49 protein-coding genes, 1 tRNA gene and 1 pseudogene (1 of these 51 running past the window's edge) are annotated in these 57,671 nt (G+C 35.5%); 16 read left to right on the forward strand and 35 right to left on the reverse strand.

The window, feature by feature from the left end; genetic code table 11:
* The 7 genes from kdsA to CKV78_RS04450 all read right to left on the reverse strand — a co-directional run.
* A protein-coding gene (gene kdsA, locus CKV78_RS04420) for a 3-deoxy-8-phosphooctulonate synthase (protein WP_005762322.1) crosses the window boundary here: on the reverse strand, window positions 1-774 show its 5' portion. Its footprint begins 81 nt before the window's first position; only the first 774 of its 855 coding nucleotides appear in the window; the start codon lies at window positions 772-774; the stop codon falls past the left edge of the window.
* A 13-nt stretch (window positions 775-787) separates the two neighbouring features.
* Entirely contained in the window at window positions 788-1,579 is a 792-nt protein-coding gene (locus CKV78_RS04425) for a SirB1 family protein (RefSeq protein ID WP_005762324.1), read from the reverse strand.
* Window positions 1,580-1,581: 2 nt separating this feature from the next.
* On the reverse strand, window positions 1,582-2,415 hold the full coding sequence (gene prmC, locus CKV78_RS04430) for a peptide chain release factor N(5)-glutamine methyltransferase (RefSeq protein WP_231964017.1): 834 nt from the start codon (window positions 2,413-2,415) through the stop codon (window positions 1,582-1,584).
* 290 nt (window positions 2,416-2,705) lie between these two features.
* Window positions 2,706-3,788 carry a peptide chain release factor 1 gene (gene prfA, locus CKV78_RS04435; RefSeq protein WP_005762327.1) on the reverse strand — a complete coding sequence of 361 codons (1,083 nt, stop codon included), beginning with the start codon at window positions 3,786-3,788 and terminating at the stop codon, window positions 2,706-2,708.
* 156 nt (window positions 3,789-3,944) lie between these two features.
* Complete coding sequence (locus CKV78_RS04440; protein ID WP_005762328.1) at window positions 3,945-4,409, reverse strand: outer membrane lipoprotein; 465 nt, start codon at window positions 4,407-4,409, stop codon at window positions 3,945-3,947.
* A 20-nt stretch (window positions 4,410-4,429) separates the two neighbouring features.
* Complete coding sequence (locus CKV78_RS04445) at window positions 4,430-4,741, reverse strand: hypothetical protein (RefSeq protein WP_005762329.1); 312 nt, start codon at window positions 4,739-4,741, stop codon at window positions 4,430-4,432.
* A gap of 5 nt (window positions 4,742-4,746) precedes the next feature.
* Window positions 4,747-5,337 carry a VOC family protein gene (locus CKV78_RS04450; RefSeq protein ID WP_032855169.1) on the reverse strand — a complete coding sequence of 197 codons (591 nt, stop codon included), beginning with the start codon at window positions 5,335-5,337 and terminating at the stop codon, window positions 4,747-4,749.
* An 84-nt stretch (window positions 5,338-5,421) separates the two neighbouring features.
* Between CKV78_RS04450 and argS the strand changes: the two genes are divergently transcribed.
* The gene (argS, locus tag CKV78_RS04455) at window positions 5,422-7,155 is read left to right on the forward strand and encodes an arginine--tRNA ligase (RefSeq protein ID WP_032855170.1); all 1,734 of its coding nucleotides are present in this window, start codon (window positions 5,422-5,424) and stop codon (window positions 7,153-7,155) included.
* A 342-nt stretch (window positions 7,156-7,497) separates the two neighbouring features.
* Here the strand turns inward: argS and mdh are convergent, their stop codons facing one another.
* Entirely contained in the window at window positions 7,498-8,433 is a 936-nt protein-coding gene (gene mdh / locus CKV78_RS04460; protein ID WP_005762333.1) for a malate dehydrogenase, read from the reverse strand.
* 219 nt (window positions 8,434-8,652) lie between these two features.
* On the opposite strand from mdh, the gene argR reads away from it, so the two are divergent.
* Complete coding sequence (gene argR, locus CKV78_RS04465; RefSeq protein ID WP_005762335.1) at window positions 8,653-9,120, forward strand: transcriptional regulator ArgR; 468 nt, start codon at window positions 8,653-8,655, stop codon at window positions 9,118-9,120.
* A gap of 29 nt (window positions 9,121-9,149) precedes the next feature.
* Complete coding sequence (locus tag CKV78_RS04470; RefSeq protein ID WP_005762336.1) at window positions 9,150-10,037, forward strand: TIGR01777 family oxidoreductase; 888 nt, start codon at window positions 9,150-9,152, stop codon at window positions 10,035-10,037.
* Between the two features lie 13 nt (window positions 10,038-10,050).
* Here the strand turns inward: CKV78_RS04470 and CKV78_RS04475 are convergent, their stop codons facing one another.
* From CKV78_RS04475 to proQ, 5 genes are all read right to left on the reverse strand, one after another.
* Entirely contained in the window at window positions 10,051-10,683 is a 633-nt protein-coding gene (locus CKV78_RS04475; protein ID WP_005762337.1) for an MBL fold metallo-hydrolase, read from the reverse strand.
* Between the two features lie 73 nt (window positions 10,684-10,756).
* The gene (locus CKV78_RS04480; protein WP_005762338.1) at window positions 10,757-11,317 is read right to left on the reverse strand and encodes a YcbK family protein; all 561 of its coding nucleotides are present in this window, start codon (window positions 11,315-11,317) and stop codon (window positions 10,757-10,759) included.
* A 144-nt stretch (window positions 11,318-11,461) separates the two neighbouring features.
* Window positions 11,462-12,997: a L,D-transpeptidase family protein gene (locus CKV78_RS04485; protein WP_005762340.1), complete on the reverse strand. Its 1,536-nt coding sequence runs from the start codon at window positions 12,995-12,997 to the stop codon at window positions 11,462-11,464.
* 64 nt (window positions 12,998-13,061) lie between these two features.
* Window positions 13,062-15,101 (reverse strand): carboxy terminal-processing peptidase, encoded by a 2,040-nt coding sequence (gene prc, locus CKV78_RS04490; RefSeq protein ID WP_005762343.1) that lies wholly within the window; start codon window positions 15,099-15,101, stop codon window positions 13,062-13,064.
* A 99-nt stretch (window positions 15,102-15,200) separates the two neighbouring features.
* The gene (proQ, locus tag CKV78_RS04495; protein WP_032855172.1) at window positions 15,201-15,833 is read right to left on the reverse strand and encodes an RNA chaperone ProQ; all 633 of its coding nucleotides are present in this window, start codon (window positions 15,831-15,833) and stop codon (window positions 15,201-15,203) included.
* A gap of 232 nt (window positions 15,834-16,065) precedes the next feature.
* On the opposite strand from proQ, the gene CKV78_RS04500 reads away from it, so the two are divergent.
* Window positions 16,066-17,322 carry a paraquat-inducible protein A gene (locus CKV78_RS04500; protein WP_032855174.1) on the forward strand — a complete coding sequence of 419 codons (1,257 nt, stop codon included), beginning with the start codon at window positions 16,066-16,068 and terminating at the stop codon, window positions 17,320-17,322.
* Window positions 17,309-19,963 (forward strand): PqiB family protein, encoded by a 2,655-nt coding sequence (locus CKV78_RS04505; protein WP_005762349.1) that lies wholly within the window; start codon window positions 17,309-17,311, stop codon window positions 19,961-19,963. Before CKV78_RS04500 ends, CKV78_RS04505 begins: the two co-directional genes overlap by 14 nt.
* 261 nt (window positions 19,964-20,224) lie before the next feature.
* On the opposite strand, the gene pepT is transcribed toward CKV78_RS04505, so the two are convergent.
* The gene (pepT, locus tag CKV78_RS04510; protein ID WP_005762351.1) at window positions 20,225-21,469 is read right to left on the reverse strand and encodes a peptidase T; all 1,245 of its coding nucleotides are present in this window, start codon (window positions 21,467-21,469) and stop codon (window positions 20,225-20,227) included.
* A gap of 322 nt (window positions 21,470-21,791) precedes the next feature.
* Here pepT and potA point away from each other — a divergent pair, with 322 nt between their 5' ends.
* The 6 genes from potA to cdd all read left to right on the forward strand — a co-directional run bounded on the left by potA (window position 21,792) and on the right by cdd (window position 27,995).
* Complete coding sequence (gene potA / locus CKV78_RS04515) at window positions 21,792-22,904, forward strand: spermidine/putrescine ABC transporter ATP-binding protein PotA (protein ID WP_005762354.1); 1,113 nt, start codon at window positions 21,792-21,794, stop codon at window positions 22,902-22,904.
* Window positions 22,894-23,748, forward strand: coding sequence for a spermidine/putrescine ABC transporter permease PotB (potB, locus tag CKV78_RS04520; RefSeq protein ID WP_005762356.1), 855 nt, complete (start codon window positions 22,894-22,896; stop codon window positions 23,746-23,748). The genes potA and potB overlap by 11 nt, the downstream gene beginning before the upstream one ends.
* Window positions 23,748-24,515 carry a spermidine/putrescine ABC transporter permease PotC gene (potC, locus tag CKV78_RS04525; RefSeq protein ID WP_005762359.1) on the forward strand — a complete coding sequence of 256 codons (768 nt, stop codon included), beginning with the start codon at window positions 23,748-23,750 and terminating at the stop codon, window positions 24,513-24,515. Before potB ends, potC begins: the two co-directional genes overlap by 1 nt.
* Before the next feature lie 129 nt (window positions 24,516-24,644).
* Complete coding sequence (locus CKV78_RS04530) at window positions 24,645-25,691, forward strand: extracellular solute-binding protein (RefSeq protein ID WP_032855176.1); 1,047 nt, start codon at window positions 24,645-24,647, stop codon at window positions 25,689-25,691.
* Between the two features lie 257 nt (window positions 25,692-25,948).
* A complete protein-coding gene (locus CKV78_RS04535) occupies window positions 25,949-26,995 on the forward strand; it encodes an extracellular solute-binding protein (protein WP_005762364.1) in 1,047 nt (348 codons plus the stop codon).
* Window positions 26,996-27,098: 103 nt separating this feature from the next.
* Window positions 27,099-27,995: a cytidine deaminase gene (gene cdd, locus CKV78_RS04540; protein WP_005762367.1), complete on the forward strand. Its 897-nt coding sequence runs from the start codon at window positions 27,099-27,101 to the stop codon at window positions 27,993-27,995.
* A gap of 68 nt (window positions 27,996-28,063) precedes the next feature.
* Here cdd and serS read toward each other — a convergent pair whose 3' ends face one another.
* The 5 genes from serS to CKV78_RS10700 form a co-directional block, all read right to left on the reverse strand.
* Window positions 28,064-29,353: a serine--tRNA ligase gene (gene serS / locus CKV78_RS04545; protein ID WP_005762369.1), complete on the reverse strand. Its 1,290-nt coding sequence runs from the start codon at window positions 29,351-29,353 to the stop codon at window positions 28,064-28,066.
* 139 nt (window positions 29,354-29,492) lie between these two features.
* On the reverse strand, window positions 29,493-30,401 hold the full coding sequence (locus CKV78_RS04550) for a glycosyltransferase family 2 protein (RefSeq protein WP_005762371.1): 909 nt from the start codon (window positions 30,399-30,401) through the stop codon (window positions 29,493-29,495).
* Window positions 30,394-32,172, reverse strand: coding sequence for a hypothetical protein (locus CKV78_RS04555; RefSeq protein WP_005762373.1), 1,779 nt, complete (start codon window positions 32,170-32,172; stop codon window positions 30,394-30,396). The genes CKV78_RS04550 and CKV78_RS04555 overlap by 8 nt, the downstream gene beginning before the upstream one ends.
* 103 nt (window positions 32,173-32,275) lie before the next feature.
* A complete protein-coding gene (locus tag CKV78_RS04560) occupies window positions 32,276-33,949 on the reverse strand; it encodes an AAA family ATPase (RefSeq protein ID WP_005762375.1) in 1,674 nt (557 codons plus the stop codon).
* 14 nt (window positions 33,950-33,963) lie between these two features.
* Window positions 33,964-34,389: a hypothetical protein gene (locus tag CKV78_RS10700; RefSeq protein ID WP_005762377.1), complete on the reverse strand. Its 426-nt coding sequence runs from the start codon at window positions 34,387-34,389 to the stop codon at window positions 33,964-33,966.
* A 140-nt stretch (window positions 34,390-34,529) separates the two neighbouring features.
* Between CKV78_RS10700 and CKV78_RS04570 the strand changes: the two are divergent.
* Window positions 34,530-34,979 (forward strand): annotated as a pseudogene (locus CKV78_RS04570) (5' nucleotidase, NT5C type); the annotation flags it as partial.
* Window positions 34,980-35,101: 122 nt separating this feature from the next.
* Here the strand turns inward: CKV78_RS04570 and CKV78_RS04575 are convergent.
* The 13 genes from CKV78_RS04575 to uvrB all read right to left on the reverse strand — a co-directional run bounded on the left by CKV78_RS04575 (window position 35,102) and on the right by uvrB (window position 48,951).
* A complete protein-coding gene (locus tag CKV78_RS04575) occupies window positions 35,102-36,547 on the reverse strand; it encodes a 5-methylcytosine restriction system specificity protein McrC (RefSeq protein WP_005762384.1) in 1,446 nt (481 codons plus the stop codon).
* Window positions 36,548-38,329 carry an McrB family protein gene (locus CKV78_RS04580; RefSeq protein WP_005762386.1) on the reverse strand — a complete coding sequence of 594 codons (1,782 nt, stop codon included), beginning with the start codon at window positions 38,327-38,329 and terminating at the stop codon, window positions 36,548-36,550.
* Between the two features lie 14 nt (window positions 38,330-38,343).
* A complete protein-coding gene (locus CKV78_RS04585) occupies window positions 38,344-39,078 on the reverse strand; it encodes a PP2C family protein-serine/threonine phosphatase (RefSeq protein WP_005762388.1) in 735 nt (244 codons plus the stop codon).
* Window positions 39,079-39,156: 78 nt separating this feature from the next.
* On the reverse strand, window positions 39,157-39,957 hold the full coding sequence (locus CKV78_RS04590) for an urease accessory protein UreD (RefSeq protein WP_005762391.1): 801 nt from the start codon (window positions 39,955-39,957) through the stop codon (window positions 39,157-39,159).
* Between the two features lie 54 nt (window positions 39,958-40,011).
* On the reverse strand, window positions 40,012-40,647 hold the full coding sequence (ureG, locus tag CKV78_RS04595; RefSeq protein ID WP_005762393.1) for an urease accessory protein UreG: 636 nt from the start codon (window positions 40,645-40,647) through the stop codon (window positions 40,012-40,014).
* Between the two features lie 69 nt (window positions 40,648-40,716).
* Window positions 40,717-41,427 carry an urease accessory protein UreF gene (locus CKV78_RS04600; RefSeq protein WP_032855178.1) on the reverse strand — a complete coding sequence of 237 codons (711 nt, stop codon included), beginning with the start codon at window positions 41,425-41,427 and terminating at the stop codon, window positions 40,717-40,719.
* Entirely contained in the window at window positions 41,412-41,981 is a 570-nt protein-coding gene (ureE, locus tag CKV78_RS04605; RefSeq protein ID WP_005762397.1) for an urease accessory protein UreE, read from the reverse strand. The genes CKV78_RS04600 and ureE overlap by 16 nt, the downstream gene beginning before the upstream one ends.
* A gap of 75 nt (window positions 41,982-42,056) precedes the next feature.
* Window positions 42,057-43,787 (reverse strand): urease subunit alpha, encoded by a 1,731-nt coding sequence (gene ureC / locus CKV78_RS04610; protein WP_005762399.1) that lies wholly within the window; start codon window positions 43,785-43,787, stop codon window positions 42,057-42,059.
* A 16-nt stretch (window positions 43,788-43,803) separates the two neighbouring features.
* Window positions 43,804-44,124 carry an urease subunit beta gene (gene ureB / locus CKV78_RS04615; RefSeq protein ID WP_005762401.1) on the reverse strand — a complete coding sequence of 107 codons (321 nt, stop codon included), beginning with the start codon at window positions 44,122-44,124 and terminating at the stop codon, window positions 43,804-43,806.
* A 25-nt stretch (window positions 44,125-44,149) separates the two neighbouring features.
* Entirely contained in the window at window positions 44,150-44,452 is a 303-nt protein-coding gene (ureA, locus tag CKV78_RS04620) for an urease subunit gamma (RefSeq protein WP_005762403.1), read from the reverse strand.
* Window positions 44,453-45,035: 583 nt separating this feature from the next.
* On the reverse strand, window positions 45,036-45,776 hold the full coding sequence (locus CKV78_RS04625; protein WP_005762405.1) for a DNA translocase FtsK: 741 nt from the start codon (window positions 45,774-45,776) through the stop codon (window positions 45,036-45,038).
* Window positions 45,777-45,919: 143 nt separating this feature from the next.
* The gene (locus tag CKV78_RS04630) at window positions 45,920-46,873 is read right to left on the reverse strand and encodes a helix-turn-helix transcriptional regulator (RefSeq protein ID WP_005762407.1); all 954 of its coding nucleotides are present in this window, start codon (window positions 46,871-46,873) and stop codon (window positions 45,920-45,922) included.
* 44 nt (window positions 46,874-46,917) lie between these two features.
* Window positions 46,918-48,951: an excinuclease ABC subunit UvrB gene (gene uvrB, locus CKV78_RS04635; protein ID WP_005762409.1), complete on the reverse strand. Its 2,034-nt coding sequence runs from the start codon at window positions 48,949-48,951 to the stop codon at window positions 46,918-46,920.
* A 409-nt stretch (window positions 48,952-49,360) separates the two neighbouring features.
* Between uvrB and CKV78_RS04640 the strand changes: the two genes are divergently transcribed.
* Both CKV78_RS04640 and CKV78_RS04645 read left to right on the forward strand, forming a co-directional pair.
* Window positions 49,361-49,436 (forward strand) — tRNA-Asn (locus CKV78_RS04640).
* Window positions 49,437-49,627: 191 nt separating this feature from the next.
* Window positions 49,628-50,596, forward strand: coding sequence for a calcium/sodium antiporter (locus CKV78_RS04645; protein WP_005762411.1), 969 nt, complete (start codon window positions 49,628-49,630; stop codon window positions 50,594-50,596).
* A gap of 61 nt (window positions 50,597-50,657) precedes the next feature.
* Here the strand turns inward: CKV78_RS04645 and zevB are convergent, their stop codons facing one another.
* On the reverse strand, window positions 50,658-51,680 hold the full coding sequence (gene zevB, locus CKV78_RS04650) for a zinc transporter permease subunit ZevB (protein WP_005762413.1): 1,023 nt from the start codon (window positions 51,678-51,680) through the stop codon (window positions 50,658-50,660).
* Window positions 51,671-52,303, reverse strand: coding sequence for a zinc transporter binding subunit ZevA (zevA, locus tag CKV78_RS04655; protein WP_155811608.1), 633 nt, complete (start codon window positions 52,301-52,303; stop codon window positions 51,671-51,673). Before zevA ends, zevB begins: the two co-directional genes overlap by 10 nt.
* Window positions 52,304-52,691: 388 nt before the next feature.
* Between zevA and ettA the strand changes: the two genes are divergently transcribed.
* Complete coding sequence (gene ettA, locus CKV78_RS04660; RefSeq protein ID WP_032855179.1) at window positions 52,692-54,362, forward strand: energy-dependent translational throttle protein EttA; 1,671 nt, start codon at window positions 52,692-52,694, stop codon at window positions 54,360-54,362.
* A 52-nt stretch (window positions 54,363-54,414) separates the two neighbouring features.
* On the opposite strand, the gene metF is transcribed toward ettA, so the two are convergent.
* Window positions 54,415-55,296, reverse strand: coding sequence for a methylenetetrahydrofolate reductase (gene metF / locus CKV78_RS04665; protein ID WP_005762417.1), 882 nt, complete (start codon window positions 55,294-55,296; stop codon window positions 54,415-54,417).
* Between the two features lie 218 nt (window positions 55,297-55,514).
* Here metF and CKV78_RS04670 point away from each other — a divergent pair, with 218 nt between their 5' ends.
* Window positions 55,515-57,641: a hypothetical protein gene (locus CKV78_RS04670; protein WP_005762419.1), complete on the forward strand. Its 2,127-nt coding sequence runs from the start codon at window positions 55,515-55,517 to the stop codon at window positions 57,639-57,641.
* The last annotated feature ends 30 nt before the right edge of the window (window positions 57,642-57,671 follow it).

Raw genomic sequence — 57,671 nt, forward strand, 5'->3', positions numbered from 1 at the left:
AGATAATGGTAAAGCGGATGGACCATCACATTTTGCTTGATTTGGATTTGGATGTGCTTCTAAAAATAAACCAGCTAACCCAATTGCAAGACCTGAACGAGCAAGTTCTGTCACTTGAGCACGACGACCGCCAGAAGCAGCCCCAAATGGATCACGACATTGTAATGAGTGAGTGACATCAAAAATCACAGGACAACCTTTTGACACTTTTTTCATAATACTGAAACCAAGCATATCCACAACGAGGTTGTCATAACCAAAGTTTGTACCACGATCACATAAAATCACTTTATCATTTCCACATTCTTCAATTTTCTCAACGATATTGCCCATTTGACTAGGACTTAAGAATTGTGGTTTTTTCACATTAATTATAGCACCAGTTTTCGCCATCGCTTCCACTAGATCAGTTTGACGTGCTAAAAACGCAGGGAGTTGAATAATATCAGCCACTTCTGCCACAGGTTGGCATTGATAAATTTCATGCACATCAGTGATAATTTTCACCCCAAAAGTGTCTTTTAACTCTTGGAAAATTTTTAGTCCTTTTTCCATTCCAGGACCACGATAAGAATGAATTGATGAGCGGTTAGCTTTATCAAAAGATGCCTTAAATACATAAGGAACACCTAATTTTTCTGTTACTTTAACATAAGCCTCACATACTTGCATTGCCATATCACGACTTTCTAACACGTTCATACCTCCAAATAATACGAACGGTTTATCGTTAGCAATTTCAATATCACCTAAGCGAATCACTTTATTATTCATTCTTGTTTCCTCTTTAATGAAGTAAATAAGTATCTTGTTGAAATTCTTCTACCTGATTTTTCAGTAAAAGAGCGGTTGGATCTTGTGGGCATTGATCAATAAAATATTCAAAATCTTCTTTTGCCACGTGGTAACAACCCATCTGTGCCAAAACTAAACCACGATCACGAATTTCATAAGGGTCTTCCGGACTATAACTGATTAAATGTGAAATATAGCGTAAGGCTTCACCATTACGTTCTTCTCTGATCAAGGCATTTTTGGCTAATTGACGGAAACGCCCAAGCAAATCGTTACATTCTGCCACAGCCAAAGTATCTGCCATAAATGGCACACCAAACCCCATTGCCCCCTCATACCAAGTATGCAACAGATCTTGTGAGATGTATTTGCCATCCCAAGGGTTAATAAAAGCTACTTCACCATCCACATCTGCACGCAAAACCAACTGTGTTGGGAAATTTACAGGATAAAGTGGTAAATCTAAACGCTCTGCCAAATACAACAAAATTGCCCCAAGGCTAACTGGCATACCACTACCAGTTTGCAAGACATAAGCTAAATCTAAATTATCAGCTAAATAATATTGTTCAGGATCGCAATAAAAACCCCATTCACCATAAAAAAGCTGCAACAATAAGTGGATTTTTTCTTTTTTATCCATTTCTTCAGGGATCATTTTACGCGCTTTTCGCACTAAATGCCCCATTAATGCTCGAATACGTATAGCCTCACCTTCTTGCTTCGATGTTAAATGATAGAAGGTGCACATTTCATCATATAATGCTTTTCTAATATATTTCATTCTTATTCCTCAATACTAGCTGAGGTCACTCGTTCATTATTGCCATAATCTTTCAATGTTTGCACTTGCTGCCAATTATTTTCTGTAAAAATCGACCGCACTTTCTCCCCTTGTAGCCAGCCGTGTTCTAATAATAAATAGCCTTGAGGTTTTAGAAATTGAGGTGCTTGCTCAATAATGTGACGTAAATCCGCATATCCTTCCTCTTCTGCCACTAAAGCAGATAAAGGCTCAAATCTCACATCCCCTTGTGTTAAATGGGAATCTTTTTCATCAATATAAGGAGGGTTACTCACAATCACATCAAATTTTATTGAGGGATCAAGTGCATCAAACCAAGAGCTTTGTAAAAAAGTGACCTCTAAATGATTGTATTTAGCATTTTCTCTCGCCAATTCAACTGCCTCAGCAATACGATCCACTGCCAAAATATTTAAATTTGCACCGCACTTTTGTGTCAACATTTTGAGTTCAGATGCTAATGCTAAGGCAATTGCCCCAGTGCCTGTGCCTAAATCTAAAATCGTCAGTTCACCAGAAAAGTAGGATGAGTTTAAACGCTGTTTTGCGATCTCTAGTGCTTGTTCAACTAAAATTTCTGTATCAGGACGAGGAATTAAAGTATGTTTAGATACCTTCAATGGCAACGACCAAAATTCTTTTTCCCCTAAAATATAAGCAATCGGTTCGCCTTTGGCACGGCGTGTTAAATATTTCTCAAGTTGTTTTAATTTATCCGCACTTAAATGCGTTTCTGGAAAAGCTAAAATATAGGCTCGTGTTTTCTGGGTAACTTCGCTCAATAAAACCATCGCATCAATTTTAGCATCATTCATTACCTCTGTTTCAGATAGCAATGTTGTTGCAAAATCAAGCCATTCTTTGTAGGTTTGTCCAATCATTTTTGTTACTGCAAATTCCTCACACACGATAGTAAGATTTCTAGTTATTTGACAATTTTCAATCCTTAAGACTCGGTCTCTCTCGTTGAACCGTAAATCAGATTCAATGCTTGATTTAGTTCTAATTCGACATTCTCTTGCCAATGTTAGTAATTTTACTCTACAGATTTATCCGTTGCTTGTTAAAAAAGGCAAAATACTGCCGTATTCTGCCTTGAGCTTTATTATGCTTGCTCTGATAATGCAGCGAGTTGGTCGGCTTGATACTCTGTAATAATAGGTTGAATTAGCTCATCAATTTTACCATTCATCACTTCATCTAAACGATACACCGTTAAGTTAATACGGTGATCAGTGACACGGCCTTGTGGATAGTTATAAGTACGAATTTTATCTGAACGGTCACCAGAACCTAATAAGTTACGGCGAGTATCAGCTTGTTGTTGTTCTTGACGTTCTTTCTCTGCTTGAACAATACGTGACGCTAACACAGATAATGCTTTTGCTTTATTTTTGTGTTGTGAACGCTCATCTTGGCATTCCACCACAATTCCCGTTGGAATGTGTGTAATACGTACCGCAGAATCCGTTGTATTAACGTGCTGACCACCCGCACCAGAAGAGCGATAAGTATCAATACGTAAATCTGATGGATTGATTTCAGGTAATTCAGATTCTGGCAACTCAGGCATTACAGCTACAGTACAAGCGGATGTGTGAATACGACCTTGTGATTCTGTTTTGGGTACACGCTGAACACGGTGACCGCCTGATTCAAACTTCAATTGACCATAAACACCTTCACCACTCACCTTCACGATGATTTCTTTGTAACCGCCTTGCTCGCTTTCATTCGCACTTAAAACCTCTATTCTCCAGCGTTTACCTTCTGCATAACGACTGTACATACGGAATAAATCACCCGCAAAAATACCAGCCTCATCACCTCCGGTTCCCGCTCGGATCTCTAAATAGCAGTTATATTCATCGTTTGGATCTTTTGGTAATAATAAAATCTGCAATTGTTGTTCAACTTGCTCAAGTTCTGCTTTGCATTCTTCAATTTCTTCTTGCGCCATTTCTTTCATACTTAAATCATCGAGTAATAATTGGGCTTCTTCTATATTACTATTTAATTGATTCCAACGTGCAAAGCATTTTACAACATCTTCTAATTGTGCATATTCTTTTGAGTAGGCTCTAAACTTTTCTTGATCGCTAATCACCGAAGCATCACCCAATAATGCCTCTAATTCTTCGTGTCTCTCTTTTAAACTGTCTAATTTACTAATAATTGAGGGTTTCATTTATTAACCTTACTAAATTAACAAAAATAAAATAAAAATCGTGCAATTCTAACATGTATTTAACGATAAATTACAAGAAATCTTCTTAAACGAACAAAATATGTAATAAAAAAGTCCTTAGAAATCTAAGGACTTTTTTACTTTAATCAAATGTGATTATCTGACTACAGATACGTTGAGAGTTGAACCGCCCACAATGCGAACTCGAGCACCAGGTACTAGGCTTGCATCATATTTTTGGACAACAACGATATCTTGACCATTGTCTTTTTTGATGGTCAGTTCTAAAGAATCAACTTGTGACATTTTTTCTTCAACTTTGCTACCAAGCACAGCGCCTGCAATTGCTCCAACAGTTGTTGCAATTACTTGACCACTTCCACCACCGATAGTTGAGCCAGCGACACCACCTAAGACACCGCCACCAACCGTACCAATAACACCTTGGTTATTTGCTTGGATTTTTACAGGACGGCTAGAAACGATCGTACCATAACTAACAGAACGTGCTTCTTTAGCTTGTGTACCTTCATATACATTACCGCTATAAATATCAGTATTTGCACAGCCTACTAAACCAAAGCTCATTAACATCGCTAACGCAAGAGTGATTTTTTTCATAATCAGTTACCTATATCAAATTATAAAGGTGATCTCGGGCTAAAAGTGGAAATATTTTTTAGTCCCTCGCTATTGTCAGTCACGCGTACGCACGCACCAACAACTAATGTAGAATCATATTTGTGTACCAATTGAATATTCTCAATTGGACCATCAGGACGTTCACAATCATTTTTACGGATAGTTAAATTTAGTTTCTCACCTTCATAAGAACTAAATAAAATTTCTCCACGATATCCGTTACCTTGATCATGATCATTATAATTTTTCGAACAGGCTGCTAGCCCTAAGCCCAAAATTGCTGTCAATGTTAAAATTGTTAATTTTTTCATCACTGCTAAACCTCAATGATTGTTTTTATGTTATATGGGTGCACCTTAATACAAGTATGATTTTGAGCTTTATCCCAAAAACTCACTGCAATTGACGGGTTAGGCAATTGCTCACCCTCAACCTTAGGTTCACTCACTTTGACCTTTAAATTATCTATTTTGTTCCATAAAAATAATTGATTAATGCGTTCTACCCAATTTTCAACACTCTCATTTGCTAAAAACGGCATCACAACCTCAATATGCTCCCAACTTTCAATTGGGTAATATTGATTATTTTTAGGGAATGGTAACTCGATAATATCGACTGATTGCCCAGTAAAAATAAATGGCTGATTTAATTTAATTAAATAAATAATTCTCCCATTGACGACATTATCGCTCAAAATTGTACCGTACTTTAATAGTAGTGTCAGCCAATATTTTGCCTTTTCTTCAGAGTTTACTCTTAGCGCTAAATGATCAATTTCATAATTTTCAAGGGATAATCCCATTGCCTTTGAAAGTTGCAGTATCTTTTGTTCAAACCCAAAGAAGTCCGCTAAAAGTGTAGTCTGATTAGCAAATAATGTGTGCGTTTGATTAAAAATCATCATTTTTTCCCGCTTTGACTTTTCTGAATGCGTAAAGAGCGGTATCATAACCGACTATTTATTAATTGTCATTTAGGTATTGTAACAGTGAATATTCAATCTATTCTATCTCATAGAATTCAACAAGCGATGATTGCAGTTGGTGCTGACAAAAATGTAGATGCGCTAGTTCGTCAATCAAGTAAAGCCCAGTTTGGTGATTACCAAGCAAACGGCATTATGGCTGCTGCTAAAAAAGCAGGTTATAATCCGCGTGAATTTGCAGAAAAAGTCATTCAACAATTAGATCTTAATGGCATTGCTGAAAAAATCGAATTAGCAGGACCTGGCTTTATCAATATTTTCTTAGATAAACATTGGTTAGCTGAAAACGTTCAAAATGCTTTAAATGATGAAAAATTAGGCATTACAGTAACTGAGAAACAAACTGTTGTGGCTGACTATTCCTCTCCAAATGTAGCAAAAGAAATGCACGTAGGTCATTTGCGTTCAACCATTATTGGTGATGCCGTTGTTCGTACATTAGAATTTTTAGGAAATAAGGTTATCCGTGCTAACCACGTTGGCGACTGGGGCACACAATTCGGTATGCTAATTGCTTATTTGGAAAAAATGGAAAACGAAAATGCCTCAGAAATGGAACTAAGTGATTTAGAAGCATTTTATCGTGCGGCAAAAGAACATTACGACTCTGATCCTGAATTCGCTGAAAAAGCACGTAATTATGTTGTGAAATTACAAGGTGGCGATGAATATTGTCGCACAATGTGGAAAAAACTTGTTGATATCACAATGCAACAAAACCAACAAAACTACAATCGTCTAAACGTAACCTTAACTGAAAAAGATGTGATGGGTGAAAGTTTATATAACCCAATGTTACCAAGCATTGTTGAAGATTTGAAGAAACGACACTTAGCCGTTGAAGATGAAGGTGCATTAGTCGTTTACCTTGATGAATTTAAAAATAAAGACGGTGAAGCAATGGGCGTTATAGTGCAGAAAAAAGACGGTGGTTTTTTATATACTACAACAGATATCGCCGCTGCAAAATACCGCTATGAAACATTAAATGCAGATCGAGCTTTAGTGTTCTCTGATACCCGTCAAAGCCAACATATGCAACAGGCTTGGTTAATTACGCGTAAAGCGGGCTATGTACCTGATAACTTCCAACTTGAACATAAAAACTTCGGTATGATGTTAGGAAAAGATGGCAAACCATTTAAAACACGTACTGGTGGTACGGTTAAATTAGCTGACTTATTAGATGAAGCGGTTGAACGTGCAACACAATTAATTAATGAAAAAAGCACCGCACTTTCTGAGCAAGAAAAAGCAGCTGTAATTGAGGCTGTTGCAATTGGTTCAGTAAAATATGCTGATTTATCTAAAAACCGCACGACTGATTATATCTTTGATTGGGATAATATGTTGAGTTTTGAAGGTAATACTGCACCTTATATGCAATATGCCTATACTCGTATTCGTTCTATTTTTAATCGTAGCGATATTTCAGAATCACAATTACAACAAGCAACATTAAAATTTGCAGATGAAAAAGAACGAGTGTTAGCAGTGAAATTGTTACAGTTTGAAGAGGCTGTGCAAGTAGTCGCCAAAGAAGGTAGTCCACATATTCTTTGTACTTACCTTTATGAGCTTGCTGGCGTATTCTCATCATTCTATGAGCATTGTCCAATTTTAAATAACGAAGATGAAAACGTAAAAATGAGCCGTTTAAAATTAGCGTTATTAACAGAAAAAACTTTAAAACAAGGTTTAACCTTATTAGGCATTAAAACCGTTGAAAAAATGTAACTGTTTCAATAATTAAAACGTAAAAGGCTGATAAATATTATCAGCCTTTTCTTTTATCTACTATCTACTTGTAATATTTTGACAAATCACTTTTTTGGAATAAAAAAAAGTGCCTCGCAGAGGCACTACTCGGAAAGCAAAATATGTCGGCTATTTTCTAATAGCACTTGTTCTTAGTTGCGGTAATGATAATTAAATAAACCACACACTGCAAATGGTTATTATTAATAATGTGAACCAACTCACGATTTTTTAGAAATATTAGCGCTTTTTTCACCAACTTAATAAAACAAAAGGCATTTAACTTAAGATTAAATGCCCTTAATAAAGTTTAACTAATTATTATTGATTTACAAATTTTTCGCCTAATTCAATATCAGCACGTAAAGTTTCTAACATTGTATCAAGTGCTTGTTGTTCAAATGCGCTTAATGGACCAATCGGTAGAATTTCTTCAACACCTTCTCTACCTAAACGAACTGGTTGAGCAAAGAAACGAGCATATTTACCGCAACCCTCCACATAAGTACATTCGACTACATTTTCACCTTGTAAACCTTTTACTAAAGAAAGTGCAAAACGTGCTGCTGCTTGTGCCATTGATAAAGTTGCTGAGCCACCACCTGCTTTTGCTTCAACCACTTCTGTACCCGCGTTTTGAATACGTTTTGTTAGTGGTGCAATTTCTTCCTCTTTCCATTCAACATATTGAACTTGTGAAAGTAATGGAAGAATTGTTACACCCGAGTGACCACCAATTACAGGTACAATAGTACGTATTGGATCTAAATTCTTCAATTCGGATACGAAAGTTTCAGAACGAATAATATCCAGTGTTGTCACACCAAATAATTTACGTTTATCGTATACGCCTGCTTTTTTCAATACTTCAGCAGCAATTGCCACCGTTGTATTTACGGGGTTAGTGATAATTCCAACACAAGCTTTTGGGCATACTACAGCTACTTTTTCAATCAAGTTGCGTACAATACCCGCATTAATATTGAATAAATCAGAACGATCCATACCCGGTTTACGAGCAACGCCAGCAGAAATTAACACAACATCAGCACCTTGTAACGCTAGTGTTGGATCTTCACCTGCAAAACCTTGTACTTTCACAGCCGTTGGGATATGACTTACATCTGCTGCTACACCAGGTGTAACTGGTGCAATATCATATAATGATAGCTCTGACCCTGCTGGTAATTGTAATTTCAATAATAATGCTAATGCTTGACCAATACCGCCTGCGGCACCTAGAACTGCAACTTTCATTTGCTACTCCTTATGGGTTAATAAACTAAATTCTTAAGATTTTAAAAGGATCACTATATAAATTCAAATAGATAAATTCAATTGTGAGATCTAACTCAAATTTTCATTAAAAACTGACCGCACTTTATTCAAAAATACTCTGAGTAAGCCAAAATCTATTTGCATATTTATGCAATTTTATGCAAGATTAATAGATATAACTAAAAAAGAGAATATGTTATGCATCCTGAAAAACACGATAATTTATCTCACGCATTCAAAGAATTACTCGCACAAGAAAAATTTGGCTCACAAAGTGAAATTGTTACAGCCTTACAAGAACTAGGCTTCCATAATATCAATCAATCTAAAGTTTCGCGTATGCTTACCAAATTTGGGGCAGTTCGTACGCGTAATACACGTATGGAAATGGTGTATTGTTTACCGAATGAATTGAGTGTACCAAACACAAAAAGCCCACTTAAAAATCTAGTAATCGATATTGACCACAATGCTTTTGTAGTCGTGATTAAAACTACACCCGGAGCCGCACAATTAATAGCTAGATTATTAGATTCTATCGGCAAAGCTGACGGGATTTTAGGCACAATAGCTGGAGATGACACAATTTTTGTAACTCCAACGCTAGGTACAGAAATGCGAGATCTGATTGACAGTATCAGGCAGTTATTTGATTCATCAATGTAACACATTTACCCTAATATTGAGGAGGCACTATGAATATCTTTATTACAGGCGCAACTGGATTAATTGGTTCATCATTACTTCCTCATTTAGTGGAAAAACACCAAGTTACTGCTTTGGTACGAAATCTCGAGACTGCACGCAAAAAACTTCCTAATATAACTACCCTTACTACATCAATTTCTCAATATCATAATTTGAATGATTTCGATGCGATTATCAATTTAGCGGGTGAGCCTATTTTTGATCACCGTTGGACCGTAGCACAAAAGCAAAAGTTAGTTAATAGCCGAGTTAGCCTCACTAAACATTTAGCTCACCTAATTAATCAAAGTTCAAATCCACCAGAAGTATTTATTTCGGGTTCTGCTACAGGCTATTATGGAGATAATGGCAATATGCAAATCACTGAAAATACCCCTGCTGCAAGAACATTTGCTGCAATGCTATGCAAGCAATGGGAAAATTCAGCTCTTCAAGCTGAAACTCGCGTTTGTCTTATCCGCACTGGTATTGTGCTTTCTTCTAAAGGAGGTGCTCTAGCAAAAATGTTACCCCTATATAGACTAGGATTGGGAGGGAAACTAGGGAATGGTCAACAATATTGGGGATGGATTTCCATAGATGATGTGGTTCAGGGAATTTTATTTTTACTTGAAAATAAACATTGTGAAGGGGCATTTAATTTCACAGCACCAAATCCTTTACCCCAAAGTGAAATCAATCAAATCTTAGGTAAACAGCTCAATCGCCCTTACTTCACATGCGTTCCTGCTTTTATTTTAAAGCTTGTGTTGGGTGAGCGTTCACAATTATTATTAGATAGTCAAAATATCATTCCAAAACAATTAGTGAACGCAGGATTCGAATTTCAATATCCTCATTTTAAACAAGCACTTGTGCATTGTCTAAATGAATAAAGAATAAAAATGATTATTCACGCACAAAAGGATTATTTTGTTTTTCTTGCCCAATTGTGGTGTATGGTCCATGACCTGCGACAATGATCATATCATCGCCTAACGGATACAGTTTTTCACGAATCACTCGTAATAATGCTTGATGATCGCCACCAGGGAAATCTGTCCTACCAACACTTTGTTTAAATAACACATCGCCTGTAAAAGCAATACGTTTATTGTGTTCAATAAAACCAATATGTCCCGGTGTATGGCCTGGTAGATGTAAAACTTCAAAACGCATATCACCAATTTCGATAATCTCACCTTCTTCATTTAACCAGCGATCAGGTTCAAAAGCATCAATTTCAAATAATCCAAATTTTTGTGATTGTTGAGGTAATTGTTGAAACCAATAATCATCTAAAGAATTTGGTCCAATCATTTCAACATTAAAATGTTGCTTCAATTTTGGTGCGGCACCCACATGATCAAGATGACCATGGGTTAATAAAATCACTTTTAGATTCAAATCTAATTCTTCAATACGTTTGATCAATTTCTCTGCTTCACCACCCGGATCAATGATAGCCGCATTTTTTTCATCATCCCAGATTAACGAACAATTTTGTTGGAATGCTGTGACAGGAATAATTTCGATATTCATTTTATTTCCTACATACTAACGAATAAGAAAACCGCACAAAAGTGCGGTTCAATTTAGAAAAGTTTTTCAGTGATTAGCTACCGCGCCAAGTACGGACTGGACCAGTATCGACGTGTATAAAATTACTACGAGGATAATAACCTACACCACCATTACTCAGTTTTTCAGCCACTTGACGTACTCTCGCTAATGACGTGCCATCAATACGGAAGTCAATTGCTTGACCACGAGTATGATAGCTATTACTCGCAACTCCGCGGCTACGGCGACGCATTGCAGCATTGCTCGCAGGGGAACGGTAACCACAAATAATTTGAATCTCAGTATTACGTAACCCTAAATTATTTTGGATACGATACAATTTGCTAAATAAATTTGGATCCATTCTATGCATATGATTGTTACGTTTATCACGCATTAAATAGTCCAAACGTTTTAATGCTACGGAAGAAAAACCTTTGCTCAATGAAAATTCCGAGCTAAATACATCACCTGTATTAATATTTCTAAAGCGTAAAATGCGAGGTTTTGGTGTTGATACCGCAGCTAATAAGCTATTGGGTAATAAAGATGCCCCTAATACAATTCCACCTAAAGATAACCATTTACGGCGACTATGGTTAATGTTGTCCATCTGCTACTTTCTCTAAAGTTAATACATACCCAATTTGACCAGTATGTTCGTAATTAGTTCTATATAAAAATTAAACATTACGATTCTACATATTTTCCCTAAAAAATAAAGGGAAAATATGTCTAATTTATGAGGAAGATCACATTAATTGAGATATTTTCCCACAATTTTCCAGTTTACATAACTGAAATTTGGTGTTGAATCGTAACCATAAATATCTGGTAACGTATGGGTCTGACCTTTGTTTACCCACATTGTGACATAGTATAAGAATACTGGATTATCTGATGCTACATTAGCAGAAGTCGTTTTACGGCTTTGTAACACACTACGTTTTCTTTCTTCTGACCAGCCAGCTTCTTTTAATAAAATTGTAGCGAGTTGATCAGATTTCTCAACACGTACACAGCCAGAACTCAAAGCACGATCTTTTTTACCGAATAACCCACGGTTTGGTGTATCGTGTAAATAAATCGCATCTGAGCTTGGCATATTAAATTTGAAGTTGCCTAATGCACTATCACCGGGAGCTTGACGCAAGCGATATGGAAATTTTTTCGCTGTCATATTTTCCCAATCAATTGTATATGGGTCGACACTATTACCTTTGCCATCAATAATGGTATAGCCATTGCGATAAATATAACTTGGATCTTTACGTACTTTTGGAATAATGTCTTCATTGATCAAACGTACTGGTGCATTCCAAGGTGGATTAACCACAACATTGCTCAATTTACTGTACATTACTGGCGTTTTGCGTGCTTTTTTACCGACAATAACTCTCGATGTTAAAACAAGTTGACCATCACGATAATATTCTAATTGATAACTTGGAATATTAACGAATAAGCCATCTGTAAACTCTGGAATTACACGTAAACGTTGTGCATTAATTGCCATTTTGTACATTTTAGATAACGCAGTTTTATCAGCATCTTCTTTGACTAAAGCTGTCAACGCATTTAATGTTTGCTTATACCAATTATTTTGTGTTGAAAGTGTAGCCAAGAATTCTGACATTTTATTCTCATTTACTGCACTTAACCAATTATTGATATGCTCATCTTTGGGTTGCATTGCTTTATAGCTATTTGCTGAATATAGCCATTTCTGAGCCGATTTTGACACATTTTTGGCGTAATACAGATAATCTAAGAAGGTATCTGTTAATAATATATCTCTCACTAATGAACCTTCTTCAGATTCATCAATTCGTGCCAAGGCTTCAAAAGTTTCTTTTGAAATACCACTTGCTACAACAGAAGCGTACTCACGTAGAAATTGTTTTTCAGCTGTTTTATCTGTCCAAAGGAATTGAAAATTATTTTCAGCATAGATTTTTGCAACTGCACTTTTAAACTGTAAACGTGTATCTCCAATTCGGTTACTTAATTCTTGCTCTGCTAACGCTTGTTTTTCTGCTGCAAGTCGCTCAGCCTCAATTTTCTGCTCTTCCGCTAATTGTTGTTCAGCAAGCTGAGTTTCTACTGCAATTTGTTGAGATGTTAAAGGCTCAGCATCTTGCACTAATGTTGTCGTCGCACTCACAACAGTTTCAAGACTGCCTGCCTGTAATTGAGTTGCTGTATTACTTGGATTAGCCAGTACACTAACAGTGTAAAATAATGGCAAAGACAATGCTATCTGTGTCACTTTGAGTGATTTCATTTTTAACATAAATGAGTTCCTTAAAATCATTAGAAATCGACCGCACTTAAAGTGCGGTCTAAATAAGCTGATTTTATTTTTCGGCTAAGGTTTTTTTCGAATCAAACTTCGCTAAATCAGCTGCCATTTTCTCTGCTTCTTTTAAGTAGAAATCTGGCGCTTCGTAATCTTTAGGTAAGTCATCAAGATCCTTTAACGCTTTTTTGCCTTCTCGTTTAAAACGAGCATTCAAATCCTTCAAACGTTTTGCATCATCCTTGTCATTTTCTACTTTTCGTGCTTCATAATTGAGCGATAAGAATTTACGTTCCCGACGCTCATCGCGAATTTTCAGATCCTCTTTTAAAGTGATAAACTCAGGATCTTTCTGAATTCGACGCTGATGATTGTCAAGTAAATAACCTACTGCATTACGTGCTTGAGCAACTTCAGAATAGGTCGCCGCAGGGATTTTATCCCAAGGCAACGCATTATCTTCTTTCTCTTCACCATATTCTTTGGCATCAATTGCGTCTGGGAAATCAATATCTGCAGCAACTCCCCTTAGCTGTGTACTACCACCATCAATACGATAGAATTTTTGGATTGTATATTGGATAAGACCCAATGGCTCTTGGTTTGCATCAAAGGCAAAATTTAATGATCGACTTTGTTGCACCGTACCCTTACCAAACGTATTTTGCCCAATAATAATACCACGATTGTAATCTTGCATTGCTGCTGCAAAAATTTCTGATGCGGATGCACTAAAGCGGTTAATCATCACTAATAATGGACCTGAATATACTTGAGCATTATCAGGATCTTCGTGAATACGTATACGTTGGAATGCATCACGCACCTGAACAATCGAACCATCACTAATAAATAAGCCACTTAATGCAACAGCCTCGGTCAATGCACCACCACCATTATCACGTAAATCGATAATGAGTGATTGCACTTTCTTAGTTTGTATTTCAGCTAATAATTTTCTAACATCATTTGTCAGACCAATATAGAAACTTGGAATTTTGATAGAAGCAACATTGTAACCATTCACTTTGCTTACTGTTAATTTTGCTGCTTGATCTTCAATTCTTACTTTGTCACGGATTAAAGTAATGATTTTGGATTTACCACCCTTTGCCGGTTCAATCTCTAAACGCACTTTTGTGCCTTTTTTACCTTTAATCTTGTCAACAATATCTTCTAAACGCCAACCGATAACATCTTCAATTTCACCGGTAGCCTGACCAACCCCAACAATTTTATCACCCGCTTTTAGCTTTTTACTGCGTTCTGCTGGTGCACCTGGTACTAAGGATTTGATACTTGTGCCGTCATCTTCACTTTGCTGTAAAGTGGCTCCAATACCTTCTAATGAAAGATTCATACTCTCATTGAAACTTTTCGCTGTACGAGGTGCTAAATAACTAGTGTGAGGATCAATTTCTCGAGCAAATGCATTTAAGTATACCTGAACAATATCATCTGCTTTGGTTTGCGTTAAACGACGAATAGCTAAGTCATAACGTTTCACCAATTTCTTTTTAATTTCAGGCCACTTTTTCTCTTTTAATTTTAAATTGATCACATCGTTTTTGACACGTTGTTCCCATAACTTATCTAATTCAGCTTGGTTTTTTGCCCAGTCTGCTTTTTCACGATCAATTTCAATTTGATCATTACCTGTTAAATTGGGTTCTTTATCTAACAAAGATAAGGCATATTGATAACGCTCATAACGGCGTTTCATCATTAACTCATACATTTCAAAAGCAATATCTAAATTACCTTCGTTGAATGCTTCATCCAGTTGATTAGCAAATTTTACTCGCATTTCATCAACTTCAGACTGTAAAAATGTATTACGGCTAAAATCTAATGATTTTAAATAACGATCAAAAATTTTTTCTGAGAATACATCGTCAAGTTGAATTTTACGATAATGGCTTTGTGTCAATCTAGTTGTGACACGTTTAGTCGCTAGCTGATTTTCTTCAGAGGGTTGAGGAATAACAATATCAGACTGTTTTAACTTAGGTTGAACAGCCTCTGTAACAGAGATATTAAGAAATAAAGCACTTAATAAAATGCTTGCTAAACAACTTCTTGTTCTACTCAATGTCATTTAAGTGTTCCTAAAAAGAAAATACAATAGATTACCTATTGTGGTGATTTTATTGCGAATGCCATCAATAAATGATGGCATTACTGATTATGAGAAAAGTTATACGAATAAACGATCAGCAGTCACGTTTATAACTAAGCCGTTTTCTAACTCAATTCGAACGTTTTCTTTCAAGTTTTCTAAGAAAATCGCATTCTTAGCACTATCGCCTACTTTTACTTTAATTTTGTCACCTTTTTGTAGTTTTTCTACATCAACTGCATTCAGTTCAATTTTTGGCCTACTTGGTCTTTTCAGTTTGACTACTGATTTTTCTTTATTATTGACCACTTTATTATTTGATTTAAATGCTGGACGCTTCTTCTTCAGATTTGCTACTTTTTCTGCTGCAAGTTTTTCTGACAATTTCGCTTTAGCTTCTGCTAATTGTTTTGCTGCATGTTGTGCATGTTCTTTCTCCAGTACACCACAAGGATTACCTTGTAAATCAACACGTTCAACGCCTTCTTTACAGCTATGTAAATAACGCCAGTTTGATGTGTATGCACGTAATGCCTGACGTAATTGTGTTTTACTTATTTGTTCGTCATTTTGTAACGCTTCTGCTAAATCTTGAAATAATCCGATTTTTAACGGTTTTGCTTCTCCTTCAAGAGAAAAACACAATGGAAACTTTTCCACTAAATAGGCAATAATTTCTTTATTATTTGTTAATTTTTGAACTTCTGTCATTGCTAATTCCTGAATGTCAATTTTCACATAGAAAAACTCGGCATAGTTTATCTCACTTTCAGAAAAAATGACAATTATATAATCAAATAAATACGTTAATTTACGTTTCTACATAGTCAAAAACAGAGTACTTTTAATTTGCTATATAATTTTTAATAAATATTTCCAAAATTTTTTATACAGTATAGAATACAAAAATCATAAAACTTGATTACTTTAATTTAACATTTAGATGACAAAAGAGTTGACCTCGAAACAACATCATTCACATAACGAATTTGCTTGTTGCTCTGACTGCGATGCTGTCATTTCTATTCCATCATTAAAAGAAAAGCAGGTTGCTGCCTGTCCACGTTGCCATAATGTATTAGGTTCAAGTGACCGTTGGAACTTACACCGTTGCGCAATGATTGCACTTTCTATCTTAATTCTTATGCCTTTCGCACTAAACTATCCTTTATTGAGCATAGAATTACTTGGTGTAAAAATTGATGCATCTGTATGGGGAGGTGTTTGGAAAATGGCAACACAAGGATATCCTTACACCGCATTTCTGGTCTTTATCTGTGCTGTATTTATGCCAATTTCCTTTGCTTTATTGGTCATTTTCTTACGTATTTCACAATTATTAGAAATAAAACCACGTAATTTACTCATTGCAATTACTTACATCAAACCTTGGGTAATGTTTGATGTCTATTTAGTTGCATTGGGTGTAACAGTATTTAAAGTTAGGGAATATGCCTCATTACATATTGATAGTTATTTAATTGCTTTTGTTTTTACCGCACTTTTGACAACATTGTTATTCATTAAATTAAACCCTAAGGAACTATGGAACGATTTCTACCCGAATAACAATCCATTGACTGAAATTCCTCAAGATAATCAACCGCACTTTTGTACTGAATGTCAATATACATTTACCAACGCACTTGAAGATCGTAAACACAATCTAATTTGCCCACGCTGCCATTCAAAACTGCACACGTCAGCAGATATTCGTTTACAACGGACTTGGGCAACCTTACTTGCTGGTATTGTGATGATATTCCCTGCTAACTTACTACCTATGTCTGTGATTTATGTCAATGGCGCACCGACTTCAGATACTTTAATGTCTGGTGTGTTGAGCTTTATAAATATGGGTAGCTACTTCATTGCATTTATTGTTTTTACAGCGAGTATTTTTGTTCCCATCAGTAAAATTCTGATTATGTTATATTTGCTGTCTTGCGTACATTTTAAACTACGTCACTCTGTTAAATGGCAAATGCGTTTATTACATTTCGTCCATTTTGTAGGGCGTTGGTCGATGCTTGATTTATTTGTTCTAGCATTGATGATGTCTTTAGTTGCCCGTGGACAAATTATTGATTTCTCTGTAGGACCTGCTGCCTTTTACTTTGGTATTGCTGTCTTTTTAACAATGGTTTCTACTTCACAATTTGATAGCCGATTAATTTGGAAAATTTATGACTACAAATAATAATCAAAATAACTCTATTGATAAAATTTATCAGCAAACAAAAGCAGATCTGAAACAAATCCGGAGAATCTCTCCGTTTTGGTTGTTACCTTTTATTGCGCTTTGCATTGGTGCTATTTTGTTTTTCCAAATCGTCCAAGAACAAGGTTATTCTATTCGCATTACCTTTGCTAATGGAGAAGGTCTTGTCGCAGGAAAAACTCAAGTCCGCTATCAAGGTTTGCAAATTGGTGTAGTAAAAAAAGTGAATTTTACTAATGATTTAAAACAAGTAGAAGTAATTGCAAATATCTATCCTGAAGCCAAAAGCGTACTACGTGAAAATACCAAGTTTTGGTTAGTAAAACCAAGTGCCTCCCTAGCAGGGATTTCAGGTATTGATGCGCTTGTATCAGGAAACTATATTACATTGCAACCAGGTGATGGAGATAGCGAAGATGAATTTATTGCTGAAACAGAAGGACCAATTGCACAAGTAGATGATGGAGATTTGTTGGTTCATTTAATTGCTGATGATTTAGGTTCCATTTCCATTGGTGCTTCTGTTTATTTTAAAAAATTACCTGTTGGTAAAATCTACGATCATCGCTTTATTGAAAATGGTAAAAAAGTGTCTATTGATGTGGTCATTGATAAGGCATATGCTCATTTTGTAAAAAAAGATAGCCATTTCTGGAATATTAGCGGTATCAATGCAAATGTCGGTCTGTCTGGTATCAACATTAATGTAGATAGCTTAAATGCCGTTGTCCAAGGTGCTGTTGCGTTTGATTCGCCAAATGACAGTGACCTTGCACAACACGATGAGAGTTTCACACTATATTCCAATTTCCAAGCTGCAAAACGTGGAACACCAATCCATATTACACTTCCCTCCAATATTACACTTAATGTTGGAGAAACTTCAGTTTATTATCAAAATAAAGAAATTGGTGTGTTATCAGAACTTAATACTGCCGAAAATGGGCAAGAAACTCGACAAGGCATACTACTCATTGATCCTGCAATGAGTTATTTATTCACAACGAATTCTAATATTGTTTTACGTAATAAAAATAAAAAGTTAGGCGATTTAACTAACCTGCAAAATATTTTTAGAGGTGAGTTTTTTGATGTTATTGCTGGATACGGGGAAGCAAAAGATAACTTTGTTATCATTAAAGAAAATGAATTGTTATTACAGCAACCTAATACACTAGTCATCACTCTCACTGCTCCTGAAAACTATGGGGTGAGTGAAGGTCAACCACTTTACTATAACAATATTAATATTGGTGAAGTGATTGATCAAAAACTCGATATTGATGGTGTGAACTTTAAAGTGGCTATTACTGAAAAATACCGCCATTTAATTCATCAAGACACCTATTTTATTGCAGCTTCACATTTCGACATTAATTTAGATACCAATGGATTACGTTTTGAAGCAGCTTCACCTGAAAAATGGCTAGAAGGTGGTATTCGTGTTGTTGCGGGGGAAAATCGAAAAGGTCAACCACTTTCAACCTATCCGCTTTATAAAGATATAACAAGCGCAGAAGCAGGAATTACTGACGGTAAAATCACGCCGACACTCACCTTGACAACACAAACCCTTCCAAGTATTAGTAAGGGGTCGCTACTACTTTATCGACAATATGAAGTTGGCAAAGTATTAGATATTCATCCAAAACAAAACCAATTTGAGGTTGATATATTTATCTATCCTAAACATAAAGAATTATTGACTCATAAAAGTGTATTCTGGGTGGAAAGCGCAGCAAAAATTGATATTACCCCAAAAGGAATTAGTATCCAAGCAACGCCTATCGCTCGTTCGTTAAAAGGTGCGATTAGCTTTGATAATTCAGGTTATGGAAAAAATAATGTTCTATATCCAAATGAATTACATGCTAAATCAGCAAATCAACAACTCACCTTTATTACTGATGATGCAACTAATTTATCGAAAGGTATGAGTATTCGCTATTTAGGTTTAAATATTGGTGAAATTGATAGTATCCAACTAGAACAAAAAAGCCAAAAAGTGATTACAAAAGCATTAATTAACCCACAATATATGGCATTAGTCGCAAAAGAAGGTAGCCGTTTTAAACTTATTTCACCACAAATCTCAGCTGGTGGAATTGACAATTTAGACAGTTTATTACAGCCTTATATTGATGTAGAACTTGGGCAAGGGAAAACAAAAACACAATTTACCTTATTACAATCTGCACCACGGAGTAATAAATATACGCAAGGGTTCCCTCTTGTATTAGAAACAAGTGATGCATTGAATATCACAACTGGCTCTCCAGTTTTATACCGTGGTGTGGAAGTAGGGACCATTCAAAAATTGTCACTCAATAACTTAGGTGACCGCGTATTTGTGCATATAGTAATCGATCAGAAGCATAAACATCTAGTACGCCAAAACTCTGAGTTCTGGATTGCGTCTGGTTATGATTTGAATGTAAGTTTAAAAGGTGCTGAATTTAATACAGGTTCTGTTCAACAATTCTTGAAAGGTGGAGTGTCATTCTCAACACCTTCAAGTACTATCATCCAACCACAAGCAAAAGAGAATCAACACTTCTTGCTACAAATCAAACGCCCTGAACAGGCTAAACAGTGGAACAGTGGCGCACTACCACAATAAAATGAGATAAAAAAATGCCGCACTCAAAGTCAGTGCGGCTTTTCATATTATTAAGAAGATAAGCTCAAAATTCTTTAAACTCATTCCAACAATGAATAAAATCTTTAAAGTTTAGCTGTACCAAAGTTAAATAACTCAGGTAACGCAACGATTCTAAGAAAAAACAAGATTAATTGCAAATCAAAAAATTAAATAAAATTTAGAAAACTTTACATTTTTTCAAATAATTTTCACACCTTCCAAAAATAACAAAATTTGTCTTTATTTATCAACCACAGCTAAATTTGCAAGATTGACAATTACTTCAACTGCATTTTTCATGCCTTCCAATGTAATCAGTTCATGTTTACTGTGGAAATTATAACCACCAGTAAAAATATTCGGGCAAGCCAATCCTTTTTCAGCTAACCAAGCACCATCAGTACCACCTCTAATTGCTTTGTGATAAGGTAAAATACCTGCTTTTTTCATAGCTTGATCTGCTAATTCAACAGATTGAGGGACTTTTTTCACCATTTCATACATATTTTTATAGCTATCTTGAATATCTAATGTAATTGGTTTAACTAGTTGTTTTTTACTATTAAATTCAATAACTAGATTTTGAATAAACTGCTTACGTTGTAAGAAACTCTCCTGATCAAAATCACGTATTAAGTATTGCAGCTCTACTTTTTCAACATCACCTAAAAATTCAGATAAATGATAAAAACCTTCCTTACCTTCTGTCTTTTCTGGCGTTTCATTTTCTGGAAATCCCTGTTGGAACTCACAAGCTAAAGCCAATGCATTAACTAATTTATCCTTTGCCGATCCTGTATGAATATTTTTGCCTTCAATCGTAACTATAGCTGTCGCAGCATTAAAGTTTTCATACTCTAATTCGCCAACTTCGCCACCATCTATGGTATAAGCCCAATCACACTTAAATTGTTCTAACGGAAAAAACTGCATACCTAAGCCAATTTCTTCATCAGGGGTAAAGGCTACACGAATATTACAATGTGGTAAATTTCCTTCTTTTAAGATAGAAAGTGCGGTCATAATTTCTGCAATTCCTGCTTTATTATCTGCCCCTAATAACGTATTACCATCCGCAACAATTAAGGTATTACCCACAAGCTTATGTAAAAAATGGTAGTGCACAGGACTAATAAATTCTTCTCCAGTCCCTAAAGCAATATCACCACCACGATAATTTTCAATGACTTCAGCTTGTACATTTTTCCCGCTACATTGCGTTGCCGTATCTAAATGAGCGATTAAACCAATAGTTGGTACATTTTTATTAATATTAGAAGGTAAAAAAGCAGTTACTACTGCATTTTTTGATACTTCTATATTTTCTAAGCCAATAGCAAATAATTCTTGTTGTAAATGTTTAGCTAGTTTTAGCTGACCGGGCGAGCTCGGCGAAATTTTTGCCCCTAACTTGGATTGTGTATCGTAGGTTGTATAATGAAGAAATCGCTCAAGTAGTTGATATTCTTGTTGTTCTGTTACCATAATAAACCACGCAGTATTAAGAAAACTGCTGTTAGTCTAGCGAGAAAAGCGATTTTATTTATTGATATATCACAATGTTACTTCAAATTTTCTAAAAAGTGTCAATATTACCGTATTATGATTTAGTCATTTTTTAATGTATTTTAGTTAACATAATTTCACTTAAGCGCTTACTGATTTTTTTTAGAAAATCCCTTTTAATTCTTAAGCAATCACTATATCATTAGCACTTATTTTTATTATCACCGCCCACAGAATATCTGTTGGCATTTGCTTCTACTCAATACCTCAAATAGGTACATTAGGGAGAAAACCAAAGCTAGTGGAAAGTCAAATTCAAAACAAGCCTATTATTGAGCTTCGTTCTATTACTAAATCCTATGGTGAGAAAACCATCATTGAAAACTTTAATTTAACAATCAATAACGGTGAGTTTTTAACCATTCTTGGTCCTTCGGGTTGTGGTAAAACAACTGTTTTACGCCTACTTGCAGGCTTAGAAGAATTAGATTCAGGTAATATTATTCTTGATGGTGAAGATATCACCAATGTTCCTGCAGAACAACGTCACGTAAATACCGTATTCCAAAGTTATGCCCTATTTCCACATATGACTATTTTTGAAAATGTGGCATTCGGCTTGCGTATGCAAAAAGTACCTAATGAAGAAATCAAACCTCGCGTACTTGAAGCATTGCGTATGGTTCAATTAGAAGAATATGCTGACAGCAAACCGGGTCAACTTTCAGGTGGTCAACAGCAACGTATTGCGATTGCACGTGCAGTAGTGAATAAACCTAAAGTGCTTTTATTGGATGAATCACTCTCCGCATTAGACTATAAATTACGCAAACAAATGCAAAATGAATTAAAAGCATTGCAACGTAAATTAGGTATAACTTTCGTCTTCGTAACTCATGATCAAGAAGAAGCATTAACAATGTCAGATCGTATTATCGTGTTGCGTAAAGGTCATATCCAACAAGATGGTACACCTCGTGAGATCTATGAGGAACCGAAAAACTTATTTGTGGCAAAATTTATTGGTGAAATCAACATCTTTAATGCGACAGTATTAGAGCGCGTTGATGAAAAGCGTGTCCGTGCAAATGTTGAAGGCAGAATTTGCGATATTTTCACCGCACTTGACGTCACACCAAATCAAAAATTAAAAGTATTACTTCGCCCAGAAGATATTTTAATTGAAGAACTAGATGAAAATCAGAGCTCAAAAGCAATTATTGGGCATGTAGAAGATCGTAACTATAAAGGAATGACCTTAGAGTCTAACATTACATTAGATCATAATGGTATGAGCGTACTTGTAAGTGAATTCTTTAACGAAGATGATCCAAACATTGACCACTCTTTAGGTCAGAAGGTGGCATTAACGTGGCACGAAGGCTGGGAGGTTGTGCTGAGCGATGAAGAATAACAGTTTCCAGAAATCAACTATTGCCATCATCTTTGGATGGTTGATTTTCTTTGTACTTGCACCAAATATTTTGGTGCTTGTTGTGAGCTTTTTGACTCGCGACAGTAGTAATTTCTATTCGCTACCATTTACATTGGAAAACTATACACGTTTATTTGAGCCACTTTATGCTCAGGTAGTATGGAACTCCTTATATATGTCAGGATTAGCGACATTAGTGTGCTTAATTATCGGTTATCCGTTTGCATTTTTATTAACTAAAATTACTCCTAAATATCGTCCATTTTTACTCTTTTTAGTGGTGTTACCCTTCTGGACTAACTCACTTATCCGTATTTATGGTATGAAAATTTTCTTAGGGGTTAAAGGTATATTAAATAACACATTAATGACCTTAGGCATTATTGATACACCAATTCGTATCTTGAATACTGAAGTAGCTGTTGTAATTGGTTTAGTGTATTTATTATTACCATTTATGATCCTACCGCTTTACGCAACGATTGAAAAACTAGACCATCGTTTATTAGAGGCTGCGAAAGACTTAGGTGCTAATGCATTCCAACGCTTTATTAAAGTAATTATTCCATTAACAATGCCTGGAATTATTGCAGGTTGTTTATTAGTATTACTTCCAGCAATGGGGATGTTCTATGTAGCTGACTTATTAGGTGGTGCAAAAGTATTACTTGTGGGTAATGTAATTAAGAGCGAATTCTTAATTTCTCGTAACTGGCCATTTGGTTCTGCGATCAGCATTGGTTTGACTATCTTAATGGCATTACTCATCTTTGTTTATTACAAAGCGAGTAAATTAATGAACAAGAAAATGGAGTTGGAATAATGGGTCGCATACTACGTAATATCTTTATGTTTGTGGTATACGCTTATTTGTATATCCCGATCATTATCTTAGTTACTAATTCATTTAATGATGACCGCTATGGCTTAACTTGGAAAGGATTTAGCTGGAAATGGTATGAGCGTTTATTTAATAACGACACCTTAATCCAAGCAGCAATTCACTCTGTAACGATTGCATTCTTTGCTGCAACTTTAGCTACAATTATTGGTGGTTTAACTGCGATTGCCCTCTACCGCTACCGTTTCCGTGGTAAACAAGCAGTAAGTGGAATGCTATTTATCGTAATGATGTCACCAGATATCGTAATGGCAGTATCATTATTAGCGTTGTTTATGATTGTTGGTATCAGTTTAGGTTTCTGGTCTTTATTATTAGCCCACATTACCTTCTGCTTACCTTATGTAGTAGTGACAATTTTCTCACGCTTAAAAGGTTTTGACTCAAAAATGCTTGAAGCAGCGAAAGATTTAGGTGCAGGTGAAGTCACTATTTTACGCAAGATTATCTTTCCACTTGCATTACCAGCAATCATTTCTGGATGGTTATTAAGCTTTACTATTTCATTAGATGACGTTGTGGTTTCCTCATTTGTAAGTGGTGTAAGTTACGAAATTTTACCTCTAAAAATCTTCTCGTTGGTAAAAACAGGTGTAACCCCAGAAGTAAATGCATTAGCAACTATTATGATCATCCTCTCTCTAGGTCTTGTGATTTTAAGCCAAGTCGCGGCAAGAAGAGGGAAATAAGATTGTGAAAAATAATACTTCACAAACAATCTAATACAAAATAGAATACGCCTTGCCTTTAAAACAAGGCGTTTTTTTATGCCTCTTTCCATAAAGAGATTTTTTACCCTTAACCGGAGAATGATAGAAATGAAAAAATTTGCAGGTCTTGTTACAGCAGGAATCCTGACGCTTGGCTTAACTGCTAATGCGAATGCAACTGACAACACTGTTTACCTTTACACTTGGACTGAATATGTTCCAGATGGTTTATTAGATGAATTCACAAAAGAAACGGGCATTAAAGTGATCGTTTCTAGCTTAGAATCAAATGAAACTATGTATGCGAAATTAAAAACACAAGGTGAAACAGGTGGTTATGATGTAATTGCACCATCGAATTACTTTGTATCAAAAATGTCGCGCGAAGGTATGCTAAAAGAACTAGACCACAGCAAATTACCTGTTATCAAAGAATTAAACCCTGACTGGTTAGATAAACCTTATGATAAAGGTAACAAATATTCATTACCTCAATTATTAGGCGCTCCAGGTATCGCATTCAATACTGATAGTTATAAAAGCGAAAATTTCACTACGTGGGGAGATTTATGGAAACCAGAATTCCAAGGTAAAGTACAATTACTTGATGATGCTCGTGAAGTATTCAATATTGCATTATTGAAATTAGGTCAAGATCCAAATACTAAAGATCCTGAAATCATCAAACAAGCTTATGAAGAGCTATTAAAATTACGTCCAAATGTGCTTTCATTCAATTCAGATAACCCAGCTAACTCATTCATCTCAGGTGAAGTTGAAGTGGGCCAATTATGGAATGGTTCTGTTCGTATTGCGAAAAAAGAGCAAGCACCTTTAGATATGGTATTCCCAAAAGAAGGTCCTGTACTTTGGGTTGATACATTAGCAATTCCAACAACATCTAAAAATCCAGATGGCGCTCATAAATTAATTAACTACTTATTAAGTGCCAAAGTATCTGCAAAATTAACAGAAGAAATTGGTTACCCAACTTCTAACGTTGAAGCGTTAAAATTGTTACCAGCAGAAATAACTCAAGATCCAGCTATCTACCCAACAGCTGAAATTCTACAAAAAAGCCACTGGCAAGATGATGTTGGTGATGCTGTTGAATATTATGAAAACTATTACCAACAATTAAAAGCAGCAAAATAATTTAATTATTTTACATTTTAAGTAATATCAAGAGCGGTCAAAATTATGAAAAATCTGACCGCTCTTTTTATTTCTCTTATATCACAATTTCATTCTATAATATGAATTTTTAATCAATAATTTTATATAACAATTCATTTACATTCCTTGTATTCTATCCTAAAATCGGTCATTGTCCGTATCCATTCGGCATCTTCAGGTCAGTCAAACATATTTTTACTGGCATATTTTTCACCCATATTTTGGGAGTTCTATTAATGAAAAAATTAACTGGCGTTTTAACAGCTGGAATGATGATGCTGGGCGTAAGCAATTATGCAACTGCAGCTAACAATGAAGTTTACCTTTATACTTGGACTGAATACGTTCCTGAAGGTTTATTAGATGAGTTTACTAAACAAACCGGAATTAAAGTTATTGTTTCAAGTTTAGAATCCAATGAGACAATGTATGCTAAATTAAAAACGATGGGCAAGGATGGTGGATACGATGTGATTGCACCAACAAGCTATTTTGTATCAAAAATGGCTCGTGAAGGTATGCTAAAAAACTTAGATCATACAAAGTTACCTGTGATTAAAGAGCTTGACCCAAAATTACTCGATCTCCCTTACGATAAAGGTAACAAATACTCATTACCTCAACTGTTTGGTGCAACCGGTATTGCTTACAATACAGAAAGCCAAGATCCTAGCAAATTCCAGTCTTGGGCTGATTTATGGAGTCCAGACTTTAAAGGCACATTACAAATGCTAGATGACCCACGTGAGTTATTTAATATTGCTTTGTTAAAAATGGGTAAAGATCCAAATACGCAAGACCCTGAAGTGTTAAAATCTGCATATGAGGAACTATTGAAACTTCGTCCAAATATTTTGTCGTTTAACTCCGATAATCCTGCAAGCAGCTTTATTTCAGGAGAAGCTGAACTTGGCTTACTTTGGAATGGTTCAGCACGTATTGCCAAAAATGAAGGTGCTAAAGTGGATATGGTTTATCCAAAAGAAGGGACGATACTTTGGGTTGACAACTTAGCCATTCCTTCAACAGCAAAAAATACTGAAAATGCTTATAAATTAATTAACTATTTATTAAGTACTGATGTATCAGAGAAATTGACTTTAAACATTGGCTATCCAACCGCTAATTTGACAGCACTCAAACGCTTGCCAAAAGCCCTAACAGAAGATAAAGCCACCTTCTTAACACAAGAAGTTATCGACCGTAGCCAATGGCAAGTTGATGTAGATAATGCAATCGATTTATACGATAGCTACTATCAAAAGCTAAAAGCGGCTAAATAAAATTGAGATTCCTTGATTTTCATCACAAAAAGATCTTCTTGAAGAAGATCTTTTTTGTCTAGTAGATTAAGATAAAACAAACTAGCTATATAAGGAGCATACAATGACAATTCATATTTCAGAAAAAGTAAGAAAAAAAATTCATATTATAGAGCCAAAAGAACTAGGACAAGATATTTGGCATATTCTAGAGGAACAACATTTTAAAGGTATCCTCTCTAACATCATTGTTGACCATTTATGTAAAAAATACACTCTGAACCGCCAGCAACTCGCACTCAAACTTTTACCTATTGGAACAGCGTATTCCCACGCACCTATTTCTAAATTCTATGTAAGTGCAGTCGCTATTGGTATTAGCGGTAACTTTTATTTTGGTGCAAATTTAGAATTTAGCAGCACCAATATCCAACAAACAGTGCACGCAGAACAAAGCGCAATTTCACATGCTTGGATGAATAATGAAAAAGGTATCACAGATATTGTAGTTAATTACACCCCTTGTGGACATTGTCGCCAATTCATGAATGAATTAAGAACCGCACCACAGCTAGAAATTCATTTACCTCATAGCTCAAATAATAAATTACATAGCTACTTGCCAGATTCTTTTGGACCTGCAGATTTAAATATCGAAAATTTCTTATTAGATGCTCACGATAATAAGCTCAACTATGACACTGAAAACCCATTAATTTTGACCGCACTTCAAGCGGCGAACTCATCCCATGCGCCATACTCAAGTTCCTATCATGGTGTTGCTATAGAAACACAAGATAAACAAATTTATAAAGGAAGTTATGCTGAAAATGCTGCATTTAACCCGAGTTTACCAGCATTACAAGTCGCCATAAACCATTTATTGCTTAGTGGTGATTCATTACAAAACATCCGCCATATCGTAATGGTTGAACAAGCAAATAACTTAAGTTATCGCAAAATGAGTGAGGAGCTCATTTCCAGTTTAGGTGATTTTACTTTTGAATACATTGCAGTATAGATGTTTACAGTGCATAAAAAAGGACTGATTTTATCAGTCCTTCTTTTAAGCTTATTATATAAGTAAACTTATTTACCAATAACTTCTATACCATTCATATATGGGCGTAACACTGTTGGTACCGTGACTGAACCATCTGCATTTTGATAGTTTTCTAATACAGCCACTAAAGTACGTCCTACCGCTAAACCAGAACCATTTAAGGTATGCACTAAACGTGGTTTCTTATCGCCCTTATTACGGTAACGTGCTTGCATACGGCGTGCTTGGAAATCCCACATATTAGAACAAGAAGAAATTTCACGATAAGTATTTTGTGCCGGTAGCCACACTTCTAAATCATAGGTTTTACAAGAACCAAATCCCATATCACCAGTACATAATAAAACCTTACGGTATGGTAATTCTAATAATTGTAAGACCTTCTCAGCCTGACCTGTTAATTCCTCTAGCGCTTCCATAGAAGTTTCTGGAGCAACAATTTGTACTAATTCCACTTTATCAAATTGATGCATACGAATTAAACCACGAGTATCACGACCATAAGAACCAGCCTCTGAACGGAAACAAGGCGTATGTGCAGTCATTTTTAATGGTAATTCTGATTCGTCTAAAATCTCATCACGCACTAAATTGGTTACAGGCACTTCTGCAGTTGGGATTAATGCATAAGGTTGTTCACCTTCTAATGCATTAGTGTGGAATAAATCTTCGCCAAATTTTGGTAACTGACCTGTACCATAAAGCGTTGCATGGTTTACTAAATATGGTACATAAGCTTCGGTATAGCCATGTTCTTGTGTATGTAAATCAAGCATAAATTGAGATAATGCGCGGTGTAATTTTGCAATTTGACCTTTCATTACCGCAAAGCGAGAACCACTTAATTTTGCTCCAGCAGAAAAATCTAATCCTTGCAAATTCTCACCTAAAGTCACATGATCTTTCACTTCAAAATCAAATTTTTTAGGTGTTCCCCAACGGGAGACCTCAAGATTTTCTGAATCATCTTTACCTAAAGGCACTTCATCTGCTGGTAAATTTGGAATAGACAGCGCGATTTGATTAATTTCCGCTAATACATCATCAAGTTTTGCTTTCGTTGTGCTAAGCTCAATTCCCATATCATCAACTTCAGCTAATAAACTTGAAATATCTTCGCCACTTGCTTTCGCTTTACCAATATTTTTAGAGCGTGCATTACGTTCAGCTTGTAACGTTTCCGTTTTTACTTGCAGTGACTTACGTTGTTCTTCTAATTCACTTAACAACGCAACATCTAAATCAAAATTACGCTTAACCTTTAATTTCTCAGCTACTTCCACAAGATTGCTACGCAATATATTTGGATCGATCATTGTTTACCTACTTTTTCTTAAAATTTAAGCGGAATCCACCGCACTTTTACATAAAAATGATTTAATTATTGTAGCTTGATTTAAAGTAAAAAGCTATTTATAGACCTAAAATTTACTAAGTACCTTCATACAATTCAATTTACTTTAAGGATAAATAATGTAACCTTTTAATCTCTTTCCTACCATTAGAAATAGACTCTAAAATCAATGCCATAGCAAAAAACAGAATTCCTAAAATCCCAATTCCTGAAGCCAAAATTGCTGTAGGTATTCTACTTACAAAACCTGTATCAAAATACTCAGAGAGAACTATACTACCAAATCCTATAGAACATAAAACACAAAGTAATGATAAGAACATAAAAAAAAGTAAAGGTTTTTGTTCACGAATTAAAAAGAAAATAAAGCGTAAAATCCGGAAACCATCACGATAAGTATTTAATTTACTTTTACTATTTTCTTTTCTCATAGCATAATTAGTTTCAATCTCTTGAATTGGTAAACCTAGTTGTAAAGCGTGAACTGTCATCTCAGTTTCAATTTCAAAACCATGACTCGTTATTGGGAAAGATTTAACAAAACGTTTCGTCATCACCCTATAACCAGAAAATACATCTTGTATAGAAGAATCAAAAAAGGCACTAACAATCTTAGAAAACAGTTTATTTCCTAAAATATGACCTTTAGGATATGCACTTATCTGCCTAGTTCTAGCCCCTACCACCATATCAAGATGTTCAGATAACAAAAGTTTTACTAAATCAGGAGAGATTGCTGCATCATAAGTATTATCCCCATCTACCAATACATAAACATCAGCTTCAATATCAGCAAACATCCTTCTAACTACAGCACCTTTACCTTGTTGAGGTTCACGTCTAACTTCACAATTTAATGTTGTAGCTATCTCAAATGTCTTATCTGTAGAATTATTATCATAAACATATACTTTTGCTGTAGGAATTGCTTGATTAAATGAAAGTACAGTATCAGCAATAGAATGTTCTTCATTATAGCATGGTATTAATATTGCAATATTTTTAATCATTACACTTCCCTATATATTTGTATAACTTAATTGAATTATTTGAATCGACATACTCTAAATAATTTGGAATTTCTTTATTATTAAATAATCTATTTAATAAGTTATTTTCAACACCAGATTGTTTTAAAGTATAGAAAAAAAGCTTATCCAGTAAAATATAATCAATTTTATATTTATCTAAAATAAATTTTGCATCTAGATCATTTGAAAACAAGAAAAAATTAAATGTATCTAAATTACCCTGTATATTTCTGTGATAGGGAGCAGAAATAATATTATTAGTAGTACCTACTATAATAGGAGCCCCTAAATCAGTAGATGCTAAAGTGTTTTTATTTTCTATCTTATTGTCATTCAATAAAGAAATTACAGATGTGTGATCTACATCCTCTATATTTTTTAGTTCATTCTTAATATCAGAAAATGGTTCAATAAATACTAAAAAAGCAAACAAAACAACTGAAGGAAAAGATAAAAATAAAAATAACACTTTTAATACAACAAGCTTAATTTTCTCTCTTAACATAAAACAAACATAAGCTTGTAATGGAATGCAACAAACCAAAGCGACAGAAAACATTCTAACTTGCCAAAAAAAAGCTAGAAAAAAATTGATTAAAAAAGAAAAATATAGAATATAAAATCTTTCATTATTTCTAAATTTAACAAATAATGGAAAGATCATAGTCATAAATACAGATAATAAATAAGCAATATTCCTTATATCAGCTTGAATATTATATAAAATCGATCTCGCTTCAGAAATATTATCTAACCAAAGTTCTTTTAATAACTTAGGATAATTAGAATAACCACCTTTAATAATTTCAGGATAAGATATTACAACCGGCAATAATAGAACAAAACTTAATAAAATATAAAAAGCCATTTTCTTCACATTTGATAAATTAACAAAATAAGTTAGCAAATGACAAAATATAAAAGCTGAAACAAAACACAACCAAAAAGGGAATGATAAAATATCATATTTAGCATCAAAAAACTCACTAATAGGTCGATTAACAATGAATAACAGTGGGATCAAAATAACACTAACTAAACTTACTAATTTACAGAAAAGTAAATAACTAATATTTTTAAAAAAGCCAAAGACTGTGAGCAAAAATAAAATAATCACAAAACTATAAATATTCTCTAGGCCTATCCATAGTGATAAAAGCATTGATAATGCAGAAAAAATCGCACTTTTGACCTCATATTTATTATTTATTAATGGAGAAAAAAGAATAAATGAGGTAAGTAGAATAAACTGCAAATTATGATGATCTAATGCACCAGGTAAAAAACGCATACTTAAAGGCGAAATTAATGGAATAATCATTGCAATTTTCGCCGTTTCTAAACCGAATAAACGATATGCAACCAATGAAACTAGAAATAAAAAAACCAATAAATACAACAAAGGTACTAATGTATTTGTAATTGCAAAGGCTGTAGGAAGCTCAAAAAACAAAGAAAAAAATGAGGCAAATAAAGCTAAGGGGATATCAACTAAACGTGACCAATGCATAATCAGCTGATTGTTCGGGCTAAATTGCGGAATAGGTTCTAAGTACCAATTACCATTTTTTAACCACTCTCGATATTGATGAAATCGCATAAAATCATCATTATCACTAAAATGCAATGATGTAACGATATCCCAATGGCTTATTGATAAATAAATTGCACAGAGACTCCAAATAATCAACACTATTTTAAATAATTTTCTTATATCATCCTTGTCATAAAGATCATTATTTATGTCCATAAAATACCTATAAAACAGAAGTTATTCACATTAAATTTTAAAGTTGGTGAATTTTAATAAAAATAAGTATTCTTGTACATCAAATAAGTGCGGTCATTTTTTATTAAAATCCTATCGTGCGAGTTGGTTTGCCTTGTTTAATCACACATTCTTCGGTTAACGCTTGAATCCAATCTTGTGTGTTTTCAAATGGGCAGAAACGATGACGGCGAGCAACTGCGCTAAAATCACCTAAAGTGAGCACTTTTAATTTCTGGATTTGCGCTAAATCTTGTTGTGTGAGCTCGGCTAAACCTAACTTTTCTACTTGTTGTGTAGCGAGTTTAGTCATTTGTTCTGGTTGTAAATAATCAAAATGCAATTTTAAGTCAAAACGTCGCAAAGCGGCGGGGTCGAGCCCATCCATTAAATTAGTTGAAACCACCATTAATCCTTCAAATCGTTCAATTTGTGTTAGCATTTCATTCACTTGACTATGTTGCCAGCTGTGTTGTCCTAATTCACGTGTAAATAAAAAAGTGTCAACTTCATCTAACACTAACAACATATTTTCATTTTTAGCTCGTTCAAAAGCAGCCGCAATGTTTTGCTCGGTTTCGCCAACATATTTGCCTAATAAATCAGATCCCTGACACAACAATAATCGCATATCTAATTCTTTAGCTAGCCATTCTGCCCATGCGGTTTTCCCTGTTCCTGGCGGTCCATAACAACAAATTCGTCCTTGTTTCGTTTTCTGTAAGCCCGCTGTAATTTTCTGAATATTTTGATTACAAACAACATAATCCAATGAGTAATTTAATTTTTGTGTCACTAACGGAAAAGCTTTTTTATAACCTTGAGCCTGCAATGTTTGATTCAAAATCGCTAGTAGTTTTTCAGAAACATTGAGATTTTGATCTTGCTGTTTTAGTCTGCTAACCACGTCAATACCACGTGTTAATACCGCGGGTGAAACATTCGGAATTTCAGAAAAATAACGAATATATTCTTCCGTCAAATACTGCCCTGCTTGCTCACGAATTAAATTTTCACGATAACTGGTTGGTAGATTTGGCATTTCAAAAATTAAATCAAAACGGCGTAGATAAGCAGGGTCAATACCATTGACAGTATTAGAAATCCAAATCATCGGTGTGGTGTTATTTTCTAAAAAGTGGTTCACCCAGGCTTTATGTTTTTGAGCAACAGAACGTTCAAAAAATCCACTGGCAAAAATATCCTCAATCTCATCAAAAACCATCAGTGATTTTCGCCCTTTCAACAAAGTTTGCGCTAAATGACAACGGTTCAAACGTCTTTCTCCATCGATCACATCACCATCACTGTCTTCATAATGCAAAAAATAGCAAGGAAGATGCAATGTTTCTGCTAGCAACACCGCTAACTCGGTTTTCCCCGTTCCTGGCAAACCATAAAGTAAAATATTTGCCCCTTTTTTCTGGCTATGAATCACAGTTTGCAGATAATCTAGCAATGTTTTTCTCATATCAGCGATATGATCAAAATGCGCTAAAGTAAGCGAAGAAGATGGTGCAACTTTTAGCGATTTAGTTAATAAAGAATCTTCATTCAATTCAAACAAAAGAAACTCATCTAAATCAAGGGTGTTTCCCCAATTAATATGATCATCAACATCGGCATAGTTTGAACGATGACTACTCTCAATTAGTCCATAACTTCTTAATTTATTTGATTTATTGACCGCTCTTATCACGTTATGTTTGGGCAATTCAAGTAGTGTAGCAAAAACATGACAAGAGCTATTCAAATCCATGTTACCTAAAAGATCTAATGTAGAAGATCTAATGTAGATTCCAATTCCGTTTCTACCCGAATATGCATTGATAATTGTAGTATCGCTAACTCTTCTTCTGTTAAATCTAAATATTGCTGAATTTTACTCAAATTTTCATAGGCAATTTGCAAATTTTCAGGAATAACACATTCTGATGTTTTAATTTCTTTATATCTTTTTTTCAGTAATTGTATTGCTGTCGATCTAAATAGTGATCTTGAATTACCATCATTTTCATTCTCTAATTTATCCAATAGCACATCATCTTCAGGTAAGCCCAAACAATGCGCTACATCATCAGAATAATAATCATTTCTTCTGATCAATTTATTAATTTGATTATGCTCAAATAAAATTTTTAAAATTAATTTTTCTGAATAAAGTGAAACCGTCGGTTTATTTAATTTAATTTCACACATAAAAATTCTCCTATCCTTATTTACAACAATATTTTAAGCCTGATTGCGACAACTTATGTCGCATTAAAAAGATAGGGATTTCTTTTTATCTGGATAAATTTTACACTAATCACATCAAATAAATAGACAAGGAAAAGACAATGAACAAACCACTTTTATATGTTGATATGGACAACGTGTTAGTTGACTTTAAGTCTGGTATTGACCAATTACCGCAAGAAATAAAAATGGAATATCAAGGAAGACTCGATGAGGTTCCGAATATTTTTTCACTCATGAAACCAATGGAAAATGCCATTCAAAGTTTATATATCTTGGATAAATATTATGACATTTATATTCTTTCCACATCGCCTTGGGGAAATCCTACGGCGTGGATTGATAAATTAAATTGGATTCAGCATTATTTTGGTAAAGAGAAAGACAGTTTGTTATATAAAAGACTGATTTTGACTCATCATAAAAATCTGAATAAAGGTGACTATATTATTGATGATCGCACTGCAAATGGCGTAGATAAATTTGAAGGAGAGCACATTCATTTTGGCTCTGAACAATATCCAAATTGGCAGGTTGTCACCGAGGCATTACTCACGCGAGCAAATGCAATGAGTAAATAAGCACAAGCGACTAGCATTGACTAAATAAAAAATATCTGGAAAAACAAAAAATGAAGATAAAAAGACCCGCTCTTTCTAAGAGCGGGGGGAAGTTAATTGACGAATTCTCTCATCACGCAAGTCTTCATCACCTTACACAATCTTTCACAATTCTCTTTCATCGTGTTGTAGAAATTATCTTTGGATATATTCTCTTTGGATATATTCTCTTTGGCTATATTCTCTTTGGGTATAGGTAGAAAGATCACATAAAAATCCATCTCTTTTCCTTGTTGCTGAATTTTATTGGAAATCACACCTTGTGTCTTTTCTAAACACAGTTTTTCCCATTTTTTTTCAGGAATAGGAAAAATAAACCCGCCTCCACATACGGTTTCTTTATTCGACCATTGACCAATATAGGTATGTAGTTGAAAAAGATCTTCTCTATTTACACCATACTTTTCGTCAAAGTGTTTATATTTTACATCAAAAATATAAACACCATTTTCACCCTCGATAATAAGGTCAGGCTCAAGTTTTCGTTCATATTTACCTAAAGAACAGGTTTGTATTTTCCTTAAACTTTCGAATTTGCTCCGCACATTAATACCACTTCTTATGAGGAGTTTTCGAATGAAGTACTCAAAAAGCATTGATATATCAAATAAATATGCATTTGAGGCATTAGACGAACCAAAATCTAACGATTTTTGACTGATAATTCTCTTAGACAAATCAATCAACGTATTATAATCACTGTAATAAGGATTGCTGAAATAAGGGGTTTCCAATATTTCTTTTTTCGTTTTCTTCTTGCCTTGATTTGCCATCATAAAAGCATTATAGATATAACGAGTTTGCTGGCAAAATGAATGATGTTTCACCGTATCATAAGCCATCAAAAATAATGAAATTGCCGTAGAAGCATAATCATGTTCCCGAAAAGAACATAAGCACTTACCAGATGAATGATTTTTAAAATAATCAAGTGGATCAATACTTCCACGCACTGTGGATATACGATCACTTTTCGATGAATAAACTTTGGGTATTCCTAATCGATAAGCACGTTTTAATTTGATATTCCACAAATAAGCCAATAGCCACGCATAGCTATCTTTCTTCTCAGTCGCAGAAAAATCCTTGATTTCAAGAAATCCATCTGCATCAGAAATAATATATTTAAGAAATTCATCACCAAAACGCGAGCTTATTTTTAGTGTATATTCATCTCGACTTACCACACCAACCAAGTTCCCAGTGTTAAGCGTAAAATTTCTCGCATCCCCTCCCATCACATTAATAAAGAAACTATCTTGATTGAATTCATAATAATCTTTATCCAAAAATACGAAAGAATGAGTAAGGCTTTCGGCACGTAAATCACGTGATATAGCGGTAATAAAATGCCAAATTTTTTGCTCAAACTTACTGTTACCTATGGATAATTCAATTGGATTTTGGAGTCTAGGATTACTGAGTATCCCGTTACTTACATAATAAGTCTGATTATCAACTAAAGTACCCTCTTTAATAAGATCACACAGCCAAGTCATTTAATTTGTAATCCCAAATGATTTTCCTAAAAGTTTTAAAATCGCCCCCTCATCACCCGATCCTCTCAGATATTCTTGTAACAAAGGTTTTAGCGAATCTTGCCAAATGAATTTTCTTAATTCTTTAGCGGTGAGAGTTTCAGAATAATTTAAATTTAAAAAATATGAATGTCCTATTTGATAATCTGGTCCAAGTAATGGTTGTTGTTGTATTTCATTATTTAACGCTTCGAAATTTTCTGCTAACGTGCCCCACTTCTTATTTTTCTCCATCAAATGGTATTTTACTAATTCGGCACTTGGTAAAACCTCTTCCCAGTGAAATCGACGTCTTAACGCAAAATCAAAACTTTCTACACTTCGATCAATGGTATTCATTGTACCGATTAAATAAATATTTTGAGGAATAAAGAAGAAATAATTCTGACCCAGCTTTAGCATTCCAGTATTGTCATCATTTAAATTACTATATTGCGTTTTGATACAATGTTTTGCTCCGCGATATTCTAAGCAATACATTAACTCCCCTAAAACACGAGATAATTCCGCACGATTAATTTCATCAATAATAAAGAAAAAAGGTGGAATCACATCTAAAATTCTCAGTTCTTTATCTTCTAATTTGAAGATATATTCCCAGTGTTTCCCTGTTAACTTTTCAGGATGCTCTTTACGATAATCGATAAGCTTTTGAATGGTCACCTTGTTCAAATCCTCAAACTTTGAATCATTCAAATGATAGATATCGATTTCCCATTGAGCGGCTTTTTTACAAAAATCCTTGAATACACCGTTCTGCAATGACAGTTGTGCCTGTCCATTAACCAATCTAGGCTTCAACCCTTCCATAAAATCTTCATAACCAAAGGAGGGGTGGAATTGTACAATTTCACAATGTTCTTGATAGTTGAAATCCGCATCCGGTGCATATTCTGCTTTCCATATATTAAATAACAGCTCAGACTGTGATTTTGCTTGATATGTTTTACCAGTGCCCGGTGGACCATATTTTATAATTGGTTTTTTTAAACTAAACGGAGCTACAATATTTTCATATAATCGCCAAATAAAGATATTTAAATAATACTCATCAACCTTATGCACCTCCTTAACCTTCTTAACCTCCTTAACCTCCTTAACCTCCTTAACCTCCTTAACCTCCTTGCTCTTCAATTCCTCTTCAAATGTCTCTCTAATGTTCTTAACTAAGAAAAGATTTTTATCAAACCAACTATCTTTGGGATCATTAGGATATTCTGGAATGATTTTTTCCTTAATTAACCAATTAAAAACTCGAGAAAATTTACCGACATCCGCTGTTGTAGAAACATCGAGCGTACAAGCTGCTGCAACTCTATTAATCAGCAAAGGGTTATAAGATTTATCTTCGTTTTTCCAAGCATCATCAAATTTTTTGAAATTCTTTGAGTTGGGTTCTTGCATAAGTTCTTTAAGTGCACCTAAAAAAGTTTCACTCTGAATAAACAAATCAAAATTATTTTCGCTTAAAACGGATTGACCTCGAGTTGTAATACCATTTTCCTTGGCATAGATTAGCTCTTTTAAAAATTGTTTATCCTCTTCTGCATTTGGATTTAAATTTTCTCCATTCTGAAGTTTCTGCCTTATCTCACCTACTTTGCGGTAAAAGGCTTGATATTGATTATACCAACCTCCTATCTCATGTTCACAACTTCTGACCAAATACTCATATAGACCTTTTAGTTTTTGTTTACCTTTATCTGTCAAGTAACTCTTTGACTGCTGTGTTGAGTTTTCCATTAATTCCTCTTCATTTATATTGTTAATACCAACACCGAAAAATCATCCCGTCTTTTCAGGTGCTTGGTATATTGTCTAAGTGCGGTGAGTTTTTCTTCGATTTTGTCGAATTTCTGCCAAATGGCGTGTCTGATATGTTCGGGGATATCGTCTGTTAATCCATCCGAACACAATAAAAGAAAATCCCCTTTTTGTAATTGATATTGCTCGGTAAAAATACGGAAATCCGTTTCTTCGTGGTCTGCGATGAGTGCATCCGATAAGCCGTAATACATTGTGGCATATTCTGTGCATTGATCTGGGTTTGGTGTGAGTGCGTTCAATAAAATATGATCATAGCTGAGTTGGATCCATTCGCCCGTAGGGGTAATACGATACGCTCGACTATCGCCCACATTCATGATCAAACATTGTCCGTTGGGTGAGAGTTGAGCGGCGACAAAGGTGCAGCTTGAGCCGTAAATGCGTTGGCAATGTGCTTCACAAAATTGTTGATGTGTGGCTCTTAACCATTGGGAATTGAGATTGTCACAGTCTTGCAATTTTTCCATAAAATAGTGGCTTGCAAGGTCGGGACGAGGGCTATTAGACACACCGTCAGAAATACCGATAATCAAATTTTCCTTTTCGACTTCAATTGTTTCTGACTTTTTTAGTACATATTGATAAACACGTTCACCATTAAAAAGTGCATCTTGATTGCGTTTTTTCTGCGTCCCTGCTTGTTGGCAGAAAGTGACTTTCCACATAGTATTAATCCATTATTAAGTGCGGTCATTTTTTTGAAAATTTTTCAATTTTCTCAACGGAGTACTGCCAAAAACTTCCTAATGTTGTTTCAATTTGAGACCGATTTTGTCAAATAATTGTTGAATGACATCCGCACGATGCGATAAAACTCGCAACATAAAACCACCTTCATTTAATTGAGAAATTCCGACAAGCATATTATTTGGCTCGCCGATACTGTCTCGAATCTCTAAAATTAGCTGTTTTAATTCAGTGGCATTTTGAGCTAAGTTTAAATAAATCAGTGATCCTTGATGTGAATATTCTTCCATTTGGCTCAATGCAGTGAGGCTCATCGTTGCTGGTAGCCATTGTATGCAATCAGAAACAAGCACTTTATTTCCTGAAGTAATTTTTAAGTGCGATGAAAATTGGCGGAACTCAAAACGCTCGCCATTTAACACGCGCCCAATCGCTACAATTTCACCATAAATCAGTTCAGCATTTTCGCCTACTTCAATCTGTGTTTTTTGCTTCAGTGCAGAATTCTTGTGCAATACTAAAGGATGTGGCAAATAGAATAAATGACTATTTTTAGCAAGTGTGATTTTTGTGATTTGCTCCGCAAAATCTTGCTCATTCATAGCTTGCACACGAGTGAATGCCTGCGTATTCAATGAAAGTGCGGTATTTTCTGCGAGAGAAATTTGAATATCTAAATGATCGCCACCTAATAAACCCGGCGAAGATGACATTTGCATTGCATTCAAACCATTTTGCCAAGGATCGTCATAAACAGGTAGGGTCATCAATTTAAAAGGTGGGGAAACGAAATAGTCATTTAGCTGTGTTTTACTATTAGCGGTTAACTTCGTGGAAAGGATTAATTTACTGTTCATATTAGGCAATTCTCCACAATAAAAAATAGGCGAACATAAAGCCCGCCTGAGAGATTATCTAACCAGTGCAGCTGGCTCTTCTACATTTTTCAACAACGCATATTTTTCAATCCAGCCGATGACACCATCGAGATTTTCTTTTTTCATCAAGTTGGTGAAAATAAACGGTTGGCTATTACGCATACGACGTGCATCACGTTCCATTACACTTAAGTCTGCGCCCACAAATGGTGCTAAATCTGTTTTGTTAATCACTAATAAGTCAGAACGTGTGATACCCGGTCCACCTTTACGTGGAATTTTTTCACCTTGTGCAACATCAATCACAAAAATCGTCACATCCGCTAAATCAGGGCTAAATGTTGCTGACAGATTATCACCACCCGATTCAATGAACACAATTTCAACATCAGGGAAACGTGCTACCATTTCATCGACAGCTTCCAAATTCATTGATGCATCTTCACGAATCGCTGTATGTGGACAACCACCTGTTTCAACCCCCATAATACGCTCAGGCGGAAGTAAGCTGTTTTTTGTTAAGAACTCTGCATCTTCTTGAGTATAAATATCATTTGTGATCACTGCAACGCTGTATTTGCTTGCAATTTCACGAGTTAAACGTTCAATTAATGCGGTTTTACCTGCACCGACTGGGCCTGCAACACCAATTTTAATATATTTACGCATTGATTTTCCTTTCGTTTGACTAAGCAAAAAATGCCCAGTCAGATAATTAGTTGAGTAATATTACTCGTTTTAAGACATATATAATCTTGTATAAAGTTGTTCGTGCTGCATTGCTCGAATATCATTCGCCAATGTTGCCGCCCCTAGCCATTCAAGATCGGGATTTAAACTTTTTTCGACCGCACTTGCGATAGGTTGGCGTAGATCAAATAAAATATCTTGCCCGTCCATTTGGCTAAGCGGAATCAATTTCACACCATTGGTTACTGACCCCACTGCCGCATTGTAATAAAACGCATAAAGCGTTTCGGCTTTATCCAACTGCATTGCTTTTGCCACCATCGCAAACACGACAGGGAAAAAACCTTTGGTTTGTTGGGCGGTAATAGCTTGTTGAAACTCACTTAATAACGGATGATTTTCATAGCGAATGAATATCTTCAACAAACGCACACCCAACTTATAACTTCCCTCGCGGCTTTCACGTGCAATTTTGGTTGCTGCCAGTTCCTGATCAAGCTCAATTAAACGTGCAAGATCATTATTTTCCATTGCATCAAAAGCTAAGGATAAATAAGCACCATCGTTATAAATCCAGTTCTGCAATAACTGCGTTTGCACATATTCTTCAAGGCTCGCTTTGCTAGTGACTTTTCCTTGCTGCACAAAGGTTTCTAGACCATTAGAATGGTTAAATCCTCCGATTGGCAAAGTAGGATCAACTAAATGCAACAATGCACCAAGCTGTGCCATACGAGAAAAATCTAGTGTTTGTGCCAATTCCCATCTCCGTGGTGGTGATAACCGTGATGGTCGTGGCTATGCGAATGACTATGCCCATGAGAATGACCGTGACCTTGTGCCGAGTTTGCTCTCAATGCCTGACTTAAACGGCGCTCCGCTTTTTGTGGTGCAAAGCCTGCTGCTTGTAGCCATTCAAACATCGGTTTGTCATAAGGTAAAGTCACTTCATCACCATCTAAAAAGAGCGGTGAATGTTTGTTACCAATTTCATAACAAGCACGCGCCATTTCAGGTAATGTTTTTGGTGAAAGCACAATCACTTCACTTGGTAAAATTTCAATCGCGATCACTAAATCATCGCTAATAAAAACTACGTCATCGTGCTTTAAACGTTGCCCTTCTTTTAATAAACGAAAGGCAATTTCACGCCCCGATTGTGTCGGCTTACGCAAAATATTTCGTTCGCTTTCATACCAATGTAATGCCACATATTCAATTTTTTGATTTGTAATTTTTCTAGCCTCACGAAGTGCGGTTAAATTACCTAAAATTTCTTCCATAATCGGAAGGATTGGATTAATTATTTTCATTCAACTTATATATAATAAACGCATCATCAAGGGGTTCAATTTAAAGTCTTTGCGATAAATTGAACCATTTTTAGATTAGAATAAGAAATAACGTTGTGCTAAAGAAACTTTTTCAGCAGGTTCACAAGTAATCAACTCACCATCAACACGCACTTCATAACGTTCTGGATCAACCGTAATTTCTGGGGTTTCGCTATTGTGGACTAAGTCTTTTTTGCTCACATCACGACAGCCTTTTACTGCAATAGTGTCTTTTTCAATGCCGTATTGCGCTTTGATATTCGCATCGACTGCAGCTTGTGACACAAAATAGACCGCACTTTCACAGTTTGCCTTCGCTTGTGCACCGTACATTGGACGATATAAAATCGGCTGTGGAGTTGGGATCGACGCATTTGGGTCACCCATTTTCGCATAGCTAATAAAGCCTTTTTTCATCACAAATTCAGGCTTCACACCAAAGAACATTGGCTTCCAAAGCACGATATCCGCAAGTTTACCCACTTCTAATGAACCAACGTGTTCTGCAATACCGTGTGCGATTGCTGGGTTAATTGTGTATTTTGCAATGTAACGCTTAATACGGAAGTTATCATTACCCTCGCTTCCATTTGGTGCAGCTAACTCACCACGTTGACCTTTCATTTTATCAGCGGTCTGCCAAGTACGAGTAACCACTTCGCCTACTCGTCCCATTGCTTGCGAGTCTGAACTCATAATTGAGAACACACCAATATCGTGCAGAATATCTTCTGCTGCAATGGTTTCTGGGCGAATACGGCTATCCGCAAATGCAACATCTTCAGGCACACGTTTATCTAAATGGTGGCATACCATCAACATATCCAAATGCTCATCAATGGTATTTACCGTAAATGGGCGAGTAGGGTTGGTTGAAGCGGGTAACACGTTTGAATACATCGCTGCTTGAATGATATCCGGCGCGTGGCCACCACCAGCACCTTCCGTATGGAAAGTGTGGATTACACGACCATCAATCGATTTCATTGTATCTTCTAAGAAGCCACATTCATTTAATGTATCAGTATGAATAGCAACTTGAATGTCCATTTCATCTGCCACTTTTAATGCAGCATCAATGGTTGCGTGAGTTGCACCCCAGTCTTCGTGAATTTTTAAGCCTAACACACCCGCACGCACCTGTTCTCTTAATGGTTCTAGCGTTGAACAGTTTCCTTTTCCTAAGAAACCCACATTTACTGGTAATGCTTCACAAGCTTGGAACATCCGTTCAAGGTTAAACGCACCTGATGTACAAGTGGTTGCGTGCGTGCCATCTGCCGGGCCTGAACCACCACCAATTAAGGTTGTAATTCCGTTTTCAATAGCATGTTGTGCTTGTTGTGGACAAATAAAATGTACATGTGTATCAATACCACCCGCTGTCGCAATTAAGTGTGTTCCATTATGTACTTCAGTACTTGCACCAATAATCATATTAGGTGTCACATTATCCATTGTGTCAGGATTTCCCGCTTGGCCAATGCCCGCAATACGTCCATCACGAATACCTATATCTGCTTTAATTACACCTAAATTTGCATCAATAATCATCACGTTTGTGATAACAAAATCTAATACATTTGGATTATCACGAGTTGCGGTGCTTGACTGTGCCATTCCATCACGAACGGATTTACCTCCGCCAAATTTACACTCATCACCTTTAGTTAATAAATCTTGTTCGACAGTTGCCCATAAATCCGTATCGCCTAAACGCACTTTATCCCCAACCGTTGGACCAAAAGTCGCAACATATTGACTACGTGGAATTGTTAATGCCATCGTTTACCTCTATTCCTTACTCATCAGCATCAGCTAATTTACCATCAATTTTGTTTTGGAAACCATAAATCACTTTGTTTCCACCGAACTCGACTAATTCAACCGTTTTTACTTCCCCCGGTTCAAAACGGATTGCATTACCTGATGGTACATTTAAACGCATTCCACACGCTAAAGTGCGGTCAAATTCTAAGGCATTATTGGTCTCAAAAAAATGATAATGCGAGCCCACTTGAATTGGTCGATCGCCTTTGTTTACCACATCGATTTGCACTGTTTTACGACCAATATTGGCTTCAATATCGCCACTTGCTAATTGATATTCACCTGGAATCATTTAAATTCTTATCCTCTACTACAATTTATCTAATCGGATTATGAACAGTTACTAATTTGGTACCATCTGGGAAGGTTGCTTCGATTTGCACTTCGTGTACCATTTCTGCGACCCCTTCCATTACATCAGATACTGTCAACAAAGTTGCACCATATTGCATAACCTCAGCTACTGTCATTCCATCACGTGCAGCTTCTTGCAAATGACTCGCAATGTATGCGATTGATTCCGGATAATTTAATTTCACACCGCGTGCTTTACGTTTAACGGCAAGTTCCCCCGCAAGAAAAAGCATCAACTTTTCTTGTTCTCTTGATGTGAGATGCATTATTAATTCCTCTGTTGTCGTAGTAAAAACTGAAATGTCTATAAAAAGCGAAAAAATAGATTCTTCATTGATTGATTATCCATTTGAACAAACGACGCTTTTTAATCAGATGTGTTATTTGTGGGAGAAAATTGTGCATTTTGAAGCACTTTATTGCTTCAATATAGATGCACACTATAGGTATAGTGGTTTCATAATATACAACTCGAATTCAACCATTATAAGTGATATGAGCCTGTAAAAAATTAAAAAGTTTCCTGATATTAATATCAGAAAAACGCCCTAAAAACTCTTCAAACAACGACTAAATTTTAGGGCGAAATCATATTATAATTTTCTAGCTTGTTCAAATGAAAAAATGTGCTTAAAGGCTTATTTAAAATAGCGATTTACTTTGAGAAATACTTATCTCAACATTGCTCATTTAATTCTGCGTAACTTCCACATTCAAAAAGCCTATCCAATGCAACTAACGCTTCAAGTGCGGTCATTTTTAGCCAAGTTTCTTTAATCAATTCTCATACCCCTTTCAGTAATTAAAATTCCATCTGCAATTCTGATTAATTCAACAAATTTATTCAAATCAGCAGTCATAGAACTTTTCTATTTGGATCATCTGCTCTTCCATCGTTTTTCTATATCTTTCAAAAGACTTACGACGCTCATTACTGCGTGCAATCAACTCTGCTTCTAACTCTAAATCTTCAAATGGATTACCGATTAAATTCACTCTTTCCAATAAATCAAGCTCACACAGCGGTGTAATATCCTGAATTTCATTACCTGAAAGATCAACATTGACCAAACTTTTACAATTAGCCAGCTTACTAATATCACGAATCCTCGCAGATCGAATGCTCAAATCCCGTAGGCGATGGAAATAGCGCAAATCAGGTAAATCCACAATCAATTTATTATTGGAGCACCAGATTTCCGTCAAACAAAAAATTTTGATCAAATCTGTTTTTTCTCTGAGCTGGAGGTCACCCACATCCTCAGTCCATTCGTGATCAAGTAGAAAACATTTCGGTTTATCATAGAGATGAATGATAAATACCCTTTTCCAAACATCGGGTAGGTCATTCCACCATTTTTGTTGCGCATTTGTAATAACCCTAGATAAACGAACCCCCTCATCATTTATTGGTGCAATAATGCCTTTCTTTTCAAGCTTATCTACCATCCTTGCAGCACGATTAAATCCCACTTTAAACTTACGTTGTATCTCTGAAATAGAGGCATAAGAACGGTTAATCACAAAAGCTTTAATTTCATCAAATAACTGACTTTCTTCTAATAATTGATCTGATAATTTTCTATTCATATAGCACCTTTTTTCTTTACTTTATCTATTGCTAAAAATACGGATTAACACGACAAAATATGTCGTTATAAAACAAGAGATATGAAAAAAGCCTGCTCCAATAAAAAACAGGCTTTTGAGGTGTGTAACAAGTCAAAAATTTATCATAAATACTCTTTTTTCACATTCCAAATCTCTTCACCATAGCTTGCAAGCCAGCCATTGAGCATTGCACTTTCGACAACGGTGGCTTGTAGTACATAGTAATCCTCATTTTCTTCAATGACTTTTTGATCATCTGAGAGAGGTGTTTCGAGTAAATAGAAACCTTGAAGACGATCTATGTGGAAGGTTAAGCGAATTTTTTTGCCCATACCAAAGCCAAAGCGAGCTTCATTCATATATTGTTTCAAATTGAAATCTTTTGGGCGTTGGAAAGTAAAAGTGGAAGTCTCTACATCAAGGAAACGATGTAGTGCTAAATGGAAAATATTGTTGTCTTCATATTGCGCCACTAAATAACAGCTTGGGCCTTGCTGCACCAGAGCAAGCGGTTTGATTTGAGCAGAATGCTCCTTGCCTTGTGGATTTTTGTAGCGAATATTCAGCATTTTATTTTGATAAAGTGCGGTACTAATTTTGGCAAAAAATTCTTGATTGATTTTTGCTGGGCGTAAAGGCTGGCTAGTTGGCGCAATAGCAACTTTACCTAACCACTCACTACCCGCTTTTTTCGCATCATCTTCTAATAAATTGCGTTTTGCTTGCTCAAAAAAAGGTTCCATTGATTTCATAATGTTCGGCGGCAATAACGTTTTTAGCTGATCTCTCGCCAACATTAACACCAATGATTGATGTTCATTCAACAAAGGTAAATTTAATCCACTACTATTTTCTTTCCATTTATAGCCTGCTGGTTTTTTTCCGTCACAATCTAAATCGTAGCAAAATTGTTCATATAAACTGGATAAATGGCGTTGAATAGAACGCAAATCACGCTCATAACCACTATCACGCAATTTTTCTTGTAATTCTTTAGTTCCAATACGGCGCGATTTTGGAATTAAGCGTAATAGTTCCAACTGAAATTGTAAGGTGCTCAACTTGTCGCCTTTCATTTGTTTCTCCTTAAACCTGAATGATTCTTGTTATTTAAAGAACATTAAACCTCAAAAAAATGTTCTCGTAATTGCTGTAATTGATCTCGCACTGCGGCCGCTTTTTCAAACTCAAGATCTTGCGCATATTTATACATTTGTTGTTCCAGCTTTTTAATTTGTTGCTGATATTCTTTTGGTGTTTGTGGAACTTGATAAAGTGCGGTCGATTCTGCCACTTTTTTCGCATTTTTATTGGCTTTTGCTTTTTGATTTGCACCTTGACCAATATCTAACAGCTCGCCCACTTTTTTGTTTAAGGCTTGTGGCACAATACCGTGTTCTTCGTTGTACTTCATTTGTTTTTCACGACGACGATTGGTTTCGCCAATCGCTTTTTCCATTGAATTAGTAATACGATCCGCATACAAAATTGCTTTACCTTTGAGGTTACGCGCAGCACGTCCAATGGTTTGGATGAGTGAACGTTCAGAACGTAAGAAACCTTCTTTGTCCGCATCTAAAATTGCCACTAACGACACTTCTGGGATATCCAAGCCTTCTCGTAATAAATTGATCCCAACCAAAACATCAAACTCCCCTAAACGCAGATCTCTAATAATTTCCACACGTTCAACAGTATCAATATCCGAATGTAAATAACGCACTCGAATACCGTGTTCATCTAAATAATCTGTTAAATCTTCCGCCATTTTCTTTGTAAGCGTAGTCACTAAAACTCGTTCATTTTGCTCCGCTCTTTGGCGTGCTTCTGACAACAGGTCATCTACTTGGATTGCCACTGGGCGAATTTCAATTTCAGGATCTAGCAAGCCTGTTGGACGAACAACTTGATCAATAATTTCACCATTTGACTTTTCTAATTCATAAGGACCTGGAGTCGCAGAAACATAAATTGTTTGTGGTGCTAAACGTTCAAATTCTTCAAAACGTAATGGACGATTGTCTAAGGCGGAGGGCAAACGGAAACCATATTCGACCAATGTTTCTTTGCGAGATCTGTCTCCACGATACATACCACCAATTTGTGGTACTGTCACATGGGATTCATCAATAATCAACAAACCGTCTGATGGAATATAGTCAAATAATGTTGGGGGAGGCTCGCCCTCTTTTCTTCCAGACAAGTAACGTGAATAGTTTTCAATGCCCGAGCAATAACCTAGCTCATTCATCATTTCAATATCAAATTGAGTACGTTGTGTAATACGCTGCTCTTCCAATAACTTATTATTTTCCAATAAAAACTTCTTACGTTCTGCGAGCTCCTCTTTGATTTTTTCAATCGCATCTAAAATACGCTCTCTTGGGGTCACATAGTGCGTTTTTGGATAAATCGTATAACGAGGTACAGCACCAAAATTTGTTCCTGTTAATGGATCAAATAAACTTAGACGCTCAATTTCATCATCAAATAATTCAACTCTCACTGCTTTATCATCAGATTCTGCTGGGAAAATATCAATAATCTCACCACGCACACGAAATGTGCCGCGTTGGAAAGCTTGATCATTACGGGTATATTGTAATTCTGCCAATTGCGCCAAAATTTGGCGTTGATTAATAATTGCACCAGCTTGTAGATGCAACATCATTTTGAGGTAAGAATCAGGGTCACCCAATCCATAAATTGCCGAAACCGATGCTACTACAATAGTATCTCTGCGTTCTAAAAAGGATTTCGTGGCTGACAAACGCATCTGTTCAATCTGATCATTAATAGACGCATCTTTTTCAATAAAAGTATCACTACTCGGTACATAGGCTTCAGGCTGATAATAATCATAGTAAGAAACGAAATATTCCACTGCATTTTCTGGAAAAAAGGCTTTCATTTCAGCATAAAGTTGTGCTGCTAATGTTTTATTTGGTGCAAGTAACATTGCAGGACGATTTAATTTTGCAATAACATTCGCAATGGTAAATGTTTTACCAGACCCAGTTACGCCGAGTAACGTTTGATGTGCAAGACCATTTTCTAACCCTTCAATCAACTGTGTAATGGCTTGTGGTTGATCCCCTGAAGGTGAGAAATCCGAGTGTAAAATAAAGGGTTTTGTATTAATTTTTTGTGACATAATTTGATATTGTGTAAAAGCGTGTAAAGGCTAAAAAGTGCGGTCAATTTTACCACAATTTTTATACTAATTTCCGATTTAAAAAATCTAAGTTTTACACAGACTTATATTTGTCAAGTTATAAAGCTCACAATTATTGAAAAAAAATTAAAAATTTTTGTAGATTTTTATTAACTCATTGAAAATAAAGAAAATGTCATTTTGCAACCAATTCCATAACCAAACGCCGTGATACCAGTAGTTATCAACTTTCTAGTTCTTTTTTATAAAAGAACTCACAGAGTTATCCACAGGTTCTGTGGATATAAAAAGTAGCGAAAAAAAAGATAATTTTTTAATTTTTACTGTTGACAACGGTAACCAAGATCATTATTATACGCCACCTAAATTCCTTGTGATAAAGAATTTTTCCTCCTTAGTTCAGTCGGTAGAACGGCGGACTGTTAATCCGTATGTCGCTGGTTCAAGTCCAGCAGGAGGAGCCAAATTTTTTCTTTTGGTGAGCTTTTATTTGTCTCCTTTTATAGAAGTTTCATTTTTACCAAAAGAGTTTTTAAGCCCATATCCTCCTTATGGGCTTTTATTTTTTCTCTTCTCTTTAGATTTAATTCCATATAAGATACACAACTCATTTCGTATGAACTTGACACATCATTACAATTACATAGGATTTTGAATGTTATTAGAAGCTTCTCTTGCTATCGTTGCTGGCTTAGTTATTTTGGTCTGGAGTGCAGATCGTTTTGTTGATGGCTCTGCAACACTTGCACGCTATCTTGGTATGTCTCAATTACTAATTGGTATTTTAATTATTGGTTTTGGTACTTCTATGCCAGAAATGGTAGTATCTGCCTTATCTGCTATCAATGGTAGCCCAGGTATTGCATTAGGTAATGCCTACGGTTCTAACATCACTAATATCGCCCTGATTCTTGGTTTAACTGCCTTGATTAAACCATTAAGTGTACATTTCAGCGTGATCAAAAAAGAGCTTCCGATTTTAATTGCGGTTACAGCTTTATCTATTTATTTCTTATTGGACTTTCAACTCGGTCAACTCGAAGCTATCATTCTTTTAGTCATTTTTGCTATCTATGTGATGTGGACAATTTGGTCAAGTAAAAAACAAAGAGCGTCTATTCAGGCAGCTTATGCTGAAGATGAACCAGAAGAAGCTATGTCTCTCAAAGCCTCTCTTTTTTGGATTATTGGTGGCTTAACATTACTTATTTTAAGCTCTCAATTATTAGTTTGGGGAGCGACTACTGTAGCTAGTCATTTCGGTGTAAGTGATCTCATCATTGGTTTAACTATTGTCGCAGTAGGCACATCCTTACCTGAAGTTGCAGCCTCAATTGCAGCTGCGCGTAAAGGCGATGTTGATCTTGCAGTAGGAAACATTATTGGTTCAAACTTATATAACACATTGGCGGTTGTTGGTTTGGCTGGAGCGATTACGCCAATTCAAGCTGAAGCAGAAATTTTATCACGTGATATCTCAACAATGACAGGGTTAACACTCTTCTTATTTGTATTAGGCTATGTTGCCTGTAAACGTGGTGGGAAAATTGGTCGTTTTTCAGGTTTCGTTTTATTATTAAGCTACGTATCTTATACACTCTACTTAATTCAAAGTGCAGTTTAATAAAAAATTTAATCAATAAAAATGGGGAGCTCAACTTCCCCATTTTTATTACACTTTTTATTTAACTACCAAACAACACTGCACCACCTTGTAACGGTAATGTTGTCCCATACAACAATCCAGTAGCAAAAAAGATTAAAATTGCTCCACCAATCGCTTTAATTAACACATCAGCATTTTGTCGTGTGTATCCCAAAAATTGATACCATTTTCCTACTTTTATAGCTGTTTCTCTTGCATATCTGACTAATAAAGCAAACAGCGAAAGCGTTAACCCAGTACCAATCGCCATTGCTAGCGTAGCTAAAACGCCCCACCAATACAAATCAATCATATAAGCGAAAAACAAAATAAAAATAGCACCAGAACAAGGGCGTATACCAATACTTAACACAAGTAGAGCCTGTGATTTCCAATCATTCGCTTGTGAAAGCTGCGCTTGATTTGGCGCATGTTGGTGACCACATCCGCAAGATTCAGAATAGGAAATATTTGAAATTTTGACCGCACTTTGTCCGACTTTTATTGGTGAAATTGCAATATTTAATACATTAAACGCAGTCATTTTAGGCTTGAATTGTGCTTTTTGTTGGCGTGATTGCAGATACCATTGTTTGCCATAACGCAAACACCAATAAAGCCCAAGCAATAACATCAGTCCAAATGCTCCCCTTTCTAACCAAAGTTGGCTTAATTTAAAGTAACGAGAAGATAAATTAAGAATCACGACAACGACTAAAGTGGCTAAAATAGCCACCAATCCTTGAGTTAACGAAGACAGTAGTGTGAGTTTAATACTCGTTTTTAGCTGTGTTTGGTGAGTGGTTAAATAGGTAGCGATAATAAATTTACCGTGCCCAGGACCTAATGCATGGAATACGCCATACAAAAAACTGACAATAATTAAGCCAATACCTGCTGAAGTTTGGTGTAAATTAATTTGATGTAAATAGCCCGACATCAATTGATTGAAATCACGCTGCCAGTTGGCTATTTGAAAAAAAAGATAAGGAAATAAAAAATAACCGCCTAATCCAAGCAATAACAATATAGCAAGATATTTACTGGGAAATTTTATTTGCATATTAACTTCACTTTCTGAGCAAAAATAACACCTAAAGAATCATCTTCATCTCGTTGACTTTGATCAAGAGAGTTTGCGTAAAGTCGAATTTTTTCATCAACTTTTGGTTCTATGACTTCTCCACGACAATAAGATGAAATTTGTGAAAAATCGACCGCACTTTTCACTTCAGGATCGTAATACATCGATACATAATAAGTGGGATCATAAGTCATTAGAGTAAATTCATCGTCTTTTAGTTCACGTGGTTTCGAAAGTAAAAAATCAAAATGATATAAAACTTGGCTGCCACTTGATTTCATTCCAGTGTTACGCGGGAAAGCACTGTATTTGATCTTATTATTTTGTTTATCAAATAAGTAACTGAAGTAATGCTCACTTACAATGTTACCCATTACCTCATCAATCAAATTTTGTAATGCCTTTTTATCGCCCTTAGTTTGACGAATATCATAAAGCACTGCGGCAGAACTCGCTTCATCTAAAATCCATTCCATAGAAAAACCAATGAGTTTTTGGTCTTCCACTAATACTTTGGTTCGCATTTCAATAAATGCATGTGGATGAGCAAATAATTGTGTTGAGAAAAGGCTTACACAAAGTATAAAAAGGAATCGTTTCATAAATGGCACCTTAAATAGAAATCTAGAATTCATATTATCCTAACTTATTAAAAAAAGGGATAATTTTATTAGTTCGCTTATTATTTCTTACCTAATTAATCATATTTCATTTCCATATGGTTAAAAAATAACCATAAAAACGTTTTTTTTGTGATATTCATCAAATTTATTGTAAAAATAGTTTTGACATTCTGTAAATTTATGTAAAATACAACTCGTCAAGTGATTGCTTGATATTCATAAAGTTCCTAAATAAAATAATCATAAATAGCTAAACTACTTTCCTACCCTCCATTGATGGAGGGTTTTTTTTATCTGTAAGTTAGCTAATCTACCAAATTTCAAGTAAAATAACCGCACTTTTCACTATATAGATTGAGAGAAACTTATGTCATCACAATTTGTTTATACTATGCATCGTGTCGGTAAGATTGTTCCACCGAAACGTCATATTTTAAAAGATATTTCTTTAAGCTTCTTTCCTGGAGCAAAAATCGGGGTTCTCGGTTTAAACGGTGCAGGTAAATCGACACTACTCCGTATTATGGCAGGTATCGATAAAGAAATCGAAGGGGAAGCACGCCCACAACCAGGAATTAAAATTGGTTATCTTCCACAAGAACCAAAATTAGATCCTCAACAAACTGTACGTGAAGCAATTGAAGAAGCTGTTAGCGAAGTGAAAAATGCTTTAACTCGTTTAGATGAAGTTTATGCATTATATGCTGATCCAGATGCTGATTTCGATAAACTTGCTGCAGAACAAGCTGAATTAGAAGCGATTATTCAAGCACACGATGGACATAATCTCGATAACCAATTAGAACGTGCTGCAGATGCACTACGTTTACCTGAATGGGATGCCAAAATTGAGCATTTATCAGGTGGAGAGCGTCGTCGTGTAGCACTTTGCCGTTTATTACTTGAAAAACCAGATATGTTATTATTAGACGAGCCAACCAACCACTTAGACGCAGAATCTGTGGCATGGTTAGAGCGCTTCTTACACGACTATGAAGGTACTGTTGTGGCAATTACCCACGACCGTTACTTCTTAGATAATGTAGCTGGTTGGATCTTAGAGCTTGACCGAGGTGAAGGTATTCCTTGGGAAGGTAACTACTCTTCTTGGTTAGAGCAAAAAGAGAAACGTTTAGCACAAGAGCAAGCTGCAGAATCTGCACGTCAAAAATCCATTGAGAAAGAGTTAGAATGGGTTCGCCAAAATCCAAAAGGTCGTCAAGCGAAAAGCAAAGCACGTATGGCTCGCTTTGAAGAACTTAACAGTGGCGAATATCAAAAACGTAACGAAACTAACGAGCTCTTTATTCCACCAGGTCCACGTTTAGGTGACAAAGTGATTGAGGTTCAAGGTTTAACAAAATCTTATGGTGATCGTACATTAATTGATAATCTCTCATTTAGTATTCCTAAAGGAGCAATTGTCGGGATCATTGGTCCAAACGGTGCGGGAAAATCGACTCTATTCCGTATCCTTTCAGGCCAAGAAAAACCAGATGCGGGGACAGTAACATTAGGTGATACTGTTGTATTAGCCTCTGTGGATCAGTTCCGTGATGCAATGGACGACAAGAAAACCGTTTGGGAAGAAGTATCTAATGGCCAAGATATCTTACGTATTGGAAACTTTGAAATTCCAAGCCGCGCTTATGTTGGCCGTTTCAACTTTAAAGGTGTTGATCAACAAAAACGCGTAGGTGAATTATCTGGTGGTGAGCGTGGTCGTTTACACCTAGCTAAACTGTTACAAGCTGGCGGTAACGTACTGTTACTAGATGAACCAACCAACGACCTTGACGTTGAAACCTTGCGGGCTCTTGAAAACGCGATCTTAGAATTCCCAGGCTGTGCAATGGTTATCTCGCACGACCGTTGGTTCTTAGACCGTATCGCAACACATATTTTAGATTACGGTGATGAAGGCAAAGTGACATTCTACGAAGGTAACTTCTCTGACTATGAAGAATGGAAAAAGAAAACATTTGGAGCTGAAGCTACACAGCCACATCGTATGAAATACAAACGTATTGCAAAATAATGCACAAAGCCCTAACACCATTGTTAGGGCTTTTCTTTATCTCAATATAAAATTAAGCTGGGCGCACGCCTAAAGTATGGCAAATCGCATACGTTAATTCACTACGGTTTAAAGTATAAAAGTGGAAATCATTTACTCCTTCGCGTGACAGCACCCTCACCATATCCATTGCTACACTTGCCGCCACTAAATTACGGGTAGTTTGATCATCGTCTAGCCCCTCATAATTTTTGGCTAACCAAGCAGGAATTTTCACATTAGTAATCGCCGCCATTTTCACTAATTGTTTAAAGTTTGTCACAGGTAAAATCCCCGGCACTATCTCCGCATCAATTCCAATGGATGCACAACGATCACGAAAACGCAGATAGCTATCAATATCAAAGAAAAATTGTGTAATCACATGATTAGCACCAGCATCGATCTTACGCTTTAAATTAATGAGGTCCGCTTGTGCTGACTTTGCTTCAGGGTGAACCTCAGGATAAGCCGCAACAGAAATATCGAAATCCGCCACTGAACGTAAAAGCGACACTAAATCGGAAGCATAAAATGGCTTTTTAGCGTAGCCTTTTGGTTCATCTCCTCTCAATGCAACAATACGACGAATGCCACTATTCCAATAATCTTTTGCAATTTCTACAAGCTCTTCTGGTGTTGCATCAATGCCAGTTAAATGTGGTGCGGCATCTAAACCTGTCTGTTGTTTAATATTTTTCACTACCGAGTGTGTACGATCACGTTCTCCTGAATTCGCACCATAAGTGACTGAAACAAACTTAGGTTTTAACACCTTTAAGCGGTGAATTGAGTCCCATAAAATGTTTTCCATTTTTTCATTTTTAGGAGGAAAAAATTCAAATGACACATTTATTTTACCGTTTAAATCTGCAATATGTTGATTTAACGTATCAATCTCTTTTGCATAACTCATATGATCCCTCTTGCATTTAGATGTCTATACATCCAAATTAACAATTATCATATCAGTGTGTCAATTTAAAAAAATTCATTGCTGAAATGAATTGAATTCATAATCAAGGAATTTGTGCTAGTGAATGTAATTCGTTATACTTCAAGAAATTTTATCCGCTTTATCATTAATCTACACAATAAAATAAGAGATAGGCACAAGGAGTGAATGGGGAAAATATGAGTAAAAAAACAAAAATCACATTGCTGCTGACCAGTATCGCACTAGCCTTAGGAATATCCGCACAGTTCTATACAAATCATAAAATCGATCAAAACTTACAACAGTTTCCTTACCATATCAAAGATCGTTTTACCATCAATGTTGTTGAGAAAAAACGTAATTTCTTTGGACGTGAATTAGTCATTACTTTAGAAGATGCTCAACAGAAAAAAACAAATATTATCACCACAGACTTAATCGCATTGCCTTTTGCAATCACTGCAGAATCAAAAATCCCCCAACAGCTCATCCACGAATTAAATAAAAAGCTTAATATCACCATTGATAAAAATATCATTAATAGCCAATTTTCGGTTGTTGGGGATTATTTGCAGTCACAAATTTTGACAGATTTTCGTGATCTAACCAATAAACCACAACAACTTGAAATTAATATAAATTATGCCTCAAAAACTAAATCAATGCAGATTACAAGTAACCTCTCTGCCTTTAATTATGATTCTAAAAATAGAGTTGAAGGTTTGAAAGGACAATTTGTATTAACTCCCATTGATGAACATCAATATGATGTCACTTCTATTGAATTAAATTTAAAAAATGCGGATATATTCTTATTAAATGGCGAAAATACGCATATTAAATTAGAAGATGCTGAATATGATTTTGAGAAAAATCTATCTGAAATACATTTTGATACTGATACGAGATTTAATAGCAAAAAAATTATCCTTTCAAATAAATACAAAAAATCGCCTCAAGAAAATATCATCATTAATCAGCTTGATGCGACATTACAACAAAGTGCGGTACCAAATCACGTGAATTTTTACCAAGAAGTAGAAAAGTTTATTCATAATACACCTTCGCTTTCTGATGCACTTACAACATTGGTTGAGTTGTTGATAAATAATGAGGGGGTAAAAAGCAAAATTACGCTACAAGAACTTATCATCCCAGAAAAAGATAAACCATTCATTAATTTGAAAGATATTAGTTTCTCACTGAATTCTGATCATAAAGATAAAAAAGACACACAAATGGAATTTGAGTGGAATTTAGGACAAGCAAGAATCAATCTAAGTAATGCTATAGAAACTGATTTCATTACTCTTAATGGGCTAAATTCCAAATACAGCATTGCTCAAATGGATTTAGAAAAGCGTTTAGCGTTTGTGCCTTTCTATGTGAAATTATCGAATACGAAACATAACTATCCAGTAAAAGATGATGAAGCATTTAAAAATGCGTTAAATCAGCTTGCAGAAGGCTTTAAAGAAAAAAATCAAAATCAATTTAAACTTAAAGCGTTAAATTACGGCAATATCGTCAATCTTAGTGAACTTGAAATTGATTACCAAGATGAACCTGCTGAAAATAATCAATATAAAGTAGCTTTGAATGCCTCACTCAACAAATTCAGTCATAAGGATGGAAATGTCGAAGTACAACAATTCAAGCTTGAATTACCAATGATATTTGACCATATCAAAGAGATCTTCATCCCATATTCTTGTGTCTCAAGTGAGTATTACAAAGATCTTTGCAAACAAAACTTATCACTTGATACAAATATCAAACAACTTGATTCACTGTGGCACAATTTAGCTGTCAAAATTGAAGATGGAAAACTAGATTTACAATTAGATACACAACCGAATAGCCAAGCAAGTACGGTAAATGCGGCATTGAATCTTAATTTTGATGCACAAAAAATAACAGGCACTTTATTCTCACCTGATATTTTGAATAAAATAATTTTCGATAGCAAAATTACTATCGCGAAAAGCTTGTTAAGCCCAAATGAACAAGTTATAGCGGCTCGTAAAAAAAGTCCATTCTGGGAAATGTTAAACCAATTTATGATTTCATCTAATGCAGACATCCCCCCATTCCTTAAAGAAGATGGGGATGCTTACGTAAGTGAAATTCAAACCAAAGATGGAAAAACATTCATTAATGGTAAAACGCTGGCTGAAATTGAGGAAATATTATCACCAAAAGAAGAGTCAATCCCTGAGGCTACAACTGAAGCACCAGTAGTAGCAGGTGAAGCCACAGGAGCAGAAATGAGTGAAGAACCGAATAAACCTGCAACAGAGCCAATGGAAAAACCAGCAAAATAAACCTTTTTCACTCTTTAAAGTGCGGTTAAT

Origin of the sequence: Pasteurella dagmatis, assembly GCF_900186835.1 — a bacterium.
In the GTDB taxonomy this organism is placed as follows: Bacteria; Pseudomonadota; Gammaproteobacteria; order Enterobacterales; family Pasteurellaceae; genus Pasteurella; species Pasteurella dagmatis.

Excerpts from the sequence above, each read along its gene's own strand:
- CKV78_RS04575 (WP_005762384.1), bottom strand. The coding sequence starts at position 36,547 with ATGACTTGGCTGTGTGATCTTATTAAAGAGGGTACTTTAGTTGATAAT.
- CKV78_RS04470 (WP_005762336.1), top strand. The coding sequence starts at position 9,150 with ATGAATATCTTTATTACAGGCGCAACTGGATTAATTGGTTCATCATTA.
- CKV78_RS04425 (WP_005762324.1), bottom strand. The coding sequence starts at position 1,579 with ATGAAATATATTAGAAAAGCATTATATGATGAAATGTGCACCTTCTAT.
- CKV78_RS04485 (WP_005762340.1), bottom strand. The coding sequence starts at position 12,997 with ATGTTAAAAATGAAATCACTCAAAGTGACACAGATAGCATTGTCTTTG.
- CKV78_RS04530 (WP_032855176.1), top strand. The coding sequence starts at position 24,645 with ATGAAAAAATTTGCAGGTCTTGTTACAGCAGGAATCCTGACGCTTGGC.
- CKV78_RS04625 (WP_005762405.1), bottom strand. The coding sequence starts at position 45,776 with ATGAATAGAAAATTATCAGATCAATTATTAGAAGAAAGTCAGTTATTT.
- prc (WP_005762343.1), bottom strand. The coding sequence starts at position 15,101 with ATGACATTGAGTAGAACAAGAAGTTGTTTAGCAAGCATTTTATTAAGT.
- proQ (WP_032855172.1), bottom strand. The coding sequence starts at position 15,833 with ATGACAGAAGTTCAAAAATTAACAAATAATAAAGAAATTATTGCCTAT.
- CKV78_RS04505 (WP_005762349.1), top strand. The coding sequence starts at position 17,309 with ATGACTACAAATAATAATCAAAATAACTCTATTGATAAAATTTATCAG.
- CKV78_RS04480 (WP_005762338.1), bottom strand. The coding sequence starts at position 11,317 with ATGGACAACATTAACCATAGTCGCCGTAAATGGTTATCTTTAGGTGGA.
- zevA (WP_155811608.1), bottom strand. The coding sequence starts at position 52,303 with ATGAAACGATTCCTTTTTATACTTTGTGTAAGCCTTTTCTCAACACAA.
- argR (WP_005762335.1), top strand. The coding sequence starts at position 8,653 with ATGCATCCTGAAAAACACGATAATTTATCTCACGCATTCAAAGAATTA.
- CKV78_RS04500 (WP_032855174.1), top strand. The coding sequence starts at position 16,066 with ATGACAAAAGAGTTGACCTCGAAACAACATCATTCACATAACGAATTT.
- CKV78_RS04475 (WP_005762337.1), bottom strand. The coding sequence starts at position 10,683 with ATGAATATCGAAATTATTCCTGTCACAGCATTCCAACAAAATTGTTCG.
- prmC (WP_231964017.1), bottom strand. The coding sequence starts at position 2,415 with ATGAATGATGCTAAAATTGATGCGATGGTTTTATTGAGCGAAGTTACC.
- ureB (WP_005762401.1), bottom strand. The coding sequence starts at position 44,124 with ATGATTCCAGGTGAATATCAATTAGCAAGTGGCGATATTGAAGCCAAT.
- CKV78_RS04450 (WP_032855169.1), bottom strand. The coding sequence starts at position 5,337 with ATGATGATTTTTAATCAAACGCACACATTATTTGCTAATCAGACTACA.
- uvrB (WP_005762409.1), bottom strand. The coding sequence starts at position 48,951 with ATGTCACAAAAAATTAATACAAAACCCTTTATTTTACACTCGGATTTC.
- CKV78_RS04550 (WP_005762371.1), bottom strand. The coding sequence starts at position 30,401 with ATGATTAAAAATATTGCAATATTAATACCATGCTATAATGAAGAACAT.
- ettA (WP_032855179.1), top strand. The coding sequence starts at position 52,692 with ATGTCATCACAATTTGTTTATACTATGCATCGTGTCGGTAAGATTGTT.
- CKV78_RS04585 (WP_005762388.1), bottom strand. The coding sequence starts at position 39,078 with ATGTGGAAAGTCACTTTCTGCCAACAAGCAGGGACGCAGAAAAAACGC.
- CKV78_RS04645 (WP_005762411.1), top strand. The coding sequence starts at position 49,628 with ATGTTATTAGAAGCTTCTCTTGCTATCGTTGCTGGCTTAGTTATTTTG.
- zevB (WP_005762413.1), bottom strand. The coding sequence starts at position 51,680 with ATGCAAATAAAATTTCCCAGTAAATATCTTGCTATATTGTTATTGCTT.
- CKV78_RS04560 (WP_005762375.1), bottom strand. The coding sequence starts at position 33,949 with ATGGATTTGAATAGCTCTTGTCATGTTTTTGCTACACTACTTGAATTG.
- potC (WP_005762359.1), top strand. The coding sequence starts at position 23,748 with ATGGGTCGCATACTACGTAATATCTTTATGTTTGTGGTATACGCTTAT.
- cdd (WP_005762367.1), top strand. The coding sequence starts at position 27,099 with ATGACAATTCATATTTCAGAAAAAGTAAGAAAAAAAATTCATATTATA.
- CKV78_RS04445 (WP_005762329.1), bottom strand. The coding sequence starts at position 4,741 with ATGAAAAAATTAACAATTTTAACATTGACAGCAATTTTGGGCTTAGGG.
- mdh (WP_005762333.1), bottom strand. The coding sequence starts at position 8,433 with ATGAAAGTTGCAGTTCTAGGTGCCGCAGGCGGTATTGGTCAAGCATTA.
- CKV78_RS04630 (WP_005762407.1), bottom strand. The coding sequence starts at position 46,873 with ATGAAAGGCGACAAGTTGAGCACCTTACAATTTCAGTTGGAACTATTA.
- CKV78_RS04535 (WP_005762364.1), top strand. The coding sequence starts at position 25,949 with ATGAAAAAATTAACTGGCGTTTTAACAGCTGGAATGATGATGCTGGGC.
- CKV78_RS04590 (WP_005762391.1), bottom strand. The coding sequence starts at position 39,957 with ATGAACAGTAAATTAATCCTTTCCACGAAGTTAACCGCTAATAGTAAA.
- CKV78_RS04670 (WP_005762419.1), top strand. The coding sequence starts at position 55,515 with ATGAGTAAAAAAACAAAAATCACATTGCTGCTGACCAGTATCGCACTA.
- ureE (WP_005762397.1), bottom strand. The coding sequence starts at position 41,981 with ATGAAAATAATTAATCCAATCCTTCCGATTATGGAAGAAATTTTAGGT.
- pepT (WP_005762351.1), bottom strand. The coding sequence starts at position 21,469 with ATGGTAACAGAACAACAAGAATATCAACTACTTGAGCGATTTCTTCAT.
- metF (WP_005762417.1), bottom strand. The coding sequence starts at position 55,296 with ATGAGTTATGCAAAAGAGATTGATACGTTAAATCAACATATTGCAGAT.
- CKV78_RS10700 (WP_005762377.1), bottom strand. The coding sequence starts at position 34,389 with ATGTGTGAAATTAAATTAAATAAACCGACGGTTTCACTTTATTCAGAA.
- ureG (WP_005762393.1), bottom strand. The coding sequence starts at position 40,647 with ATGCGTAAATATATTAAAATTGGTGTTGCAGGCCCAGTCGGTGCAGGT.
- potB (WP_005762356.1), top strand. The coding sequence starts at position 22,894 with ATGAAGAATAACAGTTTCCAGAAATCAACTATTGCCATCATCTTTGGA.
- ureC (WP_005762399.1), bottom strand. The coding sequence starts at position 43,787 with ATGGCATTAACAATTCCACGTAGTCAATATGTTGCGACTTTTGGTCCA.
- CKV78_RS04580 (WP_005762386.1), bottom strand. The coding sequence starts at position 38,329 with ATGGAAAACTCAACACAGCAGTCAAAGAGTTACTTGACAGATAAAGGT.
- CKV78_RS04440 (WP_005762328.1), bottom strand. The coding sequence starts at position 4,409 with ATGAAAAAAATCACTCTTGCGTTAGCGATGTTAATGAGCTTTGGTTTA.
- serS (WP_005762369.1), bottom strand. The coding sequence starts at position 29,353 with ATGATCGATCCAAATATATTGCGTAGCAATCTTGTGGAAGTAGCTGAG.
- ureA (WP_005762403.1), bottom strand. The coding sequence starts at position 44,452 with ATGCATCTCACATCAAGAGAACAAGAAAAGTTGATGCTTTTTCTTGCG.
- CKV78_RS04555 (WP_005762373.1), bottom strand. The coding sequence starts at position 32,172 with ATGGACATAAATAATGATCTTTATGACAAGGATGATATAAGAAAATTA.
- prfA (WP_005762327.1), bottom strand. The coding sequence starts at position 3,788 with ATGAAACCCTCAATTATTAGTAAATTAGACAGTTTAAAAGAGAGACAC.